Genomic DNA, 56,974 nt, shown 5'->3' on the forward strand with positions numbered 1-56,974 from the left:
AAGCCGATGTTGCCGGCCACCTGCGCGGTCAGCTTGTCGGCGGTGCCGAGCACCTGGACCGCGCCGCCGAGGCCGGCCAGGCCGCCGGCGATGACCATCAGCAGCGTGTACGTCTTGGCCACGCTCATGCCGGCGGTCTTGGCGGCGGGCGGGTTGACGCCGACCGCGCGCAGCTCGAAGCCGAACGGCGACTTGTTGAGCAGCCAGGCCACGACCGCGGTGGCGACGACCGCGAGCACGATGCCCAGGTGCACCCGTAGCGGCGAGGGCAGGGCGGGCAGCTGGGCCGACGACTCGATGGTCTTGCTGATCGCGTCGGTACGGTCGGGGTCGCGGACGCCGTTCTGCAGGATCAGCCAGCTCAGGAAGAGCGTGGCGATGTAGTTGAGCATGATCGTGGTGATCACCTCGTGGGCGCCGGTGCGGGCCTTGAGCAGGCCGGGCAGGAAGCCCCAGAGCGCGCCGCCGAGGAAGCCGGCGACCAGCGCCACCAGTAGGTGCAGGCCGACCGGCAGGCCGACCGCGAAGCCGACCACGCCGCCGGTGACGCAGCCGATGACCGCCTGGCCCTGACCGCCGATGTTGAACAGGCCGCCGCGGAAGGCGATCGCGACCGACAGGCCGGTGAAGACCAGCGGCGCCGCGTACGTCAGCGTCTCGGAGATCGGGCCGAACGCGGCCTGCCAGGTGCCGGTCCCGTCGAACCAGGCCTGGAACGCGGCCGGGTCGAAGATCGCGCCCTTGAACAGGTCGGCGTAGGCCTGGCTGATCAGGTCCCAGCTCGCGTTCAGCGCGTCGCTGGGCCGGGAGGTGAAGTACTCGAAGTAGGAGAGCACCTGCGAGTCGGAGACCACGATCAGGACAGCGCCGATGACCAGGGCCAGGAAGATCGACAGGAAGGTGACAGTGACCGAGTTGGCCGACCAGAGGTTCTGCAGGAAGAGGGAGATGAACGTCTCCCGCTTCTCTTCCTCCTTCTTCTCGGGAGGTGCTACTTCGGTGGTCACTGGCCGTCCTCTTCGTCGTTTGTGCCCGTGATGCCGGCCATCAGCAGGCCGATCTCCTCGCGCGGGGTGTCCGGCGAGACGATGGCGAGGACCCGGCCGCGGTACATGACCGCGATCCGGTCGGCCAGGCCGACCACCTCGTCGAGCTCGCTGGAGACCACGAGAACGGCGGTGCCGTTGTCCCGCTCGTGGATGATCTGTTTGTGGATGAACTCGATCGAGCCGACGTCCACGCCGCGGGTCGGCTGGGCGGCGATGAACAGCCGCAGCGGCCGGGACATCTCCCGGGCCACGACGACCTTCTGCTGGTTGCCGCCGGAGAGGTTGCCGACCGCCGACTGCGGTGACGAGACCCGGATGTCGAACTGTTCGACCCGCTGGGCCGCGTTGACCGCGATCGCCTTGGGGTTGAGCTTGAAGGCGCTGCCGTACGGCTCGCGGTCGTACATGTCGAGCACGAGGTTCTCGGCCACGGAGAAGTCCTTGACCACGCCGTCGAGGCTGCGGTCCTCGGGCACGTAGCCGACGCCGGAGCGCAGCACCTGCTTGGTGCTCTTGCCGATCAGCGACTCGTCCTCGAGCTGGATCGTGCCGGCCCGGGCCGGGCGCAGGCCCATGATCGCCTCGACCAGCTCGGTCTGCCCGTTGCCCTGCACACCCGCGATGCCGAGCACTTCACCGCCCCGGACGGTCAGGTCGACGCCGTCGACGGCGCGCACGCCGCGGTCGTCGTCGACGATCAGGCCGGCGACCTTGAGCACCTCGCCCTGCGGCTGGGCCGGTCCCTTGACCACCTCGAGGCTGACGTCGCGGCCGACCATCAGGGCGGCCAGCTCGTCCTCCGAGGTGTCGGGGGTGGCGGTGCCCACCGTGCGGCCGCGGCGGATGACCGTGATCCGGTCGGCGATCGCCTTGACCTCGCCCAGCTTGTGGGTGATGAAGACGATCGACTTTCCGGTCTCGGCCAGCGAGCGCATCACCGCGAGCAGCTCGTCGGTCTCCTGCGGGGTGAGCACCGCTGTCGGCTCGTCGAGGATGAGCAGGTCGACGTCGCGGGTCAGGGCCTTGACGATCTCGACGCGCTGCTGGGCGCCGACCGAGAGGTTCTCGACCAGCGCGTCGGGATCGACCGGCAGGCCGTACTTCTGGGAGGTCTCGAGCACGTCGCGGCGGCTGCGCCGGCGGTCGAGGATCCCGAGCGGACCGCCCCGGATCTCCTCGGCGCCGAGCGCGATGTTCTCGGCCACGGTGAAGACCGGTACCAGCATGAAGTGCTGGTGGACCATGCCGATGCCGGCGGCGATGGCGTCGCGGGGGCTGCGGAAGACCTTCTTCTCGCCGTCGACCAGGATCTCGCCCTCGTCCGGCTGGAGCAGGCCGTACAGCTGGTTCATCAGCGTCGATTTGCCGGCGCCGTTCTCACCGAGCAGGGCGTGGACCTCGCCCGGCTCGACGGTGATGTCGATGTGGTCGTTGGCCACCAGGTCGCCGAAGCGCTTGGTGATGCCGCGCAATTCGAGTCTCAGCGGAATCTCCTAAGCGCTCAGCTGCAGAACAGGGGAAACCGCCGCGCGGTTGCGAGCGAGGCTCACAACCGGCGGCGGCGAAATGTTACCTAGCGCAACGTCACTTCGGCGCGTTGGTCGACTCGACCTTGACCTTGCCCGAGACGATGTCCGCCTTCAGCGCGTCGACCTCGGACTTCAGGGTGGCGTCGATCTTGCTGTCGAACTTGTTGTACGGCGCCAGCGAGACGCCCTCGTTCTCCAGCTTGCCCAGGTAGCCCGGGGTGGCCGCGAGCGGCTTGCCGGTGGCGCCGGCGACGACCGCCTTCTCGACCGCGTCGGTGATGTTCTTGACGACGGTGGTCAGGAAGACGTCACAGAACTGCGCGGCGCTCTTGCAACCGTCCTGGTCGACCCAGACGATCGAGACCTTGCCGGACGAGCCCTGCGCGACCTCGGCCGCGCCCAGGCCGGTGCCGCCGGCGACGGGCAGGATCACGTCGGCGCCCTGGGCGACGAACGTGTTGGCCAGCGCCTTGCCCTTGGCCGGGCTGGCGAAGTCGTCGGTGAACGAGCCGGCCTGCTTGGCCTTGTCCCAGCCGAGGACCTGGACGTTGGCCTTCTTCTGCTCGTTGTAGTACTTCACGCCGTCGACGAAGCCGTCCATGAAGATGGCGACGGTCGGCAGCTTCATGCCGCCGAAGGTCGCGACCTTCTTGGTCTTCGAGTAGCCCGCGGCCAGGTAGCCGGCGAGGAACGCGGCCTCGTCGGTGGCGAACTGCATCGGGTAGACGTTGCTCTGGCCGGCGACGACGCCGTCCACGATGCCGAACTGCGCGCCGGTGTTCTCCGACGCGATCTTCTTGGTGGCGTCGATCATCAGACCGCCGACCGCGAGGGTGAAGTTGCACTTCTGCGTGACGAAGCCGCGCAGGTTGGGCTCGTAGTCGGCCTCGCTCGAGGACGCCGCGACCTTCGCGTCGACGTTGCTGGCCTGGCTCTTCGCGGCGTTGATTCCGGCCCACGCGGACGCGTTGAACGACTTGTCGTCGATGCCGCCGGTGTCGGTGACCATGCAGGCCTTGTATGCGGCGGCGGCAGCGTTCGAGCTGCCGCCGGCGGGAGTCTCGTCAGGGGCGTCGCCACAGGCCGCGGCAGCGAGCGTCAGCCCACCTGCCGCGAGAATCGCAACGATCCGCTTCCCACGTACTGGGCGCAAGACGCCCTCCTTCCAACGCACACCGACACATGTCGGTGAGTCTTCAACGCGGGAGCGTAGCCGCAGGCCAGGACGGCGGAGGCAGTTTGGTCCGGACTGTTGGCGCACCGTTATCTGCCCGCAATCGCAAGGCACACTGGCCGTCGCTTGTATCCGATACTGCGGCAATTTCCCGGGCCGGGCGGTAACAAGCCCTTAATCTTTCGGCGCACCGGCCGAGACAGTGGACAACTTGCGGCAAGTCCGCCATGCCCGGATTCCCAGGACGCCGACGACCGTGCCGACCGCCAGCGAAGTGACGATCAACACGGCGTGCACGATCAGAAAGGACGTCGGCCGCCCATCGGCGAACGAGCGGTCGTCCTGCCAGATCGCCAGGCCGAACCGGGGCCAGATCACCCAGGTCCACACCCCGACCGCCGTCAGGAAGACCGCCCATCGCCGCGAGATCACCATGCGCCCACTATCGCAGCGGGCCGGTCACTCACCTCGCCGGGACCAGCTCGGGTGAGGCCACCGTCTCCTCCACGACCTCCGCCGGGGCCGTTCCGAGCCGCTTGCGGCCGATCAACACCAGGACCAGGCCCCCGATGGCGTACGCCGTGAGCACGGCGGCCGGGAAGCTCGCCCCGCAGCCGTCGAAGTAGGAGGCCGAGCGCAGCAACGACCCGCCGGCGCCGATCGGCAACCACTGCCCGACCGCTCCCCACTGCTGCGGCAACAGTTCGGGCGCCGCCGAGAGGCCGGAGATCGCGTTACCGGCCAGGAAGAAAGTCAGCGCGCCGAGAACTCTGCCCGGCTCACTGAACAGGGCGGCCAGCCCGGCCACCGCGGCCGACATCCCGAGCGCGAACAGGCCCAGCGCCCCGGCCACGGCCAGGTAGTCACCTGGCACGATGCCGAGCCAGAAGTGCTGCAGGCGGCCCCGAGCCCGGCGAACGCGCCGTAGGCGAGCAGCCCGGCCACGCGGGCCGTGCGGTGCTTGAGCAGCAGGAAGACCATGATCCCGGCGATCATGCTGGTGATCGCGAGCGGCAGGAAGGCCGCCCCGAACCCGGCCCCGCGCGGGTCGTCCGCGTCGAGCGGCACGACGTCCTTCACCACGGCCCCGCCCGCACCGGCCGCCGCCGACCCGCCGGCGCGGCGGTCACCACCGCGTTCTTCTCCCTGGTCCCGGGCTATGCCCTGCAGCGGATCCTCACCGGCTCGCCGGACAAGGAGACCTACATGCGGGGCGTCCGGGAGCTGCTCAACCGGTAGGGACGGTCAGCCGGGCCGCTATCCGGGACCAGCCCTCGCGCACCTCGGCCTCGGTCGGCGGGCGGCCCGGGCGCACCCGCCTGGTCTCGTACTCCTCCTGGTCGTCCTTCTCGTCGAGGGGAGCCTCGGCGACCGCCCGGGCCAGCGCGATCTCTTCCCGGATGGACTCGGCGTCGGGCCGTGGCAGCAGGGGTTCGACCACCGCCATCAGGTCCTCGTCGGCCACGACGGCCTGGGCCAGGGCGAGCGCGTGCGCGCGCTCGTACGGCCCGCAGACCACGGGTTCCCAGTCCTCCTCGTCGCCGAGCGCGCCGATGGTGATGACCCAGGGGAGGTCGGCCACCGGCGATCCGGCGGGCAGGTCGAGCGTCACGAGAGTGCCCACGGGCACATCATTCCGGGCGGCTGTGCCGAATCCAGGTATTTTGCCCCACCGGAGCACTTTTATCGTCAGCTGACAGGTCGATCACGCGGCCGTGCGGGCTGGTCGCCGCCCAGGCCGCCCCGAAGAGCAGCAGCTGGTTGAAGACGTACAGGTAAACCAGCACGCCGACGGCCGAACCGACCAGTCCGTAGGCCGGGTTGCGCTGGACCAGGCCGACGAAGGACTTGCCCACGGTGTTGAGCAGGGTCACACCGATGCCCACTTGCAGGACCGGCGGGACCATCCGGCGCACCGTCATCCGCAGGCGCGGCACGGCGGCCAGCAGCGCCGCCGCGAGCAGCATGTTGACCGCCACCGTGAGCATCCAGCTCACCCCGGACTGGACGATGCCGTCGGCCATCCAGGCCAGCAGCTTCTCCAGGCCGTAGACGGCGAGCTGGCTGAGCGCCAGCAGGGCCAGGATGCCGAGCAGCACCAGCAGGTCGAGCGCCTGCCGCACCCCGATGTAGCCGGGCTGCTCGTTGAGGCGCCAGATCAGCCGCTGCGACGACCGGATCGCCTCGACCCAGGCGATACCGGTGAAGGTCAGGCCGATGATGCCCACGATGCCGACCGTCTTGCCGCTGGCCAGGATCGCCGGCACGTCGAGGAAGGGCAGGTTCTGCCGGAGGAAGTCGCTGACGACCTCGAACAGCTCCTTGTTGTTGTTCAGCAGGATGCCGAAGATCGAGTACCCGATCAGCAGCAGCGCGAAGACCGCGAAGAACCCGTAGTAGGCGATGGCCGCGGCCAGTCGCCCACCCTGCGCCTCCCAGAAACGCAGCAGGGCCCGGCTGAGGTGATCGAAGTACTTCGAGCGCCGGCGAAGGCGGAGAATCTGCATCTCCGCGGTGTCGTACGCCCGATCGATCGGATTCACGCGCTGAAGGTAGCCGAAAAACTACGAACCCAACGCGTAGTCGCGGCGGCGTTTCCACGGCCCTTCGCCGCCGTGCGAGAAGAGCGTGAAGGCCGGCACCGGAAACTTCGCCGAGAAGCCGGCCAGATCTTCGAACGCCGCGTCCAGGGCCTCGGCCGGCACGTCCTGGGCCACCGTCACATGCGGGTGGTACGGGAAGCGGGAGTCGCGGTTGACCTCGTCGGACGACGTGATCGCCTCGGCCAGGAGCTCACACTCACTGATGCCGACGGCCAGCGTCACGAACACCACCTCGGTGACCGGCCGGAACGTGCCGGTGCCGCGCAGGTGGATGGTGAACGGCGGCTGGGCCGCGGCCACCTTCTCGAGGTGACGCTCGATCGCCGGCAGCGCCTCGGTGCGCACCTCGGTCGGCCCCAGCAGCGTGACGTGGGCCGGGGTGTACGCCGCCTGCGGATCGCCCGCCTCGGCCCGGCGGCGAGTCAACTGCTCGCCCCAGGGCTCGGGGATGTCGATGGCCACACCGATGCGGGTAGTGAGCACCGTTGGTCAGACCTCGCGGGCGGGGGCCAGGAAACCGATGTTCTTGTACGCCTCGGCGAGCGTCCCCGACGCGACCGAGCGCGCCTTCTCGGCGCCGATCGCGAGCACCTTGTCGAGGTATCCGGGGTCGTCGAGGTAGGCGCGGGTCCGCTCCTGGATCGGCTTGACGAACTCGACCACGATCTCGGCCAGGTCCTTCTTGAGGTCGCCGTAGCCGCGTCCCTCGTACGCCTCGAGCAGATCGTCTATGGTCCGCGCGGTGAGCGCGGCGTAGATGGTGAGCAGGTTGCTCACGCCCGGCTTGTTCTCCTCGTCGTAGAGGATCTCGCGCCCGGTGTCGGTCACCGCGGACTTGATCTTCTTGGCCGAGCGGGCCGGGTCCTCGAGCAGCTCGATGATGCCGTTCGGCGACGAGGCCGACTTCGACATCTTCGACGTCGGGTCCTGGAGGTCGGTGATCTTCGCGGTGTCCTTGACGATGTACGCCGAGGGGACCGTGAACGTCTTGCCGAAGCGGGTGTTGTACCGCTGGGCCAGGTCGCGGGTGAGCTCGAGATGCTGCCGCTGGTCCTCGCCCACCGGCACCTGGTCGGCCTGGTAGAGCAGGATGTCGGCGGCCTGGAGGATCGGGTACGTGAACAGGCCGACGGTGGTGGAGTCGGCGGCCTTGGCCGACTTGTCCTTGAACTGGACCATCCGGCCGGCCTCGCCGAACCCGGTGATGCAGCTGAGCACCCAGCCGAGCTGCGCGTGCTCGGGCACGTGGGACTGGACGAACAGCGTGCAGCGCTCGGGGTCGAGCCCGGCGGCGAGCAGCTGCGCGGCCGAGATCCTGGTCCGGGCCCGCAGGGCGGCCGGGTCGTGGCCCATCGTGATCGCGTGCAGGTCGACGACGCAGTAGTACGCGTCGTGGGTCTCCTGCATCGCCACCCAGTTGCGCACCGCGCCGAGGTAGTTGCCGAGGTGGAACGAATCGGCGGTCGGCTGAATGCCGGAAAGCACGCGCGGGCGACGGGCGAGATCGGACATGAGCCCATTGTGTCAGTCCCCCACGGCGAGGCGCGAACACCCCGGCGGGCCCTGTCGCATGTTCGAACCTGTTGACTTTTGATCGAAAGTGGTGGAACGTAGGCTTGACTGAAAAGCCCAGCTAGGGGGAACCGCACCGTGAAACTGCTCGTCACCGGGGGTGCCGGCTACGTAGGCAGCATCACCAGCCGCCTGTTGCTCGACGCCGGACACGAGGTTGTCGTCCTCGACAGTCTGGTCCGCGGCTTCCGTGAGGCCGTCGCGCCCGACGCCACCTTCGTCCAGGCCGACATCGCCGACGCCGCCCAGGTGCTGACCCCCGAGGCCGGCTTCGACGCGGTGCTGCACTTCGCCGGGCTCATCCAGGCCGGCGAGTCGATGAGCAAGCCCGAGCTGTACTGGCACGACAACGTGGTGAAGTCGCTGGCCCTGCTCGACGCGATCCGCGCCGCCCGGGTGCCGCGGGTCATCTTCTCCTCCACCGCCGCCGTCTACGGCAACCCGGTCGAGCTGCCGATCACCGAGAACGCGGCCAAGGCGCCCACCAACACGTACGGCGCGACCAAGCTGGCGTTCGACTACGCGCTCACCTCGGAGACGTTCGCGCACAACCTGGCGGCGGTCTCCCTGCGGTACTTCAACGTCGCGGGAGCCTACATCCGCGACGGCCACGAGATCGGCGAGCGGCACGACCCCGAGACCCACCTGATCCCGATCACGCTGCAGGCCGCGGCCGGCAAGCGCGACAAGCTCCAGCTGTTCGGCGACGACTACCCGACGCCCGACGGCACCTGCGTGCGCGACTACATCCACGTGGAAGACCTGGCCCGCGCCCACCTCCTCGCGCTGGACGCCGCCACCCCCGGCGAGCACCGCATCTACAACCTGGGCAACGGCAACGGCTTCTCCAACCGCCAGGTCGTCGAGGCGGCCCGCGAGGTCACCGGGGCCGAGCTGCCGATCGAGATCGCCCCGCGCCGCGAGGGTGACCCGGCCACCCTGGTCGCCTCGTCCGCTCGCGCCCGCGAGGACCTGGGCTGGGTGCCGGAAAAGAACACCCTGCAGGACATGATCGGCGACGCCTGGACCTTCTACCGAAAGCACGTCCTGTCCGACCACCCCACCGCCGCCCTTAACCGGACTGAAGGCTGACATGAGTGTCGTGACTGACGCCGTCGAGGCGTACCGCAAGCAGTTCGGTTCCGAACCTCAAGGCCTTTGGGCCGCGCCCGGCCGGGTCAACCTGATCGGCGAGCACACCGACTACAACGACGGGTTCGTGCTGCCGTTCGCGCTGCCGCAGCGCACCGTGGCCGCGGTCAGCCCGGCCCCGGCCGGCGAGTGGACCGTCTGCTCGACCTTCACCGACGAGGCCGTCTCCTTCGGGCTGACCCGGCCCGGCGAGGTCACCGGCTGGGCCGCCTACGTGGCCGGTGTCGTCTGGGCGCTGGCCGAGGACGGCCACGAGGTGCCCGGCGCCCGCATCGCGCTCGCCTCCGAGGTGCCGCTCGGCTCCGGCCTGTCGTCGTCGGCCGCCCTGGAGTCGGCCGTGCTGACCGCGCTGATCGACCTGGGCCGGCTGGACGTGCCGCTCGAGCGGCGGCCGTCGATCGCCCAGCGGGCCGAGAACGTCTACGTGGGCGCGCCCACCGGCATCATGGACCAGTCGGCCTCGATCCGGTGCCAGGAGGGCAAGGCCCTCTTCCTCGACTGCCGCTCGTTCGAGGTCGACCAGATCCCGTTCGACCTGGCCGCCGAGGGCCTGGCCATCCTGGTCATCAACAGCAACGCCCCGCACCAGCACGTCGACGGCGAGTACGGCGCCCGCCGCAAGTCGTGCGAGGAGGCCGCCGCGATCCTGGGCGTCCCCGCGCTGCGCGACATCTCGGTGGCCGACCTCGACACCGCCCTGTCCCGCCTCGACGACGAGGTGATGCGCCGTCGGGTGCGCCACATCGTCACCGAGGACCAGCGGGTGCTCGACACGGTCGCCCTGCTCCGCGAGGGGCGCGTCCGCGAGATCGGCCCGGTGCTGACCGCCGGGCACGCCTCGATGCGCGACGACTTCGAGATCACCGTGGCCCAGGTCGACGTCGCGGTCGAGGCCGCGATCGCGGCCGGCGCTCTCGGCGCCCGGATGACCGGCGGCGGTTTCGGCGGCTGCGTCCTGGCCCTCATCGAGGCCGGCCAGGCCGATGTGACCACCGGGGCGGTCGAGGCGGCGTACGCCGAACGGGGTTTCCAGGCGCCCACCTGCTGGACCGTCACGGCCGGGCCCGGCGCGACCGCGATCACCGCCTAGGAACGCTTCAGGTCATGCCCCCGCGGGTATGTGCGGGGGCATGACCACTCCACGGGAAACAGAGCAGAACGAGCCGAACGAGTTCGGCTTCGCCGGGGCCGGCACCGCACCGCAGCCCGAGCGGGAGCCCGCCGAGGGCTTCGGCGAGAGCATCGCCGTTCCGGCCGGTGACCTGACCGGCTCGATCGTCGAGGCGATCGAGGAGGCGGCGGAGGGCCGCCACCACCACCAGGACGAGTCCTAGGGCACCGGCTGCGCCTCGGCGGTCGGCCCCTTGACCACCGGGCGCTCGTCGATCCACTCCACCCGGTCGAGCCACAGCTGCCGGCCGGGGACCACGCTGCCCACCGCGCCGTCCGGCCAGGCGTGGTAGAGCATCCAGGTCGCGCCGCTGGGCAGGGTGACGAGGAAGCCGTGGCCGGGTCCGGCCGCGGCGGCCGACGAGCGCAGGATCGGGTTCTCCGGCGCCTTGCGGCACGGGCCGAGCGGGCCGTCGCAGATCGCGTAGCCCAGGGCGTACGCGTCGGCGTCGAACGCGTTGGCCGAGTAGAAGAGGTAGAGCTTTCCGTCGTGGCGCACCATCTGGGGTGCCTCGATGACGTGCGCCTCCCAGTCGGCGTCGTTGCGCAGTAGGCGCTTGCTCTCGCCGGCGATCGCGCGGCCGGAGTCGTCGAGCCGGGCGCCGTACAGGTAGGTCGGCTGCCCGATCGCGTTGCCGTCGTTCTTCCAGTAAAGCCAGCGGCCGCCGGACTCGTCTTCATAGGGGCTGGCGTCGATCGACCCGCCCTCGTCGGCCTGGCAGACCAGCGGCTCGTCCGAGTCGTCGGCGAACGGGCCGGCGGGCGCGCCGGCCACGGCGACACCGACGCACTGCCGTCCGGTCGCGGTCGCCCGGGCCGTGTAGTACAGCAGGTAGGTGCCGCCCGGGCCCTCGATCACCTCGGGCGCCCAGGTGTGCCCGCGCTCGGCCCACTTGCCCACCCGCGGCAGGGCATCGCCCGCGGCGGTCCAGTGCACGAGATCGGCCGAGGTCAGGATCGGTACGTTCTGGGTCTCATTGTTGGTTCCGTACGCGTACCAGGTTCCGTCCACGAGAAGAGCGCCCGGATCGGGGAAGTTCTGGTCGAAGACCGGATTGGTGAAGGTGTCCACTTTGTTCCCCTCCGGAGGCGGGTCGGCGCCGCACGCGGCCAGCAGTACGAGCGACGCCACCAACCAAAATCTCACCACCGGTAGAACCGGAGGTAGTCGAACGACGCCGTGACCGCCGGCTCGGCCCCGCCGTGCGCCACCAGCCCGAGGCGGGGCGAGCTGTCAGCGGGCAGGGTCCAGGTCCCGCCCCACGTCCAGCGCTTGCCGTCGCGGCTGACCCCGGCCCGGTACTCGTGCTCGCCGTTGGCCGGGTCGATCCGGTGGGCCAGGCGCAGCCACGTCGTCTCGAGTCCCGGAGTGCCGGCGATCGTGCCCCCGTAGGACAGCGCGCCCGCGTACGGCATCTCCTTGCCGAACTCGACCTGCCGCGTGTTCCAGATCGCCACCGCGCTGAGCCGGGCGAAAAGATCGTCGTCGGCGTACGCGATGAGGCCGGCCTGCTGGTAGTTGCGCACCGTGTCCTCGCCCAGCGGAAGCGTCAGCTTCGTCTCCGCGATCCACGATCCCGGCGGCGGGTCGCGCAGCAGCACGCCCGCGTTGTTCGACGTGCCGGTCAGGTCGGCGCCCTGCACCGGCCAGCGCAGCGCTCCCCCGCTGACCGTGACGGCCGGGTCAGGCCGGACGAAGTCCCAGTTCGTGCCGAGGGTGGCGAACTCGGTGGAGTACGCCGGCAGCGGCCGTCCGGGCCGCGGCACCGGCCGGCGGTCGACGGTGGGCCAGCCGTCGACCCAGTACAGCCGGTCGAGCAGCATCGGGCGCTCGTTGATGCCGAACGGCTCGTCGAGGTACGGATCGTCGCGGTCGATCGCGTGGTAGACCAGCCAGTCCCGGCCGGAGCGGTCGGTGATCAGTCCGTTGTGGCCGGTGCCGACCCAGCGGTCGCCGTTCGGCGCGACCACCGGGGTGCCGCCGGCCCGGGAGACGTCGAGCCGCAGGCCGTCGCGGTCGGTGAACGGGCCGAGCGGGCTGCGCGAGCGGCCCACCGAGACCGAGTATCCGGTGGTCGGGCCGGCGCAGCAGTTGGCCGAGGAGGCGAACAGGTAGTACCAGCCGTCGCGCCGGACGACGTACGCGCCCTCGAACTTGTTGTCGATCGCGACCCGCGTCGGCGTGCCGGTGATCCGCAGGCCGTCGGCGGTGAGCTCGCTGACCCAGATGCCGCCGAAGTAGCTGCCGTAGTAGAGGTATTTGCGGCCGTCGGGCGTGGTCAGCTGGGCCGGGTCGAAGGTCCACCACCAGCCGCCGCCGGGGGCCGCGCGCGGCGGCACGGCCGGTTCGGCCGTGAAGGTCCACGGTCCGGTCGGCGTGGGCGCGGTGGCGACGCCGATCGCCGACGCCCCGGGGGACGTCTCGGTCACGGTCACGTACATGACCCAGCGGCCGCCGATCTTGCGAACGTCGGGAGCCCAGAGGGAGGCGCCCTCCGCCGCGTAGGAGGGCAGGCCGGTGAAGGCGTCGCCCACGTACTTCCAGTTCGCCAGGTCGGCCGAACGCGCCATCGGGATGCGATGCGGCGTGCGCTCGCCCTCACGCAACGGGTCGGAGGTGCCGTACGCGTAATAGAGCCCGTCGTCTCCCCGGACGATGACCGGGTCGGCGAAGGTGTCGGCGAAGGAGGCGGAAACGGGGTTCTGCGGCCGGGGCTTTCCGGCGGCCGTCAGAGCGGGCAGGAGCAGCAGCGCCGCAACCGCGGCGACCAGGCGTCGCATGGTCATCCTTTCAGGCCGGAGCGGGAGACACCCTCGATGACGTAGCGCTGCGCCACCACGAACAGCAGCAGCACCGGAATGCTGGCGATCAGCGCGCCCGCCATGATCACCGGGTAGTTGATCGTGTAGGCGCCCTGCAGGATCGCCAGGCCGGGCGGCAGCGTGAACTGGTCGGGGCTGAACAGCACGTAGATCGGCCAGATGAAGTCGTTCCAGTTGGTCAGGAAGCTGATCACCGCGAGGGTGGCCAGGGCCGGCTTCGACAGCGGCAGCACCACCCGGGTGAAGATCTGCCAGGAGTTGGCCCCCTCGAGCACGGCCGCCTCCTCCAACTCCCGGGGCAGGCCCAGGAAGAACTGCCGCAGGAAGAAGACGCCGAATGCGCCGGCCGCCCCCGGGATGATCAGCGCCCAGAGGGTGTCGAGCATGCCGAACCGGTCGACGATCAGGAAGTTCGGGATGATCAGCACGAAGCTCGGGATGAAGAGCGTCGCGATGATCATGCCGAAGATCAGCCGCTTGAACCGGAACTCCAGGCGGGCCAGGGCGTACGCGGCCATCGAGGCGATCGCCAGCACGAGCAGTGCCTGCCCGGTCGCGGCCAGCACGCTGTTGAGGAACCAGCGCAGCACCGGCGTCTGGTCGTTGCCCATCAGCGTGTCGAAGGCGCTGGTGGTGGGCTCCTGCGGGAACACCGTCGGCGGTACCCGGGTCGCCTCGCCGGGCGTCTTGAACGCGGTGAGCAGCATCCACACCAGGGGCGCGATGAAGACCAGACTGAGTCCGATCAGGACGGTGTACCAGGCGATGGGCCGTACGCGTCTCATGATGCGTCCTTCTCCCGGAACAGGCGGAACACGATCGCGCTGATCAGCAGCAGGCCGACGGTGAGCAGGTAGCTCATGGCGGCGGCGCTGCCCATCTTGTAGTCGGCCAGGCCGACCTGGGCGATGTACATGATCGCCGTGCGGGTCTCGGTGCCGGGCGCGCCCTGCGTGATCAGGTACGACTGCCCGAACATGTTGGCCGACACCAGGATCGTGTTGACGGTGACGAACAGCAGCACCGGGCGCAGGCCGGGCAGCGTCACGTGCCGGAACTCGGCCCATTTGCCGCCGCCGTCGATGCGGGCCGCCTCGTACAGCTCGCGCGGAATGTCCTGGAGCCCGGCCAGGTAGATCACCGCGTTGAAGCCGAGCGTCCACCAGACCGTGACACCGACCAGCGTGACCCAGGCCCACGGGAGCGCCGTCGTCCACGGCGCCGCGCCGGGCAGGATCGCGTTGACCACACCCAGGTTCGGGTCGAGCAGGAAACGCCAGAGCACACCGATCACGGCCACGCCCAGGACGTACGGCGCGAAGTAGACCGCCCGGAAGAAGGTCCGCCCCGGGAAGCGGCGGTTGAGCATCAACGCGATCGCCAGCGGCACGGTCAGCAGCAGCGGCACGCTGAGGACCGTGAAGATCCCGGTCGCCGACATGCTCTCCCAGAAGAAGCTGAAGACGGCCGAACTCGAGTCGAACAGCGCCTTGTAGTTGTCGAGCCCCACGAACGGCTTGCCCGGCAGCAGGTAGTCCCAGTCGTGCAGGCTGATCCACAATCCGTAGACCGCCGGAGCCAGCACGAACGTCGCGAAGACCACGAAGTACGGCAGGACGAAGAGGTACGGGGTGAGCGTGCCGGTACGCCGGATCCGGCCCCCGGCACGCGGTTCCGTCCTCGCCTGCTCCTTGACTGCCAGGTCAGCTGCCATACTTCTTCGCGTTCTGCTCCAGGAGCTGGTTGGCCTTGGCGGCGCCGTCGGACAGCGCCTTGGCCGGCTCCTTACGTCCCAGGACAGCCTCGTTGATCGCGGTGACCACGGTGGCCATCGCGTCCGCGATGCCCGGCTTCGGCGGCAGGAAGTGCAGGTCGTCGATCTGCGAGCCGATCGCCGCCTGCTCCGGCAGCGCCTTGAACTCGGCGCTGTCGCGGATCTCGGCCCGGGCCGGCACCTGGCCGCCCTTGGCCCACTCGATCGAGTGCTGGCTGATCCAGTTGATGAAGACCTTGCCCGCGGCCAGCTTGTTCTCGTCCTTGGCCTTCTGCTTGAACTGCACGAACTGGTGGGAGCCGGCCCACGCCGCCTTCTGCGTGCCGATCTGCGGCAGCGGCGCCACACCCCACTGGAGGTTCTTGTCCTCCTTGAGCGTGTTGATGGTCCAGATGCCGTTCCAGTTGAAGGCGTTCTTGCCGTTGCGGAAGGCCACGAGGTCGGCGTCCTGGGCCACGTTCTTGGGGCTCCAGCCGTTCTTGACGTGGTCGGTCATCCAGGTCAGCGCCTGCACTCCGGGCTGCTCGGCGTAGAGCGCCTTGGTCGCCTGCTCGTCGAAGAGGTTGCCGCCGAACTGCCAGAGCAGGGACTGGAACTGCATGCTGCCGGTGAACTCGAACGGGGTGACCCAGTCGCCCTGGATGCCCTTGGCCTTCATCTGCTCCAGCGCGGCCTTGTACTCCTCGTCGGTGGCCGGTGGCTTCGACGGGTCGAGGCCGGCCTTCTCCATGACCGTCTTGTTGTAGAAGAAGCCAAGTGGGTGCACATCGAGCGGTATCGCGTAGCGGGTGTTGTTGTAGACGCCCGCGTTCCACACCGGCGGCGAGAAGTCCTCAGCCTTGAAGTTCAGCGCCTTGGCCAGGTCCTCCAGGGGCAGGATCACGCCTCGCGCGGCGTTCGTGGCCACGTTGTCGACGTGCATGATGCCGAGGTCGGGGCCGTTGCCGGTGGCGACCGCGGCCGGCACCTTCTGGTAGTAGTCGGCCCACTGGTAGGTGTTCATCGAGACCTTGATGTTCGGGTGCTCGGTGTTGAACTGGTCGACCAGCTTCTTCATGAACGGGCCGTCACCACCGGTGAAGCCGTTCCAGAAGGCCAGGGCCACGTTCGGGCCGGTGTACGCCGTCGGCGCCGGCGCGGCGTTCTGCCCGCCTCCGGTGACTTTCTCGTTCGGTCCGCTGTCGCCGCACGCGCTCAGGAGCACGGCTCCACCGGCGCCGGCACCGAGGCCGAGCAGGCCTCGACGAGAGAACTGAAGATTCACTATGACTCCTCGGGAGTGAGGCACAGGGCGTGCCAGGAGACGGGCGGGAGGACGAGCTCGCTCGCCGGGGAGACGGCCGTCTCGCCGGTGAGCGTGAAGTGCCGCGCCAGGCGGTGCCGCGGGAAGGCCCGCAGGTCGAGGCTGAGCGGCAGCGGCTCGGTGCCGCGGTTGACGACGAAGATCGTGAGGTCGCCGGTCTGTTCGTCGTGGGTGGCGACGGCGTCGGCCGCGGGCACCTCGCCGTAGCGGCCGGTGGTCATCGCCGGCGCGGTCAGCGCGGGCCGCAACACCGTGCCGCGGGCCAGCCGGGCGGTGTGCGCGAACGGGTGGAAGATGGTCTGCCGCCAGGCCCGGCCCCCGGGCTCGGTCCGGATCGGCGCGATCACGTTCACCAGCTGGGCCTGGCAGCCGACGGCCAGCCGGTCGGCGTGGCGCAGCATGCTGATCAGCAGGTTGCCGACCACCATGGCGTCGGTGTCGTTGTAGTCGTCCTCGATCAGGGCCGGCAGCTCCTCGATGTCCCGGTCCTCGGGCTCGGTGAAGCGGCTCTGGTACCAGACGTTCCACTCGTCGAGCGAGAGCTTGATGCGCTTGCTGCGGCGCAGCTTCGCCCGTACGAAATCGGCAGTGGCGACGACGTCGTCGATGAACCCGTCGAGGTCCACCGCGGACGCCCGGAAGGTGGCCTCGTCGTACTTCTCCGGGTCGTAGTAGTTGTGCAGCGAGATGTAGTCGACCTGGTCGTACGCCTGCTCGAGGACCGTCGCCTCCCAGGACGCGAAGGTCGGCATGCCCGAGTTGGAGCTGCCGCAGGCGACCAGCTCGATGCTCGGGTCGACCCGCTTCATGGCGTGCCCGGCCCGGGCCGCCAGCTGGCCGTACTCGAGGGCGGTGAGGCTGCCGATCTGCCACGGGCCGTCCATCTCGTTGCCCAGGCACCACAGCTTCACGTCGTGCGGCCGGGCCACGCCGTGCTTGCGGCGCAGATCGGCCGCGGCCGTGCCGTCGGCCAGATTGCAGTACTCGACGAGCTCGGCCGCGGCCTCCACGCCCCGGGTGCCGAGGTTGACCGCCATCATCGGCTCGACGCCGGCCAGGCCGGTCCATCGCATGAATTCGTTGAGCCCGAAGGCGTTGCTCTCCAGGGCGCGCCAGGCCAGGTCGAGGCGGCGCGGACGGTCGCCGCGCGGGCCGACGCCGTCCTCCCAGCGGTAACCGGAGACGAAGTTGCCGCCCGGATAGCGCACGGTGCTGACGCCGAGCTCACGGACCAGCTCGAGCACGTCGCCCCGCAGGCCGTCGTCGTCGGCGGTGGAGTGACCGGGTTCGAAGATGCCGGTGTAGACGCAGCGGCCCATGTGCTCCACGAAGGAGCCGAAGAGCCGGCGGTCGACCGGTGCGACGGAGAAGGCGGGATCGAGAGTGAGGTGCGCCACTGCCATGCCACGTTTTTACAACGTTGCATTCATCGTTGTAAAGAGACCGCGGTCGACGTTGCGAAATATGGCTGTAACTTGTTACCCGACGGTGGTGCTCTCGCGGACCACCAAACGGTGGTCGACGCGCAGCTCCCGCGGCGCGCCGGAGGCGGCCGGGCCGTCGCCGAGCCGCTCGGCCAGCAGGTCGACGGCGAGCTGGGCGATCCGCGGGGCGTCCGGCGCGATGGTGCTCAGCGTCGGCGTCGAGAACCGGCCGTCCTCGATGTCGTCGAAGCCGATCACGGCGACGTCGCCGGGCACGCTCAGGCCACGTTCCAGCAGCGTGCGAATGGCACCGAGGGCGAGCAGGTCGTTGAAGCAGAAGACCGCGTCCGGCGGCTCGCCCTCGTCCAGCAAACGGGCCATCGCGGCCGCGCCGTCGGCCCGGTGGAAGCTCTCCACCGGCGTCTCGACGCTCTCCAGCCCGGCCTCGGCCAGCACCGACCGGTAGCCGGCCAGCCGCTGGTGCGAGGTCACGGCCGAGGGGCTGTCCTGCACGCCGATCGCGGCGATGCGCCGGCGGCCCAGCGAGCGCAGATGCCGGGTCGCGTCGGCCGCGGCCGCGGTGTTGTCTATCGCCACGTGATCGGCCGGACCGTGCCACACCCGCTCGCCGAGCAGCACCATCGGGGTCCCGCTCTCGACGGCCAGCTCCTCGCCGGCCAGGGCCAAGGGGCTGAAGATGAGCCCGTCGATGGCGTGCCGGCGCAGACCGGCGACCAGGTTGCGCTCACGCTCCGCGTGCCCGTCGGTCTGGTCGATCAGGACGGTCCAGGAACGCTGTTCGGCCGCCTGCACGATCAGGCCCGCGATCTCGGCGAAGTAGGGCGACTGGAGCTCGGGCACGGCCAGGGCGATCACCCCGGAACGGCCGCTGCGCAGCTGACGGGCGGCCATGTTGGGCACGTAGCCGAGCGCCTCGATGGCGGCCTGCACCCGGGCGCGCGTGGCCGGGGCCACGTGCACATAACCGTTGACGACATTGGAGACCGTCTTGATCGACACACCGGCCCGCGCGGCGACATCCTTGAGGCCCGGCGGCACGAATGTGGACTATACAACGTTGCAGTACTTAAGTCCGATCACCCGGCGGAGCTAAGGCCCGACTAGTCGATCTGCGTTCGCGGTTACCGTGACGTCATGTCCATGAGCGCAGCGTGTCTGCCGGTTCCCGCGTCCGTCCGCATCGAGAGCGACGTCGACGCCGCCGTCGCGCTCCTCACCGTCGACGGTGTCTGGGACAAGGAGCTCTGGCAGACGGCCAGCGTGACCCTGCGCAAATGCCTGGCCGAACATCCCGAGGCGCTCATCGTCGACCTGACCGGGCTCGACGACCCGTCCGGGCGCTCCGCACCGGCCTGGATGACCGCCCGCGACATGGCGGCCAAGATGGACCCGCCGGTTCAGCTGGCCCTGTGCATCCCGCCCGATCTGCCCCTGGCCGACAGGATGCAGCGCCTCGGCGCCCCGCGGTTCCTGCCCGTCTACGCCAAGGTGCGCCAGGCCCGGGTCGCCATCGCGAGCCGCCTGCCGCTGGTCGAACGCCTGATGCTGACCCTGCCCCCCGAACCGGAGGCGCCCAGCGCCGCCCGCAACCTGGTCAGCGACGCCTGCCTGGCCTGGGGCCTGGCCCACCTGCTGCACCCGAGCCGCACCGTCACCTCGGAACTGGTCACCAACGCGGTCGAGCACGCCCGCAGCGAGATGACGGTGATGGTCAGCCTGCGTGGCCGGGGACTGCACGTGTGCGTGGCCGACCGGTCCCCCGAGATGCCGCGCCTGATCAAGCCGGCCCGGATCCGTCGCGGCCGGCCCCTGGACCAGCGCGGGCTGGGGCTCCGGCTCGTCATGGAGACGGCCGTGGCCTGGGGCGCGTTGCCCACCCGCACCGGCAAGGTGGTGTGGGCAACGCTCCAGCCGCCTCGGGCCGCTACTGAGCCTCGATGATCATTCCGGCGCCGACCGTACGGTTGGTGCTCTCGTCGATCAGGATGAAACCGCCGGTGGTGCGGTTGCGCCGGTACTCGTCGGCGAGCAGCGGCACGGTGGTACGCAGGCGCACCCGGCCGATCTCGTTGAGCTTCAGCTCGCCCGCCGCCTCGTCCCGGTGCAGGGTGTTGACGTCCAGCCGGTACTGAAGACCGCGCACGACCGTCCGGGCCGACCGGGTGGTGTGCTTGATGGCGTACTTGCCGCCGACGCGCAGCGGCGCCGACTCGTCCATCCAGCAGACCATCGCCTCGATGTCCTGGGCGACCGCCGGCGCGTTGTGCGGGCGGCAGATCAGGTCGCCGCGCGAGATGTCGATCTCGTCGGCCAGCCGGACCGTGACCGACATGGGCGGGAACGCCTCGTCGACCGGACCGTCGGCGGTGTCGATCGCCGCGATCTTGCTGGTCAGACCGGACGGCAGCACCATCACGTCGTCGCCCGGCTTGAGCACACCGGAGGCGACCTGACCGGCGTAGCCGCGGTAGTCGGTGACCGTGGTCGACTGCGGGCGGATCACGTACTGCACCGGGAAGCGCACGTCGACCAGGTTGCGGTCGCTGGCGATGTGCACGTGCTCCAGGTGGTGCAGCAGCGACGGCCCGTCGTACCAGGGGCTGTTCTCCGACCGCGACGCGATGTTGTCGCCGTTGAGCGCCGACACCGGGATGATCGTCAGGTCGGTGATCTCGAGCTTGGCCGCGAACGAGGTGAACTCGTCGGCGATCCGGTCGTAGACCGCCTTGTCCCAGTCGACCAGGTCCATCTTGTTGATGCAGAGCACCAGGTGCGGCACCCGCAGCAGCGACGTCAGGAACGCGTGCCGGCGGGACTGCTCGACCAGGCCCTTACGGGCGTCGACCAGGATCAGCGCCAGGTCGGCGGTCGAGGCGCCGGTGACCATGTTCCGGGTGTACTGGATGTGCCCCGGGGTGTCGGCGATGATGAACTTGCGCCGCGGGGTGGCGAAGTAGCGGTACGCCACGTCGATGGTGATGCCCTGCTCGCGCTCGGCCCGCAGGCCGTCGGTGAGCAGCGCCAGGTTGGTGTACTCGTCGCCGCGCGACGCGCTGGCCGCCTCGACGGCCTCCAACTGGTCGGCGAAGATCGTCTTGGTGTCGTACAGGAGACGCCCGATCAGGGTGGACTTCCCGTCGTCCACGCTGCCCGCGGTGGCGAACCGCAGCAGGTCCATGCGCGCCGCGGGCGCCGTCTCGGTGTCCAGGACGGCCTGACTCATCAGAAGTAACCCTCTCGCTTGCGGTCTTCCATCGCGGCCTCGCTGACCTTGTCGTCACCGCGGGTCGCGCCCCGCTCGGTGATCCGGGTCGCGGCGACCTCGTCGATCACCTTTTCCACCGTGTCGGCCTCGGAGAGCACGGCGGCGGTCTGCGAGGCGTCGCCCACCGTGCGGTAGCGGACGCGGCGCACCTCGGAGGTCTCGCCGTCCCGGAGCTGGATGAACTCGTTCACCGCGTAGAACATCCCGTTGCGCTCGACGACCTCACGGTCGTGCGCGTAGTAGATGCTCGGCAGCGGGACCTGCTCCTTGGCGATGTAGTGCCAGATGTCCAGCTCGGTCCAGTTGGAGAGCGGGAACACCCGGATCGACTCGCCCGGGTGGTGCCGGCCGTTGTAGAGCGCCCACAGCTCGGGACGCTGGTTCTTCGGGTCCCACTGGCCGAACTCGTCGCGGAAGCTGAACATGCGCTCCTTGGCGCGCGCCTTCTCCTCGTCGCGACGGGCGCCGCCGAACAGGGCGTCGAAGCGGTATTTCTCGACGGCGGCCAGCAGCACCGGGGTCTGGATGCGGTTGCGGGTGCCGTCGGGCAGCTCGCGGACCAGGCCGGTGTCGATCGCCTCCTGGACGCTAGCCACCACGAGATTGAGGCCGAGGGTGGCGACCCGGGTGTCGCGGTAGTCCAGCACCTCGGGAAAGTTGTGCCCGGTGTCGACGTGCATGACGGGGAAGGGGATGCGGGCCGGGGCGAAGGCCTTCTCGGCCAGCCGCAGCATGACGATCGAGTCCTTGCCACCCGAGAAGAGCAGGACGGGACGCTCGAACTCGGCCATCACCTCGCGCATCACGAAGATGGCCTCGGCTTCGAGGGCATCCAGATGCGAGACGCGGTACGGCTTCGTCTGGCTCATGGTGGTATCCAGACCTTTCCGGGGCTTGCGGTTGAGAGTGTTACCTAGGGGGAACCGTCATTGTGACGGAAGGTGACGCTGCAACGCTGCAAGTAACCGAGGAGCGAGATCCTTACGGCACACCACCAGGTCCGGCAACTTAGGGTCGGCCTCGTTGTATCTCAGCGTAGAACCGTCGATACGGGAAGCGTGCAAACCCGTGGCCAGCGCCACAGCGACCGGCGCGGCCGAGTCCCACTCGTACTGTCCGCCGGCGTGCACGTACGCGTCGGCGTCGCCGTTGATCACTGCGGCGATCTTGACGCCGGCCGAGCCCATCGGCACCAGCTCGGCCCCGAGCTCCTCGGCCAGGGCCGTGACGAAGGCCGGCGGCCGGGTCCGGCTGGCCGCGATCCGGATCGGCCCGCCCGTCGCCGACTCCAGCGGCAGCGGCGGGTAGGCCGGCGCGTGGTCGGTGGCGATCGTCCGGTGCTGCGCGGGCATCGCGACCGCGCCCGCGGCCAGGCAGGCCGGGCTCCCGCAGTCGGCCGTCCAGAGAGCCACGTGCACGGCCCAGTCGGATCGGCCCTCCTCGGAGAACTCGCGGGTGCCGTCGAGCGGGTCGACGATCCAGACCCGGCCCGCGCTCAGCCGCTCCGGGCGTACGCTGCCCGGCTCGCCGTCACGCCAGGCCGCCCGCGCGTGGTCGTCCTCCTCGGACAGCACCGCGTCGGCCGGGCGCCACCGCGCGAGCTCGGCCCGCATCAGGTCGTGCGCGGCCTTGTCGCCGGCCGCCTTGAGGGCGGCGGCGTCGCCGTACCCCATCTCGTCGCGCACCCGAAGCAGCACCTGGCCGGCCTTGTCGGCCAGCCAGCGGGCGAAGGCGCCGTCGGTCACCGGCGCGTGGCCCAGGTCCAGGGTCTCCCGTTGCGAAGTCACGCGCGCCGACGTCTCTGTCCGCTCGCCCATGCTCTTGTCTCCCCATTGATTCAGTACGCCCCGGACGACCGCACCACAGCCGTCATCGTGCGCAACAGGATGACGAGGTCCAAACTGAGGGACCAGTTCTCCACATAGCGCAGGTCCAGCCGGACCGCTTCCTCCCACGGTAGATCCGAACGTCCGGATACCTGCCACAGGCCCGTCATGCCCGGCTTGACGGCGAGCCGGCGCCGCACGTCGTCGGCGTACGCCGCGACCTCGGCCGGCAGCGGCGGACGCGGCCCCACCAGGGACATCTGCCCCAGCACCACGTTGAGCAGCTGAGGCAGCTCGTCCAGGGAGAACCGGCGCAGATATCGCCCGACCGGGGTGACCCGCGGATCATCACGAATCTTGAAGAGCACGCCGTCGTGCTCGTTGAGATGCTTCAGCTCGGCCAGGCGGGCCTCGGCATCGACATACATGCTGCGGAACTTGTAGATGCGGAAGTGACTGCCGTCACGACCCACCCGCACCTGACGAAAGAGTACCGGCCCGCGCGAGGTGACCCGCACACACAGTGCGACGCCCAGCAGCAGCGGCCCGAAGAGCACCAGCAGGGCCAGCGCGCCGAGCCGGTCCACCGCCTCCTTGACCAGCCGCGACCCGCCGTGCAGACGGGGATGCTCGACGTGCAGCATCGGCAGCCCGTCGAAGGGCCGGATCGTGGTCCGGGCGCCGGCCACGTCGACCAGGGCGCTGGCCACCACCAGGTCGACCTCGTCCCGCTCGAGCCGCCAGGCCAGCCGCCGCAGCTGCTCGCCGTCGAGCTCGGGGCAGCTCAGCACCACCACGGTGTCGGCGTCGGCCTGCTCGACCGCGGCGGCCACGTCGTCGAACGTGCCGTAGACGACCAGGCCGTTGACCCCGGCGCCGTCGTGGCCCGGCGGCAGGCAGGCGCCGACCACCTCGAGCCCGTGGTAGCGCTCCCGCCGCAGCTGCCGGGCCATCCCGATGATCGACAGCTCGTGGCCGACCAGGATCACCCGGCGCAGGTTCTCGCCCCGGGCGCGGGCCAGATGCAGCCGCTTGCGCAACGCGAAACGCAGCACCGCCGAGGCGCCGATCGCCGTCGGCAGGGCGGCCAGGACATAGCTGCGGGCCAGATCGAGATCGAGGGCGTACGACACCAGGGCCGCCCCCGCGATCAGGCCGACCCCGCCGCGGAGCACGCGCTGATATTCGTCGGTCCCGACGAAGAGATAGCGCCGCTCGTAGGCCCGCGACACGGCGAGCACGACCAGCAGCAGGACCGGCAGGAAAGCCGAGAGCAGGATGTAGGCGCGGTTGTAGGTGGTCACCTCGTCGCCGAAGCGCAGCCCGAAGGCGGTGACGCCGGCCGCGGTGCCGGCCAGCAGGTCACACAGCACCAGCGAGCGGACGTAGCTGCGCTCCCAGCGCTGCCGCCGGGACATCGCCGCGTGCCGGCCCCGGATCCGCAGGAAAGGCCGCGCCGCGGGCCGGGCCGCGGCCGAACGGTTGCGCCGCTGCGACCAGTGCCGGTCGATCGCCTGGTTCCGCCCGGGGTCGGCCGCTTCCCGTCCCGCGCGGGGCGGGGCGTTGCCCGGCTTGGGCGCCCGAACCTTCCCTTCGCCACCCGCCTCCGCCGGCGCCTGGGCGGGCTTCCGGGCCGGCTTCGTGGCCGAGTTCACCGGCCACTCCGTGCGGGAGCGCGAGCCCGCGCCGGCGGGCGGCGGGCTCAGCGGCACCACGGGGGCCGGGATCTTCGAGTTGGCCTTGCGGATCCCGGGGTGCGGCCCGCGGTTGGCCGGCGGATGGTTGGCCTCGCCGTATTCTTCCGGCGGCTGGCCCTCCTCGAGCAGCACCGTCGGCAGCAGCACGGTCGGCTCGGTGAGCACCGACTCCTGGTGCGCGGACAGGTCCTGCCGCATACCAATCCTCCCCCGTACGCCGGTCAAAACGCACCGAACCGGTGCGTACGTGTGACCAACGGACGGACGGCGGAAGGCGTCACGGGACCGCGAGGCGGACAAAACCGCCCAAATGATCTATCCGTTCCAGCCCCGTGAGATCAACCGCCGTGGTATTTGTTCTGCGCCCACTCCACGCCTTCGAGGACGATCGCCTCCACCACGTCGGCCGCCCGGTCGATGAGGAAGTCCAGCTCCTTGCGTTCCACGCCGGAGAAGTCGGAGAGCACGAAATCCGCCGGATCCTGCCGTCCGGGCGGACGGCCGACCCCGAAACGGACCCGGGCGTACTCCTTGCTCGACAGCGATTTCGACATGGATCGCAGACCGTTGTGGCCACCCTCACCACCGCCACGCTTAGCCCGTACCTGACCGAAAGGCACATCAAGCTCATCGTGCACGGCGATCACGTTCGACACCGGCACTTTGAAGAACTGGGCCAGCGAGACCACCGCGTTGCCGGACAGGTTCATGAAGGTCAGCGGCTTGACGAGCACCAGCTTGGGACCGCCGAAGCCCAGCCGTCCCTCGGCCACCTCGCCCTGCGCACGCTTGGACCGGCCGAACTTGGCCCCCACCCGGGACGCCAGCAGATCGACCACCATGAAGCCCACGTTGTGACGGTTCCCGGCGTACTCCTTGCCCGGGTTACCCAGCCCGACGACCAGCCACGGCGCGTCCTCAGTCACGTTTCTCCCCACATCCATCCGACCGCCCCGCCCGCCGCCCTAGATCGGACTGAAGACAACGCAATTCGGGGAAAGTGCCATGGCACTTTCCCCGATCACAGCCCGAACTTTGTTACTCCGCGGCGGGAGCCTCTTCGCCCTCGGCCGACGCCTCGGCGCCCTCGGCCGACTCGCCCTCAAGCTGCTCGGCGGTCTGCGCCTGCGAGACGATCGCCAGCACGAAGTCGGGCTCGACGGCCAGCTCGACGCCGTTCGGCAGGGTCACGTCGCCGGCGGTGACCTGCGCGCCGGCCTCGAGGCCCTCGATCGAGACGTCGAGGCCGCTCGGCAGGTGCAGCGCGTCGGCCACGACGGCGAGGGTGTTGGACTCGTGCACGACGAGCGTGTTGCGGGCGGCCTCGCCGGTCAGGTTGATCGGAACGTCGACCTGGACCTTCTCGCCGCGCTTGACGATGATCAGGTCCACGTGCTCGTACGTGTCCTTGATCGGGTCACGCTGGATCGCCTTGGGCAGGGCGAGCGTCGCGGCGGACGCGCCCTGGATGTCGATGGTGAAAACCTGGTTGAGACCGCCGTGCCGGATCGCGGCGGCGAACTCACGGGCCGGCAGCGCGATGTGCTGCGGCTTCTCGCCGTGGCCGTAAAGCACGGCGGGCACCAAACCGGCCCGGCGCGTGCGACGGGCACCACCCTTGCCGAACTCGGTGCGGGGCTCGGCGCTGATCTTTACCTCGGACACGGGGAAACTCCTGAAACTCTTCGATCGGGCTGCGTCTAAGTCGGCGGGCTGCGGCAGTGCTGATCGGCCACCGGAAAGTGCTGGAGGCCGTCGTCGGCGCTGCCGGGCAAGGGGGCGCGCTGGGCACAGGCCCGGAGCACCGCGTCGATGACGGTGCCCCCGAATGGCTGCGAACCTCAGCAGACCGCGGGGCACCCTCGCCGTGGCAACCGCACTATCTTACCCACAGCCTGAGCGCACTCCTCAGCGGGTCCGGTCCGCTGCGCCGCTCCGTGCGAACTTCACCCGGAAGAGGTTTCAGCTCAGGCCACCGAAAAGCGTGGTCACGGAGCCGTCGTCGAAGACTTCACGGATCGCCCGGGCCAGCAGCGGGGCGATGGACAACACAGTGATCTTGTCGAGCCGCTTTTCCGGCGGCAGCGGCAACGTGTTCGTCACCACGAGCTCGCTGATCCGGCTGTTCTTCAGCCGCTCGGTCGCCGGGTCGGAGAGCAGGGCGTGCGTCGAGGCCACGATCACGTCGGCCGCGCCCTCGTCCCAGAGGATGTCGGCCGCCTTGGTGATCGTGCCGCCGGTGTCGATCATGTCGTCGACGATCAGGCAGACCCGGCCCTCGACCTCGCCGACCACCCGGTTGGCCACGACCTGGTTGGGCTTGAGCGGGTCACGGGTCTTGTGGATGAACGCCAGCGGGCAGCCGCCCAGCCGGTCGGTCCACCGCTCGGCCACGCGCACGCGACCTGAATCGGGCGCGACCACTGTCATCGGCCGGCCCGCGTACTTCTTCTGCACGTGCTCGGCCAGGATGTCCATCGCGAACAGGTGGTCCACCGGACCGTCGAAGAACCCCTGGATCTGCGCCGTGTGCAGGTCGACCGTGAGGATCCGGTTGGCACCCGCGGTCTTCAGCAGGTCGGCCACCAGGCGGGCCGAGATCGGCTCGCGGCCGCGGTGCTTCTTGTCCTGCCGCGAGTACGGGTAGAACGGCAGCACCACGGTGATGCGCTTGGCCGACCCGCGCTTCAGCGCGTCGATCATGATGAGGGTTTCCATGACCCAGCGGTTGACGCCCTCGGTCACCGACTGCACGACGAACGCGTCCGAACCACGGACCGAGTCCTTGAACCGGACGAAGATCTCACCGTTGGCGAACTCGTACGAGTCGGCGGGGGTCGGCGCGACGCCGAGCACCTGGCCGATCTCGTCCGCCAGCTCCGGGAAACCACGTCCGGAGAAAAGCATCAGACTCTTACGGTTCTCCGCGACGATGCTGCCCATCGGCTCGCTACTCCCGTTGGATCGAGGGGGTGGGGATGTGATCGAGTGAAGTATCCCCCGGGGCCACCGAAGCGCCACGTTACGCGGGCACCGGGTGGGATGCCTCACCCCCAGCGGATCACTCCTGGTCAGAACGGGTTCACCCGGCCGTTACCGCACCACCGAGCGCACCTGGATCATCACCGTTCGAGCGCGCCGACGGACCGTCCTGTCGGATAGCCGCCACCGGCCGGTGTACCCACCAGCCTCCCCTAGTTACCGCACGGCCGCACGGCGTTCGCTTTTTGCACAGGAACCGCCCGGACTTTGCACAGCGACGGCCCGGGCGGATGCCGCCCGGGCCGTACGTCTCAAGCCTCTTTACTCCGCCTCGGAGATCTCACCCTCGCCGGCCTGGGCCGCCTCGAAGCGCTCGGCCGCCTCGGCCGACACCGTGCCGGCCCGGCGGCGCGCCACCCAGCCCTCCACGGCCCGCTGCGGCGCCCGGGTCACGGCCAGGCTGCCCGCCGGCACCGTGCCCGAGATCGCGCTGCCCGCGGCCACGTACGCACCCGGCTCGATCGTGGCCGGCGCGATCAGCACCGAGTCGGAGCCGACGAACGCGGCCTCGCCGACGGTCGTGTGGTGCTTGTTGACGCCGTCGTAGTTGGCGAAGATCGTGCCCGCGCCGATGTTGGACTTGGCGCCGATCGTGGCGTCACCCACGTACGACAGGTGCGGCACCTTGGCCCCGTCGCCGAGTTCGGCGTTCTTGGTCTCGACGAAGCCGCCGACCTTGGCCTTGCGGCCCAGCCGGGTGCCCGGGCGCAGGAACGAGAACGGGCCGACCGTCGCCTCGTCGCCGACCTGGGCGCCGATCGAGTGGGTACGCAGGACCACCGCGCCCGCGCCCACTGTCGTGTCGATGAGCGTCGTGTCCGGGCCCACGATCGCCCCGGCGGCCACAGTGGTGGCCCCGAGCAGCTGCGAGTTCTGGTCGATCTCGGCGTCCGGCTCGAGCGTCACCGTCACGTCGATCCAGGTCGTCGACGGGTCGAGGATCGACACCCCGCGGCGCATCCACGCCTCGTTCACCCGGTCACGCAGCAGGGCCCGCAGCTTGGCCAGCTCGGCCCGGTCGTTGCAGCCCAGCGTCTCCTGCGCGTCGGGCGCCACGAAGACGCCGACCGGGTCGCCGGCCGAGGCCAGCAGGCCGAAGACGTCGGTGAGGTATTCCTCGCCCTGGTCGTTGTCGGTGGACAGCTTCGAAAGCGCCTCGCGCAGGGAAACCACGTCGAACGCGTAGATGCCCGCGTTGATCTCGCGGATCGCCTTGACCTCGGCCGACGCGTCGCGCTCCTCGACGATGCGCTCCAGGTTGCCGGCGGCGTCGCGCACGATGCGGCCCAGGCCGGTCGGGTCGGGCACCTCGGCCGCCAGCACGGTCGCGCCGCGCTCACCGGCCTCGTGCGCCTCGATCAGGTTGGACACCGTCTCGGGGCGCAGCAGGGGCACGTCACCGTTGAGCACGACGACCGTTCCGGTCGCCTCGGGCACGGCCTCGAGGGCGATGCGCACCGCGTGACCGGTGCCGTTCTGCTCGGCCTGCAGCACCGGCACGGCGCTCGGGGCGATCTCGGTGAGGTGCGCTTTGACCTGGTCGGCCTTGTGGCCGACGACGACGATCACCTGCTCGGCGCCGGCCGGCTCGGCGGCGGCCAGCACGTGCCCGACCAGGGTGCGGCCCAGCATCGGGTGCAGGACCTTGGGCGTCGCGGACTTCATCCGCTTACCTTCACCGGCGGCAAGAACGACGACGGTACGACGAGGGGCCTGGCTCACGCGGTACTCCATTGCTCGCAGTAGAGAGATTTACGCAGAGAGGCGGCGCCAAACACAGCCGCGGAGAGACTGCTCCCGGAAGAGGATTCGAACCCCTATAAACGGCACCAAAAGCCGCGGTCCTACCATTAGACGATCCGGGACCATTCGGACTTTTCCCACTGGGGATCCATCCACCGGTCACATCTTAGCGGCACGCTCGCGATGCTCATCGGCCGCAATCCCGACAGTCCCCATCCGACCGCCCCGCCACCGCCCTTGACCGGACTGAAGACTTGACAGGCTGGCAGGATGGCCGGGTGACGGATCCCCTCGACGACGAGCGCCCCCGCACCCGCCGCCAGCGGCCGCCGGCGGCCCCCCGGGTCCGCATGTCGGCCGCGCAGCGGCGGGAGCAGCTGATCGCGATCGGCCGCCAGTTGTTCGCCGAGCGTGGCTTCGACGCGACCAGCGTGGAAGAGGTGGCGGCCCGGGCCAAGGTCTCCAAGCCGGTGGTCTACGAGCACTTCGGCGGCAAGGAGGGGCTGTACGCGGTGGTCGTCGACCGCGAGGTCCGCGCCCTGCTCGACCGGATCACGGCCGCGCTGACCGCGGGCCACCCGCGCGAACTGCTGGAACAGGCCGCGCTGGCCCTGCTCGACTACATCGAGGACGAGCCGCACGGCTTCCGGGTGCTGGTGCGCGAGTCGCCGGTGCTCGCCCCGGCCGGCACCTTCTCCAGTGTCATGAACGACGTGGCCCACCAGGTGGAGCACATCCTGGGCGACGAGTTCCGCAGCCGCGGCCTCGACCCGAAATTCGCCGAGCTCTACTCGCAGGCGCTGGTCGGCATGGTGGCGCTGGTCGGCCAGTGGTGGCGTGAGGCCCGCAAGCCGAAGAAGGAGATGGTCGCGGCCCACCTGGTCAACCTGGCCTGGAACGGCCTGTCCAACCTCGAGCCGAAACCGGCCCTGATCACCCGCAAGGTGAAATGACAGAAGGCCCGCCGATCGGCGGGCCTTCTGTTCCGGCGAAGATCAGGCGGTACGGCCCTCGCGCACCTGGCGCGGGGCGCCGGCCTTGCTGGGCGCGGCCACCTTGCTGTACAGACCGGCGGTGATGAGGATGACGCCGGCCAGGTAGGTGACGACGACCGTGGACACCGTGAAGCCGAAGAAGTTGGCGTCGGTACGGCTGGCGGCCAGCTCGTAGCTGCCGATCACCAGCAGCGTCCAGCCGACGTACTTGTCGGCCTCGACGTCGAGGTTGCGGCCGATCGCGCTGGTGGCCAGGACGATCGCGCCCAGGATCAGCGAGATGATCGACCACAGCAGGTTGGTGCCCTGCCCGAGGGCCCGCTCGGTGTTGTCACCGGTGAAGCTCTCGCCGGAGGTCTGGATGAACCCGACGATCGCGAACACCACGAGGTACGCGCCGACCAGGAGGCCGAGCGCGCGGTACAGCGGCCGCAGCGGGTGGTTTACCGGGGTGTGCGCCATGGTGTCCGTCTCCAAGGTCAGGTGTTGTACACGCCGATTCTCGCGTATCCCGGTCAAGCGGCGCAGGCACACCCCCCGGATCAGTTACCGGGCACCTGCTCCGCGAGCTCCAACCAGGCCTCCTCGACCGCGGCGCGCTCCTCTTGTACCGATTTGAGCTGCGCGTCCAACTCTACGATCTTGCCGTAGTCGCTGCCGTGCTGAGCCAGGCTTTCGTTGATCTTCAGCACGCGCTCGTCGAGCTTGGCCAGCTGCCGTTCCAGCTTGGCCAGGTCCTTGCGAGCCTGGCGCACCTCGGCCGCGGAGAGGCCACTCGCGCTTTCCGCGCTCTTCTGCGGTACGCCGGTGGCCACGCCCGCCGCCGGGCCCAGGCCGGACGCGGCCCGCGACAGGTATTCGTCGATGCCACCGGGCAGGTGCACCAGACGGCCGTCGCCGAACATCCCGTACGCGGTGTCGGTGACCCGCTCGACCAGGTAGCGGTCGTGGCTGGCCACGATCATCGTGCCCGGCCAGGAGTCGAGCAGGTCCTCCAGCGCGGCCAGGGTGTCGGTGTCGAGGTCGTTCGTCGGCTCGTCGAGCAGCAGCACGTTCGGCTCGGTGGCGAGCAGGCGCAGCAGCTGCAGCCGCCGGCGCTCACCGCCGGACAGGTCGCTGACCGGCGTCCAGATCCGCTTGTCGGTGAAACCGAACACCTCGGCCAGCTGACCGGCCGACAGCTCCCGGTCGCCGAGCTTGACCCGCTTGGCGACCTCCTCGACCGCCTCGAGCAGGCGCAGCTCGCCCGGCAGCTCCTTGAGCTCCTGCGACAGGAAGGCGGCCCGCACGGTCGAGCCGGTGACCAGGCGCCCGCCGTCCGGCTTGGTGACCCCGGCCAGCAGGCGCAGCAGCGTGGTCTTGCCGGCGCCGTTGGCGCCCAGAATGGCGAACCGGTCACCCGGCCCGACCTGCCAGGTCAGGCCCTTGAAGATCGGCTTGGGGCCGGCGTTGAGGGTCACGTCCTCGAGGTCGTACACCTGCTTGCCGAGCCGGCTGGTGGCCAGTTTCTGCAGGCTCACGGTGTCACGCACCGGCGGCACGTCGGCGATCAGCGCGTTCGCGGCGTCGATGCGGAACTGCGGCTTCGACGTACGGGCCGGCGGGCCCCGCCGCAGCCAGGCGATCTCCTTGCGCAGGAGGTTCTGCCGCCGGGCCTCGACGACGGCGGCGACCCGCTGCCGCTCGGCCCGGGCCAGGGTCCAGGCGGCGTAGCCACCCTCGTACGTGTGCACCTGCTCGTCGACGACCTCCCAGGTCGCCGTGCAGACCGCGTCGAGGAACCAGCGGTCGTGGGTGACCACGACGAGCGCGCCGCGGTGGGTCGACAGCAGGTAGCGGGCGAGCCAGTCGACACCGGCCACGTCGAGGTGGTTGGTGGGCTCGTCGAGGATCAGCAGGTCGCTCTCGCGCACGAGCAGCGCGGCCAGCGCGACCCGGCGGCGCTCGCCACCGGACATCGGGCCGACCGGCGTGTCGAGGCCGAGATAGCCCATGCCGAGGCCGTCGAGGATGGCACGCACCCCGGCGTCGCCGGCCCACTCGTGCTCGGCGCCCATGCCCTCGGACAGCCAGGCGGTGCCGAGCACGACATCGCGCACGGTCGCCTCGGCGGCGAGCGTCAAGGTCTGCGGAAGGGTGGCCACCCGCACGTCGCGCCGGTGGGTGACCCGGCCCGAGTCGGGTTCCTCGCTCTTGGCGAGCATGCGGAGAAGGGTCGACTTGCCGGCCCCGTTGAGGCCGACGATGCCGACGCGGGCGTCGTCGTCGAGGCCGAGAGAGACGTCGGTGAGCAGCTGACCGGCGGCGCCGTAGCCCTTGGAGACCCGGTCGAGGTTGATGATGTTTGCCACGATGCGGTCTAGGTTACCCGCGCGCCCGGCATCGGCCCCCGCGCGGTGACCGCCTCCCGGCACACCCCGGCCGCGTTGATCGCGGCCGCGACCTGAGCCGCGTGCTTCGCGTCGGTGGCCAGGAAGACGCAGGTGGGTCCCGACCCGGAAACCAGGCCGGCGACCGCCCCGGCCCGCTGACCAGCCTGAAGCACCTCGGTCAGCTCGGGCCGCAGCGCGAGCGCGGCCGGCTGAAGGTCGTTGCCGAGGGCGGCGCCGAGCACGGCCGGGTCACGCTGGCGCAGGGCGGTCATCAGCTCGTCCGGATCGCCCAGCGCCTTCGGCGGGAAGGAACTGTCGCGCAGCTCGTCGAGCTTGCGGTAGACGGCCGGCGTGGAGAGACCCCCGTCGGCGATGGCGACGACCCAGTGCCAGGTGGTGGGCCGGGCCAGGATCGGGCTGACGGTCTCACCGTGCCCGGTGCCCAGCGCCGTACCGCCGTGCAGAAGGAAGGGAATGTCGGACCCGAGAGTGGCACCGACCTCGGCCAGCTCGTCACGCGACAGCCCGGTCCCCCAGAGCAGATCACAGGCGATCAGCGCGGCCGCCGCGTCGGCGCTGCCCCCGGCCAGCCCACCGGCGAGCGGAATGGTCTTCCGCAGGTGCAACCGCGCGTACGCGGGCATCCGCGTCCGCGCCGCGAGCGCCTTGGCCGCCCGAATGATCAGGTTGCTCTCGTCCAGCTCCAGCGCGCCGGTGCCCTCCCCCTCCATGGTGAGGGTGAGCGTGTCCCCGGCCCGCGCCGTCAGCTCATCGAACAGGCTGATCGCGTGATAGACGGTGTTCAGCTCATGGAACCCGTCCGTCCGCAGCGGCCCGACCCCGAGATGAAGATTGATCTTCGCAGGAACCCGCACCCGCACCGGCCCGTGATGCCGCCGCGGCTCGTCATCGTCCGGCCCCCATGCCTCCGTCACGGAGTGATTTCCCGGATAGGAAGCTTGATCTCGAACGGCATGGTGAGCTCCAGCTCGGTGTCCGAGTCGGCAGCCAACTCATAACGGCCGTCGACGAGGTCGTAGGCGTACACATGGACCGGATCCTGCTCGATACGCCAGAAATGCGAGACACCTGCCGCCGCATATTCCGAAGGCTTCTCGAATCGATCCCGTCGCTTGGTACCGGGCGAGACGATTTCGACCGCGATGACCACCTGCTCGGGAAGGAAGAAATGATTGACGGTCGGAACGGGATGCCGCAGCAACAGGACATCCGGTTCGAGACTGTCCCGTAGACCGACAGCGACGCCGACGGCTGTGCCGGGGATGAACATGTCAGCGGGAGCATTCTGCCGGAACCACATCCACAGCAGGTTCCCGATGGTCTGGTGACCGAAGGTCGGGGAAGGGACCACGATCATGACTCCGTCGCGGAGCTCGACACGGGGGGCGTCGTCCGGCAGGGCAAGGACGTCCTCGAGGTAGTGATTGGCCAAACGCTGCCTGATGGGGTCGGGCGACCACATGACATGACCCGTCGGCTCGGCGCTCATGAGTCCACCTCCTCGGCCTGTGCGTCGGTCGGGCTGAGCTTACCGCCGGAGGGCGACTGTCTCGCCGCCCCGGCGATCGCGGCGAACTGCTCGACGGTCAGCGACTCGCCGCGGGCCTGCGGGCTGATCCCGGCCGCCACCAGCAGCTTCTCGGCCCGGTCGGCGCCGCCGGCCCAGCCCGACAGTGCGGCCCGCAGGGTCTTGCGCCGCTGGGCGAACGCCGCGTCCACGACTGCGAAGACCGCCGGCCGATCGATGTCACCCGGAGGAGTGCGCGCACTGAAGGCGACCAGCCCGGAGTCCACATTGGGCACCGGCCAGAACACCGCCGGCGGCACCTTGCCCGCCGACCGGGCCTCGGCGTACCAGGCCAGTTTCACCGACGGAACCCCGTACACCTTGGAACCCGGACCGGCGACCAGCCGGTCGGCGACCTCCTTCTGCACCATGACGAGGCCGCCGCGCAGTGTCGGCAGCTCGGCGAGCAGGTGCAGAACCACCGGAACCGCCACGTTGTACGGCAGGTTGGCCACGAGCATCGTCGGCGCCGGCTCGAAATCCGCGGCCCGCACATGCAGCGCGTCGGCCTGGTGCACGGACAGGTGCGCGTCCGAGACGGTCTCCGGCAGCGCGGCGGCCAGCCTTGGATCGATCTCCACGGCGTGCACGTGCCGAACCGCGCCGACCAGGCCGAGGGTGAGCGAACCCAGCCCCGGACCCACCTCGAGCGCCACGTCGTCGGGCCGCAGACCGGCCGCGGCGACGATGCGCCGGATCGTGTTCGGGTCGTGCAGGAAGTTCTGGCCGAGCTTCTTGGTCGGCGCCACGCCGAGACGGGCGGCCAGGTCCCGGATCTCCGCCGGGCCGAGAAGTGCGTCAGCCATGGGTTCAGAGCGTACGGGGAAGGCCGCCGCGGGGTACAAACGAGCCATGAGCGAGTTGCTGGCGTTACGCGGGGTGGTCGAAGCCACCCCTGAGGCGGTGTCCGCGGTCCTGCTCGACGTGCGCCCGGGCGGCCGCTCCCCGATCGCCGTCACGGGCACGATCGAGGAGACGGACATCGGTGACCAGTTCGAGGTCGTCCAGGACGGCAGCAAAATCACCGTGGCGGTCGACCGGGCGGCCCGCTCGGTGACCATCGAGGGCGCCTGGTGGTACCGAGGGGTCACCTCGGTCGAGCCGGACGACCGGGGCAGCCTGGTCCGCTTCCGCATGTTCAACATCGCTCAGGGCAACGGCTGGGCGGTCCGCTTCGTCTCCCGGGGCCCGATCAACGCCGCCCCGCGTGAATTCGCCGCCCTCCTCGCCCGCCTGGGCACCGAGCTCAACGCCAAGGCCTGGGTCGACTAGCTCCACGGGCCGAAGACGCGGTCGCCGTTGGCGGAGATGGCGGCGCACAGCTCGTCCACGTCGTCGCCGCGGGTTTCGGCCAGGGCCCGGACCGTCAGCGGGATCAGGTACGAGGCGTTCGGGCGGCCCCGGTGCGGAACCGGCGTCAGGTAGGGCGCGTCCGTCTCCACCATGATCTGCCCAGGCGGGGTCAACGCGGCCGCCTCGCGCAGGTTGCCGGCGCTGGCGAACGTCACCGTGCCCGCGAAGCTCAGGTAGAAGCCTCGCCGTACGCACTCGCCGGCGAACGCCGCGTCGCCCGAGAAGCAGTGCATGACCACCGTGTCCGGCGCTCCTTCGGCGTCGAGCACCCGCAGCACGTCGTCGTGGGCGTCCCGGTCGTGGATGATCAGCGCCTTGCCGTACCGCTTGGCGATGGCGATGTGCGCCCGGAAGCTCTTCTCCTGCGCTTCGCGACCTTCTTCGCCCGTACGGAACGTGTCCAGCCCCGTCTCGCCGATGCCCCGCACCCGCGGCTCGGCGGCCAGCGCCTCGATCACCCGCAGCGACTCGTCCAGGTCGGCCAGCAGGGGCGCGTCGTTGGGGTGCAGCGCGACCGCGGCCAGCACCGACGGGTGGCGGGCGGCCAGTTCGGCGCCCCAGCGGGAGGACGCCTCGTCGACGCCAACCTGCACGATCCGGTCGACGCCCGCCTTGGCCGCCGCGGTGATCAGGGCTTCGACCGGGTCGGCGCCGGGACCTCCGGGCACGCCCGCCTCCTGGATCGTGATGTCCAGGTGGGTGTGGCTGTCGAAGACCGGGACGGCGAGCGGTTCCGGGGCGGCGGGGAACTCGCCGGCGCGCCGGGCGGCCTTCTTCCGGCGGGATTCTGACGGTGACGTTGACATGTGAGACATTCTGCACTTGGACCCGGGCGACACCGTTTGTTCACCTGGGGTCAACCGGTGTCCCCTACCTTCACTGACCGTGACTGTGACCGGCGAGGACAGTGTGATCGGCTCTGATCCGCTCGAGCCGCCCCTGTCCGCACCGCTGCGCCGCGACCTCAGCTGGCAGCAGGTTCTGCGGATGGCCCAGTCGGCCGACCACCGCAACGACCCGCTGCTGCGCCAGATCCGGGCGACGGCCGCCATCCACCGGGGCACCCGGATGACCAAGGTGCTGTCTGCGGCTCAGGTCGCCGGTCATCTCGGCGGCTGGCTTCCGTACGGCTTCTGCCACCGCTCCTGCGACATCGCCCACCTCAGCGATCCGCGCGACCTGGCGCTGCTGCGCACCGACGGCACGGCCGACGACGAGGTGGCGTTCGCGCTGCGCTGGCGGGCCACCGACCCGATCGACTACGAGGTGCCGGCCGGGCCGGCCCAGCCGGGGCTGCCGATGCTGCCGGCGCACTCGCGCGTCGGGGCGATGGTTCTCGGCACCGGCTTCACGCCGAGCAATGAGGATCTTGTACCGGAGTACGTCACCGCCGGTTTCGCCGACCTGCCGATGCCGGCCAACGCGCAGATCATCGCGTACGTGCCGGGCGGCGAGGAGGTGCTGCTCTACACGTATCAGCCGGAGCAGCACGGGTGGCTGCGCCTGGCCGGCCCGCGCTGGCGGGGCCTGCTCGACAACCTGCCCGGGGTGAGCCCGGACCGGGAGTACGTGCCCTGCACGACGCCCGGCTCGGCCAAGCTGGTCGGCACGATCAAGGACAAGGAGTACGAGGCGGTGGCCGATCCGCCGAACGAGTTCCGCGTCCGCGCGCTGACCCGCGCCGCCCGCTACCCGGTGTCGACGCTGAGCCGCCGCGCCGAGCAGGCCCTGTGGCGCGGCGTGCCCTGCTGGGTGTTGCAGCGCGACGACGCGTGGGCCCGGCTGCGCCTGATCCGCCCGGACGCCGATGCCCTCAACAACACCGGCGCCCGCTGCTACGAACGGGGCGTGTACGAGGCCTGGGCCCCGGTCGGCGAGCTGGCGGACCACCACATCGCCGACATCCCCTATGCCCTCTAGCCCAGACGGGCCAGCTCTTCCTCGACTACTGACGGCTCGAGCTTCTTGAAGACCGGCTTCGGCGCGCTGAGCGGGGTGCCGGCGACCAGCGGGACGGACTCCCAGCGGGCGCCGACCGTGTAGTCGCCCCGCAGGACCGGGTACGACGGGCCGCCGTCCAGGTCGTCCACCTCGTCGATGCGCGGCATCGGCGCGTGCACGCCCTCGCCGCCGAGCAGCTCGAAGACCTTCTGCGCGGAGTGCGGCAGGAACGGGGTCAGGATCGTGTTGGCGTCGCTGACCACCTGGAGCGCCACGTGCAGGATGGTGGCCTGGCGGGGCTTGTCCTCCTCGGACTTCAGCTTCCAGGGCGCCTGCTCGGAGAGGTACTTGTTCGCCTCGGCGACGACCTTCATCGCCTCGCCGATGGCCGCTTTCTGCCTGTGCTTGGCGATCAGCTCACCGACCGTACCGAAACCGGCCCGGGCCACCGCCAGCAGCGCCTCGTCCTCGGCCGTCAGCTCGCCGGCCTCGGGAATGGCCCCGAAGTTCTTGGCCGCCATCGAGATCGACCGGTTGACCAGGTTGCCCCAGCCGGCCACCAGCTCGTCGTTGTTGCGGCGGACGAACTCGGCCCAGGTGAAGTCGGTGTCGTTGGACTCGGGGCCGGCGGCGGCGATGAAGTAGCGCAGGGCGTCGGCGTCGTAGCGCTCCAGGAAGTCGCGCACGTAGATGACGACCCGGCGCGAGGAGGAGAACTTCTTGCCCTCCATGGTCAGGTACTCGCTGCTGACCACCTCGGTCGGCAGGTTGAGCCGGCCCAGCTCGCCCGGCTCGCCGCCCTTGTCGCCCTCGCCCGAGTAGCCGAGCAGCAGCGCCGGCCAGATCACCGAGTGGAAGACGATGTTGTCCTTGCCCATGAAGTAGTAGGCCAGGGAGTCCTTGCCGGCGCCGTCGGCCGACCACCACTTGCGCCACGCCTCGGGGTCGCCGGAGCGGCGAGCCCACTCGATCGAGGCCGACAGGTAGCCGATGACGGCGTCGAACCAGACGTAGATGCGCTTGTCGTTGCGGTCGCGCCAGCCGTCGAGCGGGATCGGCACGCCCCACTCCAGGTCGCGGGTGATGGCCCGGGGCTGGAGGTCGTCGAGCAGGTTGCGGGAGAACTTCAGGACGTTGGGCCGCCAGTTCTCCCGCTGGTCGAGCCAGTTGCCGATCGCCTCGGCGAAGGCCGGCAGGTCGAGGAAGAAGTGCTCGGTCTCGACGAACTCCGGGGTCTCGCCGTTGATCTTGGAGCGCGGGTTGATCAGCTGCTCCGGGTCGAGCTGGTTGCCGCAGTTGTCGCACTGGTCGCCGCGGGCGCTCTCGTAGCCGCAGATCGGGCAGGTGCCCTCGATGTAGCGGTCGGGCAGCGTACGGCCGGTGGAGGGCGACTTCGCGCCCAGCGTCGTCCGGGCGACGATGTAGCCGTTGCGGTGCAGCGCGCCGAACAGCTCCTGGACCACGGCGTAGTGGTTGCGCGTGGTGGTGCGGGTGAACAGGTCGTACGACAGACCGAGGCCGTGCAGGTCCTCGACGATGACCCGGTTGTACCGGTCGGCGAGCTCGCGCGGGGTCACCCCGTCGGCGTCGGCCTGCACCTGGATGGGCGTGCCGTGCTCGTCGGTGCCGGAGACCATGAGCACGTCGTGACCGGCCATGCGCATGTAACGGCTGAAGACGTCGGAGGGCACCCCAAAGCCGGACACATGACCGATGTGGCGCGGGCCGTTGGCATAGGGCCAGGCGACCGCGGCGAGAACGTGACTCATGAGGTACAAGCGTAGTGAGCCGCCCCATCACACTGCGACGGGATTCGCTCCGCCCTCAGCGAGATCCTTATTTATTACGACACGCCCGAATTTGAACGCGATCACCGCTCGCCCTCGTAGTCCAATGGAAACGTGCTCGGAGACACGCCACAGCCTGGGGAAACGCCGCGCAGCGAGGGCGACCCGTGGTCGTTCGCCGATCCCGACGCGGCCTGGTGGCGCGGCGAGACCGACCGGCCTTCCCGCCCCCGCCACCCGCGCCGCCGCCCTCCGTCCGCCACCAAGGACCAAGAGAGTTCCGGCGGTACGGGGGTCCTCGAGCCACCAGGCACGAAGACACACACCGGCGAGGCAGCCGACGCCCACGCGGCCGCCGCCCAGGACGTAGCCGAGGCGCTGGACCCGACCGCGTCCCCTCGCCCCACCACACCCGCGGCGGAACTCACCGCGCCAGCGACCGCCGCGGCCCTGCTTCCACCGGTCGAGAACCCGCCCCTCGAGGCCCCACCCTCGGCCGCCCCGGCGCCCGTCGTCGCGTCGGCCAGTCCGCCGGCCGAGGCAGTCGCCCGTTTCGTCGCCGTCGAGCGGGACCACGACCGCCCGGACCCGCACCGCTACGACCCGCTGCGCCCGCCCGCCGGTTACACCCCCAAGAGGACGGCCGCCGGCACTCTCCCGTCCGCCGAGACGGCGGCGGAGCAGCCGGGCGCCGCCGTGGGGCAGCAACCTGACATCGCCATCACACAGCCGTCCACCGGCTCAGCGGCACAGGCGGCCGCTGCCGTAGTGGAGCAGCCGCCCGCTGCCGCCGAGCCGGCGTCCGCCGGTGCCGAGGCCGGGTCGCCCGCGGCCGATGCTGCCACCGCGCCCCCCGCTGCCGAAGCCGGGCCGTCCGGTGCCCGGGCCCCGGGCACCGTGACGCCGCCGCCCGCCGATCAGGATGTGATGGTTCTGCCCGAGCCGAGCGCGCGCAACCGGCCCACCGTGCCGCTCGAGCCCGGGGCCGCGCCCGCCCGGCCGCCGGTTGTGCGGCGGCCCCGGCAGGGTGGCGCCCATGTCCGGCCGACCGAACCGCTGCCGCCGCCGACCGGGTCGCCGGCCACCGACGCGCGGCTGGAACGGCTCGAGAACTCGCCTTTCTGGCACGACCGGGTCGACGACACGATCGAGGTCATGCCCGAGGAGCCCCGCCGCCTTCCCGGCCGGCCCCGGCACAGCCGCCGCTCGGCCGGTCTGCCCCTCTCGGCCCAGGTCTCCCTGGTCGCTCTGGGCCTGGTCGCCGCCTTCTTCGCCTGGGTCAGCGCCGAACCGTTCTGGCTCGCCGTCGGCCACGGCGACCTCGGCCACGCCACCACCACCGTCTGCACCGGCACCGGCGTCACCCAGCGCTGCGCCGGCCAGTTCACCGCCGAGGACGGCAGCTACACCATCGCCCGGGTGACCCTGCTCGGCGTGGAGGGCACCGGCCGGCAACCGGGCGCTGTCACCCCGGCCAAGATGGTCAGCCCGGACAGCCAGCAGGCCTACCTGGGCGGCACCGGGGCCCTGCTGCAACTGCGCTGGCTGCTCGGCTTCGCCCTGGTGCTTCTCTGCGGGTACGCCATCGCCGGCGTCACCCGGGCGCGTCAGCTGCCGTCGGCGCGGGCGCGCCGGGCCGCCATCCTGCTCAGCCTGGCCGGACCCCTCGCCCTGCTCGCCGGCTTCCTCGCGGCGGCGTACTAAGAGGCCTACTGGTGCACCAGCGCGTACACCTCGCGCTTCTTCACCCCGTACTCGTCGGCCACGGCCTGGATCGCGTCCCGGCGCGACTGCCCGGCGGCCTCGCGGGCAGCCACCGCCGCGCGCAGGTCCTCGTCGGCCGGGCGTTCCGCGGGCCCGGCCGGCGCGCCGCCCACGACCAGGGTGATCTCGCCCCGGAACTCGTCGCGGGCCGCGTGCTCGGCCAGGGCGCCCAGCGTGTCGCGGCGGATCTCCTCGTACGTCTTGGTCAGCTCGCGGCAGACCGCCGCCGGCCGATCCGCGCCGAAGATCGCGGCCAGGTCGGCCAGGGTGCCCGCGATGCGGTGCGGCGCCTCGAACAGGACCAGCGTGCGCGGTTCGCCGGCGAGTTCGCGCAGCCGGGAGCGACGGTGCGAGCCCGTACGGGGAAGGAAGCCCTCGAAGACGAAGCGGTCGCTGGGCAGGCCGGAGAGCGCCAGAGCGGTGGTGACCGCGCTCGGCCCGGGCGCCGCGGTCACCGGGTAGCCGGCGTCGAGGGCCGCGCGGACCAGCCGGAAGCCCGGGTCGGAGACGCTCGGCATGCCCCCGTCGGTGACCACCGCGACGACGGCGCCGCCGGCCAGGGCTTCGACCAGTTCGGGCGTACGTCTCTCGTCGTTGCCCTCGAAATAGGAGACGACACGCCCGGAGACCGTGACGCCCAGATCGCGGGTGAGCCGGGCCAGTCGGCGCGTGTCCTCGGCGGCGATCACGTCCGCCGTGGCGAGGACCTCGCGCAGTCGTGTGGAGGCGTCGCCGACGTTGCCCAGCGGCGCGCCGAGCAGCACGACCCGGCCGGAAGCGTTCTCTGCGGATGACACGACGGAAAGTCCATCACATGACGCGCCGCGGCGACGGCGGGCGTCGACTCTCAGACGTACCTTCTACGATCCTGGGGTGACTACGGCGGCGACAGCGGAGAAACAGATCACCCCGGAACCGCCCGTTGCGGCCCCCGAGTCCGGTGGCGTGCGCGCGGTTCCCGAGGTCGTCCGGCGGCGGCTGGCCACGCTCGACAACTGGCTCAATCCGCATTCGTGGATCGTCACCGGCGTGATCGTGGTGATCGCCGCGATCCTGCGGCTCAACGGGATCAGTAGCCCGAAGGGGTACATCTTCGACGAGGTGTACTACCCGACCGACGCCTGGGACATGCTCCAGCACGGCGTCGAGTGGGACGAGAAGACCAACGGCCCGGCGTACGTGGTGCATCCACCGCTGGGCAAGTGGCTGATCTCCGTCGGCGAGATGATCTACGGCAACCACGAGCTGGGCTGGCGGCTCATGCCGGCGATCGCCGGCACGTTGATGATCTTGGTGCTGATCCGCGTCGCCTACCGGCTGTTCCACTCGGTGCTGCTGGCCGGCCTGGCCGGGCTGCTGATGACGCTGGACGGCTTCCAGCTGGTCCTCTCGCGCACGTCGCTGCTCGACATCTTCCTCGGCCTGTTCGTGCTGATGACCTTCGCCGCGATGGTGCTCGACCGCGACCACTACCGGCGGAGCCTGCTGCGGGCGCTGGAGAACGGGTTCGATCCGGAGAAGACGGCGGCGGTGCCCCGCATCGTGCCGTGGTGGCTGCTGGTGGCCGGGGTGACCTTCGGGATGGCCTGCGGCGTGAAGTGGAGCGCCCTGGCCTTCGCGCCGTTCTTCGCGGCGCTGGTGATCGTCTGGCGGGTGCAGGGCCGCCGCTCGGCCGGCATCAAGGGCCCGTTCCTGGCCGGCATCATCGGTGATCTCGGCTGGCTGCTCCTGAGCCTGGTCATCAGCTTCGTGATCTACCTGGCCGCCTGGACCGGCTGGTTCGTCACCGACGACGGCTACTTCCGGCATTACCGGGAGGCGAACGGGCTCAGCGAACCACCGTTCCTGGGCGCGCTGATGAACCTGTGGCACTACCACTCCGAGGCGTACAAGTTCCACAGTGGGCTCACCGAGCGGCACGTCTACCAGTCGTGGCCGTGGCAGTGGCTGCTGCTGGGCCGGCCGGTCGCCTTCTACTGGAACAACGGCGGCGACTGCGGTGCGCCGAGCTGCGCCCGCGAGGTGCTGCTGCTGGGCACGCCGATCCTGTGGTGGTCGTTCCTGCCGGCGCTGGCCGCCCTGGTCTGGTTCGGTTTCGCCCGCCGCGACTGGCGGGCCTGGGCGATCGGCACCGGCGCGGTGGCCGGCATCCTGCCCTGGTTCTACTACGCCATCAAGGACGGCCGGACGATGTTCTCGTTCTACGTCCTGCCCGCCCTGCCGTTCCTGATCCTGGCGGTCGTCTACGTGCTCGGCGCCATCATGACGCCACGGGAGGGCATAGCGACCGGTCGGGGCCGCACGGACCGGCAGCTGATCGGCACGATCGCGGTCACGGCGTACGTGGTCCTGGTGGCGGTCTGCTTCGCCTACTTCTATCCGATCTTCGTGGGCCACATTCTTCCGTACGACAGCTGGTCGCAACGAATGTGGCTGGGCGGCCGCTGGATCTAGGCGGTCGTCCGGACCTCGCCACCGCGCCGGTAGTGCTCGACACTGCCGGCGCGAGTCGTCTCAAGCGCCGGAACAGAGAGAAAGCAAGAGCGCGCCCCGATCGCCTGCCACGGGGGAAGCGGGCGATAGGGGCGCGCACCTCAAAGCTTAACGACCTCCGATGTCAGGCACAACGGGTCGCGTGCCGAACTTTCAAATTTCGATCAAGCCGTTTGGACAAACCGGACAAAGGCCAATAAGCTTATTTAGTACGGCATATCGACTCGCGAATAGGCTTCGGCTTTTAGCCTCTTTCACTGTCGTCAAAGCGACAGTTAACAGTTGTCCGAACTCGCGTAACCTCAATTCATTCGCCATTGCACCGCTGCTCAGAGCGTTGCCTTTTCCAGCGGCACATACCAGCCCCCATCTGGTCAAACGTAGACGCTCATCATTTCGGCTGATTCTTGTACGGCGATCATCCGTCACCCTCAAGAGTGAGGGCCCTCAAGATCGCCATAAATATTTTTAAGCTCGCCGCGTGACTTCGCACGAGCCAGAAAACCCGCAATTCGCCGCGAACGAAATCCCCGACACCGAGGTGATCTCTGTTTCGCAGCCCGCCCCGGTGTTCGTGGACAGCACCGGGCGCCGCAGCAGGTTCTTGCGGCGGCTCGCCTACGCCTTCGGCGCGCTGGTCATGGTGTACGGCGGCCTGATCAGCGTGAGCCTGGCCGGCGGTCCGGTCCGCTCCAGCGCGGTGCTGCCCCTTCCCGGCCTGGAACCCGAGGAGAAGGAGACCAAGGCGCCGGCCCCGGCGCCACCGGCGCCCAGCCCGACGCCGAGCCCGAAGGCGACGGCCGTCTTCGTGGCCGAGGCCCGCCGGACCCCCGAGCGCCGCCTCGCGCCGCGACTCGAGTCGGCCCGGGTGCCGACGGCGTCGTCCCGGCCGCCGTCGGCCACCTCGAAGCCGGCCCGGACCACCAAGCCGGCGCCGAAGCCGAAGCCGACGACCTCGCGGCCGCTCGAGTCGGGCGTCGTGACGACCCCGCCGACGACGCCGACCACCACCGGCCCCGGCCCCACCACTCCGCCGCCGTCCACCAAGCCGCCGGCCGCGCCCGAGCCCCCCGCCCCGAACACCGGCGGCGGCACAGGCGCCGGCGGCGGAACCGGTGGCGGCACGGGCACCGGGGGCGGCACGGGCACCGGGGGCGGCGGGACCGGCGGTGGCGGCGGCGGAAGCGCCGTCAAGGACGACCCGAGCCCGAGCCAGACCGGCTCGGGCTCGTCCAACTCCGGCTCCGGTTCCGGCTCGTCGTCCGGCGGCTCCACTTCCGGCGGCTCCACTTCCGGCGGCTCCACTTCCGGCGGCTCATCCTCGGGCGGCTCATCCTCGGGCGGCTCATCCTCGGGCGGCTCGTCCTCGGGCGGCTCCGCTTCCGGTGGCTCCACTTCCGGCGGCTCGACTTCGGGCGGCAGCGGAGGGGGGTCGGGCACGAGCGGTGGCGGATCCGGCACCTCCTCGGGCGGCGCCACGACCTCGGCGCCGGAACCCCCCTCCGACGTACTCACTCCCAAGGTGCCTTCGTGACCCCTCCCGCCATGCCCACCCGGCGCGGCCGCGGCCGCGCTCGCGGCCCCGTCCGCCGCCGGCTGCTGCCCGCGCCCCGCGTCCTGCTCGGCACGCTGCTGCTCGGCGTCTTCATCGCGGTGCTCATCGTGCAGGCGTACGTGAACGCCGAGTTCAAGGGCGACCACGCCGAGTCCGAGGTCGGCGACCAGGCCGGCGTACCCCGGGAGATCCTCGGCGGCGGGCCGGTCATCAACACCACCGGCGGCCAGGAGAGCACCAGCCGCATGCCGGCCAAGACCATCGCGCTGACCTTCGACGACGGTCCCGACCCGACCTGGACGCCCCGGGTCCTCGACGTGCTGAAGCGGTACGACGCGCACGGCACGTTCTTCGTGGTCGGTTCCGAGGTGTCCCGCCATCCGGCGCTGGCCAAGCGGGTCACCGACGAGGGCAACGAACTCGGCCTGCACACGTTCACCCACCCCAACCTGCAGCTGATCGCGCCGTGGCGGCGCACCCTGGAGCTGTCGCAGACGCAGGTCGCGATCGCCCGCGCCACCGGCGTGCACACCAACCTGGCCCGTTTCCCCTACTCGTCGAAGACGGCGGCGATCGACGAGACCAACTGGAGGATCGTCAAGGACGCCGGCCGGCAGGGCTACCTGGTGGTCGTCAACGACCTGGACAGCGAGGACTGGCAGCGGCCGGGCGTGCCGGCGATCGTCAAGAACGCGACGCCGAGCGGCGGCGCGTCGGCGATCGTGCTCTTCCACGACGCCGGCGGCGACCGCTCGCAGACCGTTCAGGCGCTGGAGCGCTACATCCCGATGATGCAGGCCCGGGGCTACCGCTTCACCACTGTCACCGAGGGCCTCAACGGGACCATCGCCGAGAGCAACAAGTCCGCCGCCGCCAAGGCCGCTCCGGTGCCGTTGCTGGCCGAGAACCCCGAGGCCCCCGGCACCGACGTCTGGCGCGGCCTGGCGGTGATCTGGACGGTCCGCCTCGCGGACGGGCTGGTCTGGGTCATCGCGGGTCTGTTCCTGCTGGTCGGGACGCTGACCATCGGCCGTACGGCGTTGTTGTTGCTGCTTGCGACCCGGCATGCCCGGCAGCGCCGCAAGCCCGGCTGGAGCTGGGGCCCGCCGGTCGTCGAGCCGGTGTCGGTGATCGTGCCCGCGTACAACGAGAAGGAGGGCATCGAGGCCGCCGTCCGCTCGCTGGCCGGTGGCGACTACCCGGACATCGAGGTGGTGGTCGTCGACGACGGCTCGACCGACGGCACCGCCGCCCTGGTCGAGCAGATGCGGCTGCCCAACGTCCGGGTCGTCCGGGTGCCCAACGGCGGCAAATCGAACGCCCTGAACACCGGCGTGGCACTGGCCAAGCACGACCTGATCGTGACCGTCGACGGGGACACGATCTTCGAGCCGGACTCGATCCGCGAGCTGGTCCAGGCGTTCGCCGACCCGAAGGTGGGCGCGATCGCCGGCAACGTCAAGGTCGGCAACCGGGAGCGGATGGTCGCGGCCTGGCAGCACATCGAGTACGTGATCGGCTTCAACCTGGACCGGCGGCTGTACGAGGTGCTGGGCTGCATGCCGACCGTGCCGGGCGCGATCGGCGCGTTCCGCCGCGAGGCGCTGGCCCAGGTCGGCGGGATCAGCGACGAGACGCTGGCCGAGGACACCGACGTCACCATCGCGCTGCTACGGGCCGGCTGGAAGGTCGTCTACGCCGAGAAGGCCAAGGCCTGGACCGAGGCCCCGGCCACGCTGGAGCAGCTCTACCGCCAGCGCTACCGGTGGAGCTACGGGACCATGCAGGCGATGTGGAAGCACCGCCGGGCGCTGTGGGACTCCGGCCCGTCGGGCCGCTTCGGGCGGGTCGGCCTGCCGTTCCTGGCGCTGTTCGGGGTGGCTCTGCCGATGTTGGCCCCGGTCGTCGACATCATGCTTGTCTACGGCCTGGTCTTCTGGGAGCTCGAGGAGACCGTGGTCGCCTGGCTCGGCATGCTCGCCCTCCAGCTGTTCACCGCGGCGGTGGCGTTCCGCTTCGACCGGGAGTCGCTCAAACCGCTGTGGCGGCTGCCCCTTCAGCAGTTCGCCTACCGGCAGCTGATGTATCTGGTGTTGATGCAGTCGGCGACCACCGCGCTGACCGGCGGCCGGCTGCGCTGGCACAAGCTGCACCGGGCCGGGCTCGGCGCCCGGGCCGACGCGGTGGTGGTGCCGGCCGGCCGGGACGTCGCCCCGGTCGTGGACACCTGGCCGTCCACGCTCGGCCAGGGTCGCGGCGACCAGCATCCGGCGTCGGGCCGCGCGCTCGCCCGTCCGGTGGTCCCGTCGCAGCCGGCCCGTACGGCCGAGCTCGACCCCCGCGATCTTCCGTCAGCCGGCTCGCCCCCGGGTGGCGGCTCGGGCCCGGTACGCACCGGGTGATCGTCGGCTCGTGCCCCGCTGGATCTGCAGCCGGGCGGGGCACGAGCCGATGTGCTCACAGAACGACCGAATCAGACGGGGGGTTCGCTGATCCACAAACCAGACGTATCGGATGTTTATGGATATGTACGCCTCACTTCGCCTGCCGTACGGTACAAGTTCATTCAGAATTCATCTTCAGGCCCTGTTTCTGTCTGGCTGGGCCAGGCAACATCGCCAAGTCCCCCGCGCTCCTCGCAGGAACTGGTGTCATGCTGCCGCTCCTCTGCTCACCGTCTCTGTCACGTCCCGGTGAGGGAGCGAGGTGACTCCGCGGCTGAGCATCGTCGTCCCGTTCTACAACGTCGAGCGGTACATAGGGGACTGCCTGGACTCGCTGTCCCGGCAGACTTTCACCGACTTCGAGGTCATCCTCGTCGACGACGGCTCACCGGACGGTAGCGCCGAGATCGCGCGGGCACACTGCGAGGCTGACCCCCGATTCCGGATCGTCACCCAGGAGAACCAGGGTCTCGGCCCGGCGCGCAACACGGGCGTCAAGCACGCGCAGGGCGAGTACCTGACGTTCGTCGACAGCGACGACCTGATCCCCCGCTACGCGTACGAGATCATGGTCCGCTCCCTCGACGAGACCGCCTCGTCGCTGGCCGGCGGAAACGCGCGGCGGTTCAACAACACCTACGGCGTACGCCAGTCGTACGTGCACCGCGCCGGCTACGGCAAGCTGCGCCCGGCCACGCACATCTTCGACCACCCCGGCCTGGCCATCGACCGCATGGTGTGGAACAAGGTCTACCGCCGCAGCTTCTGGGACCAGTTCAAGTACGAGTTCCCGGCGATCCGCTACGAGGACTACCCGGTCACCCTGCGCGCCCACCTCGACGCCGTGACCGTCGACTGCCTCGCCGTGCCGGTCTACTACTGGCGCGAGCGCGAGTCGGGCGAGTCGATCACCCAGCTCAAGTTCCAGTTCGCCAACATCGAGGACCGGGTCGTCTCGGCCGAGATGGTGCTCGACCTGGTCGACAAGCGCGCTCCCGAACTGCGCGGCGAGGTGCACCGTCACCTGGCCACGGTCGACCTGACCACCATCGTGCAGTCGTTCGCCTCGGCGGCCGACCACGAGATGACCCCGCTGCTCGCCCTGGGCAAGCGGCTCAGCGGCCGGCTCGACCCGGCGGTGCTGGCCGAGTCGTCGACCTTCGCCCGGCTGGAGTACGAGGCCCTGCAGGCCGGCGACGCCGAACTGCTCCAGAGCCTGGCCCGCTTCCGGGCCGACGGCGGCCTGCGCGGCGGTGTCCGGGCCCGCCGGCACCCCCGGCTCCCCTGGCGGTACGAGGGTCAGTACCCGGGCCTGCGCGACGGTTCCAAGGTCGACCCGTCGCTCTACACGCTGCCCCGGGCCGAGCTCGACGTCCGCACCGCGGTGCGCGACCTCTCCTGGACCGACGACGCGCTGGTGCTGCACGGCACGGCCGAGATCGCCCACCTGCCCAGCACGGCCAAGTCGGAGATCCGGGTCGCGCTGACCTGGGGCCGGAACTCGCGGGACCTGCCGGTGGAGCGGCTCGTCGAGCACGACACCCACGGCGACGACCGCCCCGTCGGTTTCATCACCCAGATCCCCCGCAAGCTGCTCGCCTCGCTCGCCGATTCGGTCAAGAAAGCACAGATCACGGTCGAGGTCCGCTCGCACGGCCTCAAGCGCCGCGGCGCCCTGTCCGCCGGCGGCCTCCAGTACCCGGTCGGCGACTGGGTCGGCGATGTGTGGGTGCAGCCGCTCAACGGCGGCGACGGCCGGGTCTTCCTCGAGTTCCGGCGCAACACGGTCGAGCTGACCACGGCCGAGGTCGAGGACGACGAGCTGGTGCTGACCGGCCGGCTGGCCTCCCGCCTGGAGGAGCCCGAGCTGCGCCTGAGCCACTCGCTCGGCGCCATCAACGTGCCGATCCAGCGGGTCCGGCAGAGCGCCATGGACGACTTCACGGCCCGGGTGCCGCTGGACGAGCTGATCGGCGTGACCGAGCCCGACGACCCGTTCCTGCTGCGTACGGTCCTGGTGCCCCGCATGCACGACGGCAAGAACCAGTTCATGATGTCGATCACCGGCCTCGACCGGGGTGTGCTGGCCGAGCGCGGGGGCCGGGTGGTCGCGGTGAGCCGCTCCCCCGGCATGTACCTCAACCTGATCGAGGCGCCGGCGCAGGTCTTCGCCGACGACGTCGTGGCGGTTCCGGACGCCACCTATCTGAGCGTGTCCGGTCCGCGCTGGGCCGGCACCGACTACAGCCGGATCACCTGGCGCCGCTTCCTGCCGAACTCGGACGACGGGATCGACGCGCCGGCACAGGTCACCCTCGATGACGAGCGATGGACGGTGTCGACGAGACTGGACGACCTGTCCGAGGGTGAGGATCTGAACTGGGCCCTGTTCGCCTCGCCGGAGGGCGGTACGCCGTACGCCGTACAGGCCGACAGCTTCCTGGTGAGCCGGCTCCCCCGCCGGCTGGGCAAGCTGATCCTGCGGGCCCGCAGTGGCATCCTGCACCTGGAGATGGACTGATCCCATGCATCACCACAACCACTACTACGGGTTGACGCACATCCTGGCCCGGCACTGCGGCCTGGACGACGAGTTCCCGCCGCGCATCCCGGGCTACCTTCAGCACGGCTGGAACGTGGGCTGTGGCTGGAACCCGGTGCACGAGTTCTTCGACGGCGCCTGGCGGTTCGTCTGGAGCGACGCCCCCCGGCGGCGCGGCCACGCGCTGAGCCGCCGCAACTACGCGGTCACCGGCGCCCCGATGCTCTACCTCATGGATCTCGAGCCCGACCTGGGCAAGGTGAGGGAGGAGGACCGCGAGGGCACGCTCTGGTTCCTGTTCCACGGCTGGGACGCGCCGGGCGGCCTCGGCGCCAAGATCGAGGGCGATCACGCCCGCCTGATCAGCGAGATCAAGGAGACCGAGACCGAGCCGGTCACGATCAGCCTGTACTACACCGAGTACGAGCGGCCGGACGTGCGCCGCGCGTACGAGGAGGCCGGCTTCAAGGTCATCTGCTTCGGCAAGCGCGGATGGAACTACGAGGGCACCGACCGCAAGTTCCTCTACAAGCAGCTGGCCGCGTTCCGCCGGTTCAAGCGGGTGGCCTCCAACCGGCTCGCCACGGCGATCTTCTACGGTGTCGCGGCCGGGTGCGAGCCGGCCGTCTACGGCGACGCGATGGCGCTCGAGGGTGACAACCCGCTGTTCGGCGGCCAGTCCCGCATCGCCCGGCTCTGGCCCGACATGCTGGGCAAGGACATCGATCTCGCCACCGCCCGCGCGATCACCGACGACGAACTCGGCAAAGCCTGGATGATGTCGCCCGCCGAGATGCGGTCTCTCTTCGATTGGAACCACCATGACTGACATCGAGGTCGTCCGCGGCGAGATCCAGCCCTGGACCGACTACGCCAGCTACCGCAAGCCCGCGGGCGGTGACGCGCTGCTGGCCTTCCTCGCCGACGCGCTGCCCGCGAAGGCGGCGCGCGCGCTGGTCGCCGGCCCGCACAGCCACGAGCTGATCCGGCTGGTGGCGGCTCGCAGCGAGCACGTCACCGTGCTGATCCGCTCGGTCAGCGACGCCACCGACCTGCGTGAGGCATTCCCGGGCGCCGAGATCACCGTGATCGCCGGCGCGCTGGACGGCCTGGCCAACGGGCCGTACGACCTGGTGGTGGCGGCCGACGGCCTCGACCGGGTCCTCGGCTACGACTCGCCGGCGCTCGACTGGCCGCAGCGGGCCGCCCTGGTCACCGGGCTCGCCGGCCCGGACGCGGTGGTGCTGATCGGCGTCGAGAACGAGTTCGGGCTGACCGGCCTCTACGACCGGCGCCCGGTCGACGCCCGGCACGGCGACGACGAGTGGCGCCCGCTGCACGACGACCCCGAGCGGCCCACCTCGCCCGACCAGGTGCTGGCCGCCCTTCCGGGCGCTCGCCTGTACGCCTCGTTCGACGCCGCCGGCGAGACCCACACGCTGCTCGACGCGGCCGCCGCCGCGGGCACCCGCCCCGGCCGGCCCGGCGCCCGCCTGGCCCTGGAGGGCCTGGCCGCCACGGCCGCGCACACCCCGCTGGTCGCCCCGATCGCCACCGGCGCCGACGCCGCGGCCCGGGCCGGCCTGCTCGGCGCGGTGGCTCCCGGCTGGCTGGCCGTGCTCGGCCCGGCCGGCGCGACCCGCACGGCGTACACGGCCACCCACAGCCTCGAGCTCGGCGACGCCGGCTGGACCGTCGGCGACCGGGTCATCCCCGACACGGTCTCGGCCGAGGCCGAGCTGTTCCGGCTGGCCGCGGCGGAGGACGTGCCCGGCTTCCGGCAGTACGCGGCCCGGGTCGACAGCTTCCCGCTGGACGACCTCTACCCGGCGGCCGACGGTTTCGTCCGGGGCCTCACCGAGGCGCCGGAGGGTGCGAGCCGCGAGGAGCTGCTGGCCGCCTCCTGGTTCCGGTTCCGCGACCGCCTCATCGCCGCGCACCGCCGCCACCCGTGGCCGCCGTGGATGGTCGAGAGCGACGACCTGGTGACCACCTGGCTCGGCATGTCCGGCGTCGAGGCCACCCCCGAGCTGCTGGCGCGGGGACGGGAGCTGGCCGACGGGTTCGCACCGCCCGCCGCCGAGGGTCCCGACGTGGCCACCGCGCTGGCCGACGTCGACGAGGACAAGAAGCGGATCAAGGAGCTGGCCGGCAAGGTCTTCGGCCTCGAGCGGACGCTGCGCTTCCGCGACCAGAGCCTCAAGACCCGCGAGGCGCAGCTGCGCAAGCTCCGCGACGAGCTGCGGCAGTACCGCAACTCGCCGGTGCTCAAGCTGCACGACACGGCCCGCAAGGTCGCGAAGATCCGCCACCCGAAGCAGTTCGCCCGCGCGGTGAAGAAGAAGCTGAAGGGCTGACCTCTACGCCGCGATCAGATCCTCGATCGTGTCGGTCGGGGTGAGGTCGGCGAACGGGAACACCACGTGCAGGGAAGTGCCGTCGCCGGGCCGGTCCGACAGCGCCACGGTGGCGTGGTGCGCGTCCAGGATCTTCTTGGCGACGGCGAGCCCGCGGTCGGGGCCGGGCGAGGTCGACGGGTTGGCGATCGCGCCGTAGTACAGGTGCGGGAACAGGTCGGGGCGCATGCCGTCGGGCATGTCCATGTCGTCGAGGCGCACCGTCGGGCCCGACTCGATCTCGGTGCCGACGCGGACCCGCCCGCCCGACGGCGTGTACTTCACGGCCGCGAACAGCAGGTGGGTGAGCACCTGCTCGAGCCGCACCGGGTCGGCGATGATCGGCAGAGCCGGCCCGCCGGCCTGGTTGAGGATCCAGATCTGCTTGGTGGCGGCGATCGGGCGTACCGCCTCGACCGCCCGCTGCGTGATCCGGGTCAGGTCGATCTGCCGCATGTGCAGGCTCTCGCTGCCGAACCCGGCGTCGGCCATCGTCGTCAGGTGGTGCAGCAGGTCGATGAAGCCGCGGATGTGACCGGACACCGCGTGACCGACCAGGTCGGCCAACTCGGCGTCGTGGTACCCGGTCTTGCCGAGCTTGCCCAGGTACTGCGAGATCAGCCGCAGCGGCGCCCGCAGATCCCCGCCGACCAGGCCGGCCAGGTCGTCCTTGCGGCGCTCCAGCTCCTGGAGCCGGGCCGTGGTGTTGGCCAGCGCGATCGCGTGCCGGCGCAGCTCCATCTGCGAGGTGACCTGCCGGGCCAGCGCGCGCAGGGCCTGCAATTGCTCCACGTCGAGCTTGCGGGGCTCGTTGTCGACCACGCAGAGCGTGCCCAGCGCGAAGCCGTCGGTGGTGACCAGCGGCGCCCCGGCGTAGAAGCGGACGCCGTCGTCGCAGGTCACCGTCGGGTTGTCGGCGAACCGCGGGTCCTTGGTCGCGTCCGGCACCACGAGCAGGTCACGGCCGAGGATCGCGTGTGAGCAGAACGAGATCTCCCGGTCCGTCTCGGTCGCCTCGGTGCCGATCTTCGCCTTGAACCACTGACGGTCGGTGTCGACCAGGGTCACGAGCGACATCGGCGTGCCGCACACGTTCGAGGCGAGCGCGACGATGTCGTCGAAATCCTGCTCGGGCGCGCTGTCGAGGATGTCGAGCGCGTAGAGCGCGGTGAGCCGGTCGATCTCGTTGTCGGGCAGGGGAGCTTTCATGCCGTCACCTCCGAAGACTTGCTTCAGAGGTACCACCCGAAAGTAGCTACCCGACCGTTTCGGACTTTTTCCATGACCGGAGCGGCTTGGTCGCGACCGGCCAGCCCAGGTGCGTCCGCAGTTCCTCGGGGGTGGCCAGGATGTCCGCGCCGAGCTCGATGGTGGCGATCTCGCGGGCGGCCACCGGGTCGGGGTCGTAGCCGTACACCTCGGGCCACTGGCGCCGCAGCCGCGGCTCGCCGCCGAAGGTGGGGTCGGCGCCCTCGAGCACCATCGGGTCGCCGTAGACGGCGCCCTGGCAGCCGGCCAGCAGGCCGTACCAGATCGCGCTGCACAGGCGGTTGGAGACCACGCGCTTGTGGCGGCGCAGCTCGGCCAGCTGGCGGACCAGGAAGTCACGGTCGTGGTCACGCCACCAGAAGCCGCGGTAGCCGTGGCAGATGACCCGGAAGCCGGCGTCCTCGTACAGCTTGCGGATCTTGCGGACCTTGTGCTCGTTGAAGTACAGACACGCGGTGATCGGGCCGGTCTCGTGCGCCTTGAGCTCGTCGATCAGGCGCTGGTGGTCGCCCATCACCTGCTGCCCCTCCCAGCCGTGGAAGGGGTAGAAGATGGTGCCCTCGCGCTTCGACTCGTCGACCGGAGCCTCGTTCATCTCGAGCAGGTACGCGAACGGGGAGCCGATGGCGACCACGTCACGGCGACCCTGCGACCACGCCCGGCGCCGCACCTGCTCGGACCAGACCCACAGGCGACTGCCCTCGACGAACGGCACACCGGGGGCCAGGCCGTCGCCGATGTTCCAGCCGTGCTGGAGGTATCCCTGCATGCGCGGGGGGTGCATCCAGTCGTCGAGCTGGGCGTAACGGGCAAGCACGTGAGCGTGGCCGTAGTAGTAATTGGCGTGGTGCATGTCCACCCTGTGATTTCGCGCGACGACGGATCTAATACGGTCGGTCGGGGCGCAAGCCTAGCACCGCCACAAGCGACGAAGGGCAACCGATGAAGGACCACGCGGGACCGGTCGTGCCGGTCCGCCGGCGCGGCGCGTACCGCCAATCGGCGCTGGTGCTGGGCACGGCACAGCTCGGCGGGGCGTACGGCATCGCCAACCGCACCGGTGTGCCGGACGACGACGCCACGGCCCGCATGCTGGCCACGGCCCGCGACCTGGGCGTCACCCACCTGGACACCGCGCGCGCCTACGGCGAGAGCGAGCGGCGGATCGGCGCGGCGCTGGGCGACCTTGATCTGGCCGTCATCACCAAGATCGCGCCCGGTGGCGCGGTCCCGGAGAGCGTCGAGGCGAGCCGGGCCGCCCTGCGTGTCGCCGGCCCGCTGACGATCCTGCTGCACCGCGCGGCCGACGCTCCGGCCGGCTGGGACGACCTGCGCCGCTGCCTGGAGACGGGCGAGGCCGACCGGGTCGGCGTGTCGGTGCAGTCCCCCGACGAACTGCGCCAGGTGCTCACGCTTCCCGACCTCGGCTACGTGCAGCTGCCCTGCAACATCCTCGACCGGCGCTGGCTGGCCGGCGACCTCGCCGCGGCCCTCGCCGAGCGGCCCGAGCTCGTGGTGACCGTGCGCAGTGCGTACCTCCAAGGTCTGCTCGCCGCCGGAAGCGGCGTGCGCTGGCCGCACTGTTCCGACGACCGGCGGGACGCGGTGGTGTCCCTTCTGGACCGGCTGGCGACCGGCCTCGGGCGCGAGGACCGCGCCGACCTCTGCCTGGCCTACCTGCTGTCGCTGCCGTGGGTGACCTCGCTGGTGGTCGGTGCCGAGACCGAGGAGCAGCTGCGGCGCAACGCCGACCTGATCGCCCGCAAGCCGCTGACCGGCGACGAGCGCGACCAGGTGCTGCGCGAGCTGCCCGAGATGCCGGTGGATCTGCTCGACCCGAGCCGGTGGTCCGCGTGATCACGCCGAACGACCTCTTCGGACTGACCGGCAAGGTGGCCGTGGTGACCGGCGCGACCGGGCGCCTCGGCCAGGTCATGGCGGCGGCGCTGGCCGGCGCCGGCGCGACGACCTGGCTGGTGGGCCGCGACCAGGGCCGGCTCGACGCGCTGGCGTCGAGTCTGGACGGCGAGTGCGTGCCGGCCCGCTGCGACGTCACCTCCGACGACGACGTGGCGGCGCTCGGCGACCGGCTGCGCGAGGCCGGCGGCCGGCTCGACGTGCTGGTGCACAACGCCCACGTGGGCCGCGGCGGCTCGCTGCGCACCGCCCGCCCGTCCGACTACATCGAGGCCGCCGACCTGGCCCTCGGCGCGTTCCAGCGCCTGCTCGGCTCGACCCGCGACCTGCTGGAGACGGCGGCCGCCGACAGCTCACCCTCGGTGATCACGGTCGCTTCGATGTACGGCGTGGTCAGCCCCAAGCCGCATCTCTACGCCAACCCGGAGGCGGGCAACCCGCCGTACTACGGCGCCGTGAAGGCCGGGATCGTGCAGCTCACGCGCTACGCCGCGGTCGAGCTCGGCCCGGCCGGCATCCGGGTCAACTGCGTGACGCCCGGCCCGTTCCCCGGCGAGGGCGGCGACCGGGAACTGGTGGCACGCCTGGCTCAGCAGACCCCGCTGGGCCGCGTCGGCGACGCCGCCGAGATCGCGACCACCGTGCTGTACCTGGCCTCCCCGCGCTCCAGCTTCACCACCGGAACCAACGTCGTGGTCGACGGCGGCTGGACCGCCTGGTAACACACCTTTTGTCCGATATGCCCGTTGAATGATCGTGCACACTCTCCTGGCCGTCCTGCTGGCGGCGACTTTCGCAGGCGGCTTCGAGCAGCCGTACGTCGACGGCGCCTACTACCGGTACGCCGCGGGCACCCAACTAGGCCCGTGGACGGTGACCAGAGGCGACGTCGACCTGGCGAGCAACGCCCTCTGGCAGGTCACCGAGGGCCGCCAGAACCTCGACCTGGACGGCGGCCAGCAGGGCGCGGTGGCCACCACCTTCCCCACCGAGCCGTTGCTGACCTACCGCATCTCCTACGACCTGGCCGGCAACTACGCGGGCCCACCGGCGGTCAAGACCGGCGAACTCCGCGTCAACGGCAAGCTCATCCAGCCCCTGTCCTTCGACACGACAGGCAAAACGGCGACAAACATGGGCTTCGTTCGACGTACGGCGTACGTCCTGGCCAAAGGCACGTCCTTCACCCTGGAGTTCGCCAGCACAACCACCCCAGCCGGCTACGGCCCCGTCATCGACGACGTCCGGGTGGACCCCTGCCTACTGATCATCTGCCCCAGGACCAACGCCCCCGCCGCCTGACAGCCGGCCACTTCGGCCCAGTGCCCCGACCGCCTTCCCGTGGAGTCACTGCCGCGGAGACTGGCGAAGAGCACACCAGTGTGGACGCG

52 protein-coding genes and 1 tRNA gene (1 of these 53 only partly in view) are annotated in these 56,974 nt (G+C 70.5%); 18 read left to right on the forward strand and 35 right to left on the reverse strand.

Annotated elements, in window-relative coordinates; genetic code table 11:
- The 5 genes from AB0C26_RS13965 to AB0C26_RS13985 form a co-directional block, all read right to left on the reverse strand.
- Positions 1 to 950: the 5' portion of an ABC transporter permease gene (locus AB0C26_RS13965; RefSeq protein WP_360248219.1), read on the reverse strand. The gene continues 253 nt to the left of window position 1, outside the view; the window shows 950 of its 1,203 coding nt (coding positions 1-950); the start codon lies at positions 948 to 950; its stop codon lies off the left edge, out of view.
- A gap of 53 nt (positions 951 to 1,003) precedes the next feature.
- On the reverse strand, positions 1,004 to 2,521 hold the full coding sequence (locus tag AB0C26_RS13970; RefSeq protein ID WP_360246663.1) for an ABC transporter ATP-binding protein: 1,518 nt from the start codon (positions 2,519 to 2,521) through the stop codon (positions 1,004 to 1,006).
- 112 nt (positions 2,522 to 2,633) lie between these two features.
- Positions 2,634 to 3,731, reverse strand: coding sequence for a BMP family ABC transporter substrate-binding protein (locus tag AB0C26_RS13975; RefSeq protein ID WP_360246665.1), 1,098 nt, complete (start codon positions 3,729 to 3,731; stop codon positions 2,634 to 2,636).
- A 195-nt stretch (positions 3,732 to 3,926) separates the two neighbouring features.
- Positions 3,927 to 4,187 carry an SCO4848 family membrane protein gene (locus AB0C26_RS13980; RefSeq protein ID WP_360246667.1) on the reverse strand — a complete coding sequence of 87 codons (261 nt, stop codon included), beginning with the start codon at positions 4,185 to 4,187 and terminating at the stop codon, positions 3,927 to 3,929.
- A gap of 28 nt (positions 4,188 to 4,215) precedes the next feature.
- Positions 4,216 to 4,626 (reverse strand): hypothetical protein, encoded by a 411-nt coding sequence (locus AB0C26_RS13985; protein ID WP_360246669.1) that lies wholly within the window; start codon positions 4,624 to 4,626, stop codon positions 4,216 to 4,218.
- Positions 4,627 to 4,709: 83 nt separating this feature from the next.
- Between AB0C26_RS13985 and AB0C26_RS13990 the strand changes: the two genes are divergently transcribed.
- Positions 4,710 to 4,991, forward strand: a complete 282-nt coding sequence (locus tag AB0C26_RS13990; protein WP_360246671.1) for a hypothetical protein — start codon at positions 4,710 to 4,712, stop codon at positions 4,989 to 4,991.
- Here AB0C26_RS13990 and AB0C26_RS13995 read toward each other — a convergent pair.
- The 4 genes from AB0C26_RS13995 to trpS are packed head-to-tail and all read right to left on the reverse strand — an operon-like array spanning position 4,981 to position 7,867.
- Positions 4,981 to 5,376, reverse strand: coding sequence for a hypothetical protein (locus AB0C26_RS13995; protein ID WP_360246673.1), 396 nt, complete (start codon positions 5,374 to 5,376; stop codon positions 4,981 to 4,983). The genes AB0C26_RS13990 and AB0C26_RS13995 overlap by 11 nt on opposite strands.
- A gap of 7 nt (positions 5,377 to 5,383) precedes the next feature.
- Entirely contained in the window at positions 5,384 to 6,295 is a 912-nt protein-coding gene (locus AB0C26_RS14000) for a YihY/virulence factor BrkB family protein (RefSeq protein WP_360246675.1), read from the reverse strand.
- A 21-nt stretch (positions 6,296 to 6,316) separates the two neighbouring features.
- Positions 6,317 to 6,838: a 2'-5' RNA ligase family protein gene (locus tag AB0C26_RS14005; RefSeq protein WP_360246677.1), complete on the reverse strand. Its 522-nt coding sequence runs from the start codon at positions 6,836 to 6,838 to the stop codon at positions 6,317 to 6,319.
- 6 nt (positions 6,839 to 6,844) lie between these two features.
- Positions 6,845 to 7,867 carry a tryptophan--tRNA ligase gene (gene trpS, locus AB0C26_RS14010; protein ID WP_360246679.1) on the reverse strand — a complete coding sequence of 341 codons (1,023 nt, stop codon included), beginning with the start codon at positions 7,865 to 7,867 and terminating at the stop codon, positions 6,845 to 6,847.
- A 138-nt stretch (positions 7,868 to 8,005) separates the two neighbouring features.
- Between trpS and galE the strand changes: the two genes are divergently transcribed.
- From galE to AB0C26_RS14025, 3 genes are read left to right on the forward strand one after another with little or no spacing between them, the layout of a single operon-like run.
- Positions 8,006 to 9,019 (forward strand): UDP-glucose 4-epimerase GalE, encoded by a 1,014-nt coding sequence (gene galE / locus AB0C26_RS14015; protein WP_360246681.1) that lies wholly within the window; start codon positions 8,006 to 8,008, stop codon positions 9,017 to 9,019.
- Position 9,020: 1 nt separating this feature from the next.
- Positions 9,021 to 10,169 (forward strand): galactokinase, encoded by a 1,149-nt coding sequence (gene galK / locus AB0C26_RS14020; RefSeq protein ID WP_360246683.1) that lies wholly within the window; start codon positions 9,021 to 9,023, stop codon positions 10,167 to 10,169.
- Between the two features lie 40 nt (positions 10,170 to 10,209).
- Positions 10,210 to 10,413 carry a hypothetical protein gene (locus AB0C26_RS14025; protein WP_360246685.1) on the forward strand — a complete coding sequence of 68 codons (204 nt, stop codon included), beginning with the start codon at positions 10,210 to 10,212 and terminating at the stop codon, positions 10,411 to 10,413.
- Here the strand turns inward: AB0C26_RS14025 and AB0C26_RS14030 are convergent.
- The 7 genes from AB0C26_RS14030 to AB0C26_RS14060 form a co-directional block, all read right to left on the reverse strand.
- On the reverse strand, positions 10,410 to 11,381 hold the full coding sequence (locus AB0C26_RS14030) for a glycoside hydrolase family 43 protein (protein ID WP_360246686.1): 972 nt from the start codon (positions 11,379 to 11,381) through the stop codon (positions 10,410 to 10,412). The genes AB0C26_RS14025 and AB0C26_RS14030 overlap by 4 nt on opposite strands.
- An 11-nt stretch (positions 11,382 to 11,392) precedes the next feature.
- A complete protein-coding gene (locus tag AB0C26_RS14035; protein ID WP_360246688.1) occupies positions 11,393 to 13,030 on the reverse strand; it encodes a family 43 glycosylhydrolase in 1,638 nt (545 codons plus the stop codon).
- Between the two features lie 2 nt (positions 13,031 to 13,032).
- On the reverse strand, positions 13,033 to 13,857 hold the full coding sequence (locus tag AB0C26_RS14040) for a carbohydrate ABC transporter permease (protein WP_360246690.1): 825 nt from the start codon (positions 13,855 to 13,857) through the stop codon (positions 13,033 to 13,035).
- Positions 13,854 to 14,786: a sugar ABC transporter permease gene (locus AB0C26_RS14045; protein ID WP_360246692.1), complete on the reverse strand. Its 933-nt coding sequence runs from the start codon at positions 14,784 to 14,786 to the stop codon at positions 13,854 to 13,856. The genes AB0C26_RS14040 and AB0C26_RS14045 overlap by 4 nt, the downstream gene beginning before the upstream one ends.
- A complete protein-coding gene (locus AB0C26_RS14050) occupies positions 14,776 to 16,110 on the reverse strand; it encodes an ABC transporter substrate-binding protein (RefSeq protein ID WP_360246694.1) in 1,335 nt (444 codons plus the stop codon). Before AB0C26_RS14050 ends, AB0C26_RS14045 begins: the two co-directional genes overlap by 11 nt.
- Positions 16,110 to 17,552 (reverse strand): alpha-N-arabinofuranosidase, encoded by a 1,443-nt coding sequence (locus AB0C26_RS14055; protein WP_360246696.1) that lies wholly within the window; start codon positions 17,550 to 17,552, stop codon positions 16,110 to 16,112. Before AB0C26_RS14055 ends, AB0C26_RS14050 begins: the two co-directional genes overlap by 1 nt.
- 75 nt (positions 17,553 to 17,627) lie before the next feature.
- Positions 17,628 to 18,632: a LacI family DNA-binding transcriptional regulator gene (locus AB0C26_RS14060; RefSeq protein ID WP_360246698.1), complete on the reverse strand. Its 1,005-nt coding sequence runs from the start codon at positions 18,630 to 18,632 to the stop codon at positions 17,628 to 17,630.
- A 96-nt stretch (positions 18,633 to 18,728) separates the two neighbouring features.
- On the opposite strand from AB0C26_RS14060, the gene AB0C26_RS14065 reads away from it, so the two are divergent.
- Complete coding sequence (locus AB0C26_RS14065) at positions 18,729 to 19,535, forward strand: ATP-binding protein (protein WP_360246700.1); 807 nt, start codon at positions 18,729 to 18,731, stop codon at positions 19,533 to 19,535.
- Here the strand turns inward: AB0C26_RS14065 and cysN are convergent.
- The 9 genes from cysN to AB0C26_RS14110 all read right to left on the reverse strand — a co-directional run bounded on the left by cysN (position 19,519) and on the right by AB0C26_RS14110 (position 29,289).
- The gene (cysN, locus tag AB0C26_RS14070; protein ID WP_360246702.1) at positions 19,519 to 20,817 is read right to left on the reverse strand and encodes a sulfate adenylyltransferase subunit CysN; all 1,299 of its coding nucleotides are present in this window, start codon (positions 20,815 to 20,817) and stop codon (positions 19,519 to 19,521) included. The genes AB0C26_RS14065 and cysN overlap by 17 nt on opposite strands.
- Entirely contained in the window at positions 20,817 to 21,728 is a 912-nt protein-coding gene (cysD, locus tag AB0C26_RS14075) for a sulfate adenylyltransferase subunit CysD (RefSeq protein WP_360246703.1), read from the reverse strand. Before cysD ends, cysN begins: the two co-directional genes overlap by 1 nt.
- Before the next feature lie 57 nt (positions 21,729 to 21,785).
- On the reverse strand, positions 21,786 to 22,676 hold the full coding sequence (locus AB0C26_RS14080) for a 3'(2'),5'-bisphosphate nucleotidase CysQ (protein ID WP_360246705.1): 891 nt from the start codon (positions 22,674 to 22,676) through the stop codon (positions 21,786 to 21,788).
- A 20-nt stretch (positions 22,677 to 22,696) separates the two neighbouring features.
- Positions 22,697 to 24,580: an exopolysaccharide biosynthesis polyprenyl glycosylphosphotransferase gene (locus AB0C26_RS14085; RefSeq protein WP_360246707.1), complete on the reverse strand. Its 1,884-nt coding sequence runs from the start codon at positions 24,578 to 24,580 to the stop codon at positions 22,697 to 22,699.
- A 140-nt stretch (positions 24,581 to 24,720) separates the two neighbouring features.
- Positions 24,721 to 25,326, reverse strand: a complete 606-nt coding sequence (gene pth, locus AB0C26_RS14090) for an aminoacyl-tRNA hydrolase (protein WP_360246709.1) — start codon at positions 25,324 to 25,326, stop codon at positions 24,721 to 24,723.
- Positions 25,327 to 25,420: 94 nt separating this feature from the next.
- Positions 25,421 to 26,047: a 50S ribosomal protein L25/general stress protein Ctc gene (locus AB0C26_RS14095; RefSeq protein ID WP_360246711.1), complete on the reverse strand. Its 627-nt coding sequence runs from the start codon at positions 26,045 to 26,047 to the stop codon at positions 25,421 to 25,423.
- A gap of 297 nt (positions 26,048 to 26,344) precedes the next feature.
- A complete protein-coding gene (locus tag AB0C26_RS14100; protein WP_203768357.1) occupies positions 26,345 to 27,325 on the reverse strand; it encodes a ribose-phosphate diphosphokinase in 981 nt (326 codons plus the stop codon).
- 360 nt (positions 27,326 to 27,685) lie between these two features.
- The gene (gene glmU, locus AB0C26_RS14105) at positions 27,686 to 29,146 is read right to left on the reverse strand and encodes a bifunctional UDP-N-acetylglucosamine diphosphorylase/glucosamine-1-phosphate N-acetyltransferase GlmU (protein ID WP_360246713.1); all 1,461 of its coding nucleotides are present in this window, start codon (positions 29,144 to 29,146) and stop codon (positions 27,686 to 27,688) included.
- Between the two features lie 72 nt (positions 29,147 to 29,218).
- A tRNA-Gln gene (locus AB0C26_RS14110) sits at positions 29,219 to 29,289 on the reverse strand.
- Between the two features lie 228 nt (positions 29,290 to 29,517).
- On the opposite strand from AB0C26_RS14110, the gene AB0C26_RS14115 reads away from it, so the two are divergent.
- A complete protein-coding gene (locus tag AB0C26_RS14115; protein WP_360248221.1) occupies positions 29,518 to 30,120 on the forward strand; it encodes a TetR/AcrR family transcriptional regulator in 603 nt (200 codons plus the stop codon).
- Positions 30,121 to 30,162: 42 nt separating this feature from the next.
- Here the strand turns inward: AB0C26_RS14115 and AB0C26_RS14120 are convergent, their stop codons facing one another.
- The 5 genes from AB0C26_RS14120 to rsmA all read right to left on the reverse strand — a co-directional run bounded on the left by AB0C26_RS14120 (position 30,163) and on the right by rsmA (position 34,928).
- Positions 30,163 to 30,639, reverse strand: coding sequence for a DUF4383 domain-containing protein (locus AB0C26_RS14120; RefSeq protein ID WP_360246715.1), 477 nt, complete (start codon positions 30,637 to 30,639; stop codon positions 30,163 to 30,165).
- A gap of 65 nt (positions 30,640 to 30,704) precedes the next feature.
- Positions 30,705 to 32,513, reverse strand: a complete 1,809-nt coding sequence (locus tag AB0C26_RS14125; RefSeq protein ID WP_360246716.1) for an ABC-F family ATP-binding cassette domain-containing protein — start codon at positions 32,511 to 32,513, stop codon at positions 30,705 to 30,707.
- Between the two features lie 8 nt (positions 32,514 to 32,521).
- A complete protein-coding gene (locus AB0C26_RS14130) occupies positions 32,522 to 33,469 on the reverse strand; it encodes a 4-(cytidine 5'-diphospho)-2-C-methyl-D-erythritol kinase (RefSeq protein ID WP_360246718.1) in 948 nt (315 codons plus the stop codon).
- Complete coding sequence (locus AB0C26_RS14135; RefSeq protein ID WP_360246720.1) at positions 33,466 to 34,044, reverse strand: Uma2 family endonuclease; 579 nt, start codon at positions 34,042 to 34,044, stop codon at positions 33,466 to 33,468. The genes AB0C26_RS14130 and AB0C26_RS14135 overlap by 4 nt, the downstream gene beginning before the upstream one ends.
- The gene (gene rsmA, locus AB0C26_RS14140; RefSeq protein ID WP_360246722.1) at positions 34,041 to 34,928 is read right to left on the reverse strand and encodes a 16S rRNA (adenine(1518)-N(6)/adenine(1519)-N(6))-dimethyltransferase RsmA; all 888 of its coding nucleotides are present in this window, start codon (positions 34,926 to 34,928) and stop codon (positions 34,041 to 34,043) included. The genes AB0C26_RS14135 and rsmA overlap by 4 nt, the downstream gene beginning before the upstream one ends.
- 46 nt (positions 34,929 to 34,974) lie before the next feature.
- On the opposite strand from rsmA, the gene AB0C26_RS14145 reads away from it, so the two are divergent.
- Entirely contained in the window at positions 34,975 to 35,394 is a 420-nt protein-coding gene (locus AB0C26_RS14145; protein WP_360246724.1) for a hypothetical protein, read from the forward strand.
- On the opposite strand, the gene AB0C26_RS14150 is transcribed toward AB0C26_RS14145, so the two are convergent.
- Positions 35,391 to 36,290: a TatD family hydrolase gene (locus tag AB0C26_RS14150; RefSeq protein WP_360246726.1), complete on the reverse strand. Its 900-nt coding sequence runs from the start codon at positions 36,288 to 36,290 to the stop codon at positions 35,391 to 35,393. The genes AB0C26_RS14145 and AB0C26_RS14150 overlap by 4 nt on opposite strands.
- Positions 36,291 to 36,360: 70 nt before the next feature.
- Here AB0C26_RS14150 and AB0C26_RS14155 point away from each other — a divergent pair, with 70 nt between their 5' ends.
- Complete coding sequence (locus tag AB0C26_RS14155; protein ID WP_360246728.1) at positions 36,361 to 37,395, forward strand: hypothetical protein; 1,035 nt, start codon at positions 36,361 to 36,363, stop codon at positions 37,393 to 37,395.
- On the opposite strand, the gene metG is transcribed toward AB0C26_RS14155, so the two are convergent.
- Positions 37,392 to 39,185: a methionine--tRNA ligase gene (gene metG, locus AB0C26_RS14160; protein ID WP_360246730.1), complete on the reverse strand. Its 1,794-nt coding sequence runs from the start codon at positions 39,183 to 39,185 to the stop codon at positions 37,392 to 37,394. The genes AB0C26_RS14155 and metG overlap by 4 nt on opposite strands.
- A 132-nt stretch (positions 39,186 to 39,317) precedes the next feature.
- Here metG and AB0C26_RS14165 point away from each other — a divergent pair, with 132 nt between their 5' ends.
- Positions 39,318 to 40,907 (forward strand): hypothetical protein, encoded by a 1,590-nt coding sequence (locus AB0C26_RS14165; RefSeq protein ID WP_360246732.1) that lies wholly within the window; start codon positions 39,318 to 39,320, stop codon positions 40,905 to 40,907.
- Positions 40,908 to 40,912: 5 nt separating this feature from the next.
- Here the strand turns inward: AB0C26_RS14165 and rsmI are convergent, their stop codons facing one another.
- Complete coding sequence (gene rsmI, locus AB0C26_RS14170; protein ID WP_360246734.1) at positions 40,913 to 41,764, reverse strand: 16S rRNA (cytidine(1402)-2'-O)-methyltransferase; 852 nt, start codon at positions 41,762 to 41,764, stop codon at positions 40,913 to 40,915.
- Between the two features lie 76 nt (positions 41,765 to 41,840).
- Here rsmI and AB0C26_RS14175 point away from each other — a divergent pair, with 76 nt between their 5' ends.
- The 6 genes from AB0C26_RS14175 to AB0C26_RS14200 all read left to right on the forward strand — a co-directional run bounded on the left by AB0C26_RS14175 (position 41,841) and on the right by AB0C26_RS14200 (position 52,358).
- Positions 41,841 to 43,421 (forward strand): phospholipid carrier-dependent glycosyltransferase, encoded by a 1,581-nt coding sequence (locus AB0C26_RS14175; protein ID WP_360246736.1) that lies wholly within the window; start codon positions 41,841 to 41,843, stop codon positions 43,419 to 43,421.
- A 520-nt stretch (positions 43,422 to 43,941) separates the two neighbouring features.
- The gene (locus AB0C26_RS14180) at positions 43,942 to 44,994 is read left to right on the forward strand and encodes a hypothetical protein (protein WP_360246738.1); all 1,053 of its coding nucleotides are present in this window, start codon (positions 43,942 to 43,944) and stop codon (positions 44,992 to 44,994) included.
- 11 nt (positions 44,995 to 45,005) lie between these two features.
- A complete protein-coding gene (locus tag AB0C26_RS14185; RefSeq protein WP_360248223.1) occupies positions 45,006 to 47,417 on the forward strand; it encodes a bifunctional polysaccharide deacetylase/glycosyltransferase family 2 protein in 2,412 nt (803 codons plus the stop codon).
- Positions 47,418 to 47,721: 304 nt separating this feature from the next.
- Complete coding sequence (locus AB0C26_RS14190; RefSeq protein ID WP_360246740.1) at positions 47,722 to 49,980, forward strand: glycosyltransferase family 2 protein; 2,259 nt, start codon at positions 47,722 to 47,724, stop codon at positions 49,978 to 49,980.
- 4 nt (positions 49,981 to 49,984) lie between these two features.
- On the forward strand, positions 49,985 to 50,830 hold the full coding sequence (locus AB0C26_RS14195) for a hypothetical protein (protein ID WP_360246742.1): 846 nt from the start codon (positions 49,985 to 49,987) through the stop codon (positions 50,828 to 50,830).
- Positions 50,823 to 52,358 carry a hypothetical protein gene (locus AB0C26_RS14200; RefSeq protein ID WP_360246744.1) on the forward strand — a complete coding sequence of 512 codons (1,536 nt, stop codon included), beginning with the start codon at positions 50,823 to 50,825 and terminating at the stop codon, positions 52,356 to 52,358. Before AB0C26_RS14195 ends, AB0C26_RS14200 begins: the two co-directional genes overlap by 8 nt.
- A gap of 3 nt (positions 52,359 to 52,361) precedes the next feature.
- Here the strand turns inward: AB0C26_RS14200 and AB0C26_RS14205 are convergent, their stop codons facing one another.
- Together AB0C26_RS14205 and AB0C26_RS14210 are read right to left on the reverse strand one after the other, a co-directional pair.
- Positions 52,362 to 53,606, reverse strand: coding sequence for a GAF domain-containing sensor histidine kinase (locus AB0C26_RS14205; protein WP_360246745.1), 1,245 nt, complete (start codon positions 53,604 to 53,606; stop codon positions 52,362 to 52,364).
- 46 nt (positions 53,607 to 53,652) lie between these two features.
- A complete protein-coding gene (locus AB0C26_RS14210; RefSeq protein WP_360246747.1) occupies positions 53,653 to 54,519 on the reverse strand; it encodes a hypothetical protein in 867 nt (288 codons plus the stop codon).
- A gap of 89 nt (positions 54,520 to 54,608) precedes the next feature.
- Here AB0C26_RS14210 and AB0C26_RS14215 point away from each other — a divergent pair, with 89 nt between their 5' ends.
- Genes AB0C26_RS14215 through AB0C26_RS14225 form a run of 3 tightly spaced genes read left to right on the forward strand, consistent with a single transcriptional unit; the run spans position 54,609 to position 56,885 of the window.
- Positions 54,609 to 55,523: an aldo/keto reductase gene (locus AB0C26_RS14215; RefSeq protein WP_360246749.1), complete on the forward strand. Its 915-nt coding sequence runs from the start codon at positions 54,609 to 54,611 to the stop codon at positions 55,521 to 55,523.
- Positions 55,520 to 56,305 (forward strand): SDR family oxidoreductase, encoded by a 786-nt coding sequence (locus AB0C26_RS14220; protein WP_360246751.1) that lies wholly within the window; start codon positions 55,520 to 55,522, stop codon positions 56,303 to 56,305. The genes AB0C26_RS14215 and AB0C26_RS14220 overlap by 4 nt, the downstream gene beginning before the upstream one ends.
- Before the next feature lie 28 nt (positions 56,306 to 56,333).
- Complete coding sequence (locus AB0C26_RS14225; RefSeq protein ID WP_360246753.1) at positions 56,334 to 56,885, forward strand: DUF642 domain-containing protein; 552 nt, start codon at positions 56,334 to 56,336, stop codon at positions 56,883 to 56,885.
- The last annotated feature ends 89 nt before the right edge of the window (positions 56,886 to 56,974 follow it).

This window comes from Actinoplanes sp. NPDC048796 (assembly GCF_040650035.1).
Classification (GTDB): Bacteria; Actinomycetota; Actinomycetes; order Mycobacteriales; family Micromonosporaceae; genus Actinoplanes.

Coding starts and splice junctions, on each gene's coding strand:
- AB0C26_RS13980 (WP_360246667.1), bottom strand. CDS start 4,187: ATGGTGATCTCGCGGCGATGGGCGGTCTTCCTGACGGCGGTCGGGGTG.
- trpS (WP_360246679.1), bottom strand. CDS start 7,867: ATGTCCGATCTCGCCCGTCGCCCGCGCGTGCTTTCCGGCATTCAGCCG.
- galK (WP_360246683.1), top strand. CDS start 9,021: ATGAGTGTCGTGACTGACGCCGTCGAGGCGTACCGCAAGCAGTTCGGT.
- AB0C26_RS14025 (WP_360246685.1), top strand. CDS start 10,210: ATGACCACTCCACGGGAAACAGAGCAGAACGAGCCGAACGAGTTCGGC.
- AB0C26_RS14035 (WP_360246688.1), bottom strand. CDS start 13,030: ATGCGACGCCTGGTCGCCGCGGTTGCGGCGCTGCTGCTCCTGCCCGCT.
- AB0C26_RS14040 (WP_360246690.1), bottom strand. CDS start 13,857: ATGAGACGCGTACGGCCCATCGCCTGGTACACCGTCCTGATCGGACTC.
- AB0C26_RS14045 (WP_360246692.1), bottom strand. CDS start 14,786: ATGGCAGCTGACCTGGCAGTCAAGGAGCAGGCGAGGACGGAACCGCGT.
- AB0C26_RS14055 (WP_360246696.1), bottom strand. CDS start 17,552: ATGGCAGTGGCGCACCTCACTCTCGATCCCGCCTTCTCCGTCGCACCG.
- AB0C26_RS14065 (WP_360246700.1), top strand. CDS start 18,729: ATGTCCATGAGCGCAGCGTGTCTGCCGGTTCCCGCGTCCGTCCGCATC.
- cysN (WP_360246702.1), bottom strand. CDS start 20,817: ATGAGTCAGGCCGTCCTGGACACCGAGACGGCGCCCGCGGCGCGCATG.
- cysD (WP_360246703.1), bottom strand. CDS start 21,728: ATGAGCCAGACGAAGCCGTACCGCGTCTCGCATCTGGATGCCCTCGAA.
- AB0C26_RS14080 (WP_360246705.1), bottom strand. CDS start 22,676: ATGGGCGAGCGGACAGAGACGTCGGCGCGCGTGACTTCGCAACGGGAG.
- AB0C26_RS14085 (WP_360246707.1), bottom strand. CDS start 24,580: ATGCGGCAGGACCTGTCCGCGCACCAGGAGTCGGTGCTCACCGAGCCG.
- pth (WP_360246709.1), bottom strand. CDS start 25,326: ATGGATGTGGGGAGAAACGTGACTGAGGACGCGCCGTGGCTGGTCGTC.
- AB0C26_RS14100 (WP_203768357.1), bottom strand. CDS start 27,325: ATGGGCAGCATCGTCGCGGAGAACCGTAAGAGTCTGATGCTTTTCTCC.
- AB0C26_RS14115 (WP_360248221.1), top strand. CDS start 29,518: ATGTCGGCCGCGCAGCGGCGGGAGCAGCTGATCGCGATCGGCCGCCAG.
- AB0C26_RS14135 (WP_360246720.1), bottom strand. CDS start 34,044: ATGAGCGCCGAGCCGACGGGTCATGTCATGTGGTCGCCCGACCCCATC.
- rsmA (WP_360246722.1), bottom strand. CDS start 34,928: ATGGCTGACGCACTTCTCGGCCCGGCGGAGATCCGGGACCTGGCCGCC.
- AB0C26_RS14145 (WP_360246724.1), top strand. CDS start 34,975: ATGAGCGAGTTGCTGGCGTTACGCGGGGTGGTCGAAGCCACCCCTGAG.
- AB0C26_RS14150 (WP_360246726.1), bottom strand. CDS start 36,290: ATGTCTCACATGTCAACGTCACCGTCAGAATCCCGCCGGAAGAAGGCC.
- metG (WP_360246730.1), bottom strand. CDS start 39,185: ATGAGTCACGTTCTCGCCGCGGTCGCCTGGCCCTATGCCAACGGCCCG.
- AB0C26_RS14185 (WP_360248223.1), top strand. CDS start 45,006: ATGCCCACCCGGCGCGGCCGCGGCCGCGCTCGCGGCCCCGTCCGCCGC.
- AB0C26_RS14195 (WP_360246742.1), top strand. CDS start 49,985: ATGCATCACCACAACCACTACTACGGGTTGACGCACATCCTGGCCCGG.
- AB0C26_RS14200 (WP_360246744.1), top strand. CDS start 50,823: ATGACTGACATCGAGGTCGTCCGCGGCGAGATCCAGCCCTGGACCGAC.
- AB0C26_RS14205 (WP_360246745.1), bottom strand. CDS start 53,606: ATGAAAGCTCCCCTGCCCGACAACGAGATCGACCGGCTCACCGCGCTC.
- AB0C26_RS14210 (WP_360246747.1), bottom strand. CDS start 54,519: ATGCACCACGCCAATTACTACTACGGCCACGCTCACGTGCTTGCCCGT.
- AB0C26_RS14215 (WP_360246749.1), top strand. CDS start 54,609: ATGAAGGACCACGCGGGACCGGTCGTGCCGGTCCGCCGGCGCGGCGCG.
- AB0C26_RS14225 (WP_360246753.1), top strand. CDS start 56,334: ATGATCGTGCACACTCTCCTGGCCGTCCTGCTGGCGGCGACTTTCGCA.